The organism is Xanthobacter sp. 126, from assembly GCF_000526175.1.
Taxonomy (GTDB): Bacteria; Pseudomonadota; Alphaproteobacteria; order Rhizobiales; family Xanthobacteraceae; genus Xanthobacter; species Xanthobacter aminoxidans.
Window position 1 is genome coordinate 2,732,809 of sequence record NZ_JAFO01000001.1, and the last position, 57,671, is coordinate 2,790,479.

Annotated in this window: 41 protein-coding genes and 2 pseudogenes (2 of these 43 only partly in view); 18 read left to right on the forward strand and 25 right to left on the reverse strand. The window is 67.9% G+C overall.

Annotated elements, in window-relative coordinates; translation table 11 throughout:
- From XAN126_RS26340 to XAN126_RS0113100, 6 genes and pseudogenes are all read right to left on the reverse strand, one after another.
- Positions 1-9,678: the 5' portion of an autotransporter outer membrane beta-barrel domain-containing protein gene (locus XAN126_RS26340; protein ID WP_155982302.1), read on the reverse strand. Its footprint begins 381 nt before the window's first position; the window shows 9,678 of its 10,059 coding nt (coding positions 1-9,678); its start codon is at positions 9,676-9,678; its stop codon lies beyond the left edge, outside the window.
- 254 nt (positions 9,679-9,932) lie between these two features.
- Positions 9,933-10,499 (reverse strand): annotated as a pseudogene (locus XAN126_RS0113080) (maleylpyruvate isomerase family mycothiol-dependent enzyme); the annotation flags it as partial.
- Positions 10,500-10,742: 243 nt separating this feature from the next.
- On the reverse strand, positions 10,743-11,603 hold the full coding sequence (locus XAN126_RS0113085) for an NADPH-dependent oxidoreductase (protein WP_024279041.1): 861 nt from the start codon (positions 11,601-11,603) through the stop codon (positions 10,743-10,745).
- Between the two features lie 62 nt (positions 11,604-11,665).
- Entirely contained in the window at positions 11,666-13,081 is a 1,416-nt protein-coding gene (locus tag XAN126_RS0113090; RefSeq protein WP_024279042.1) for an LLM class flavin-dependent oxidoreductase, read from the reverse strand.
- Between the two features lie 11 nt (positions 13,082-13,092).
- The gene (locus XAN126_RS0113095; RefSeq protein ID WP_024279043.1) at positions 13,093-14,304 is read right to left on the reverse strand and encodes an acyl-CoA dehydrogenase family protein; all 1,212 of its coding nucleotides are present in this window, start codon (positions 14,302-14,304) and stop codon (positions 13,093-13,095) included.
- Positions 14,305-14,339: 35 nt separating this feature from the next.
- Positions 14,340-15,173, reverse strand: a complete 834-nt coding sequence (locus XAN126_RS0113100; RefSeq protein WP_024279044.1) for a MetQ/NlpA family ABC transporter substrate-binding protein — start codon at positions 15,171-15,173, stop codon at positions 14,340-14,342.
- Positions 15,174-15,398: 225 nt separating this feature from the next.
- Between XAN126_RS0113100 and XAN126_RS0113110 the strand changes: the two genes are divergently transcribed.
- On the forward strand, positions 15,399-16,628 hold the full coding sequence (locus XAN126_RS0113110) for an acyl-CoA dehydrogenase family protein (protein ID WP_024279045.1): 1,230 nt from the start codon (positions 15,399-15,401) through the stop codon (positions 16,626-16,628).
- A 64-nt stretch (positions 16,629-16,692) separates the two neighbouring features.
- Here XAN126_RS0113110 and XAN126_RS0113115 read toward each other — a convergent pair whose 3' ends face one another.
- The 9 genes from XAN126_RS0113115 to XAN126_RS0113155 form a co-directional block, all read right to left on the reverse strand.
- Positions 16,693-17,295 (reverse strand): nitroreductase family protein, encoded by a 603-nt coding sequence (locus tag XAN126_RS0113115; RefSeq protein ID WP_029877136.1) that lies wholly within the window; start codon positions 17,293-17,295, stop codon positions 16,693-16,695.
- Positions 17,296-17,320: 25 nt separating this feature from the next.
- Entirely contained in the window at positions 17,321-18,490 is a 1,170-nt protein-coding gene (locus XAN126_RS0113120; protein ID WP_024279047.1) for an LLM class flavin-dependent oxidoreductase, read from the reverse strand.
- Positions 18,491-18,605: 115 nt separating this feature from the next.
- Positions 18,606-19,970 carry an LLM class flavin-dependent oxidoreductase gene (locus tag XAN126_RS0113125; protein WP_024279048.1) on the reverse strand — a complete coding sequence of 455 codons (1,365 nt, stop codon included), beginning with the start codon at positions 19,968-19,970 and terminating at the stop codon, positions 18,606-18,608.
- A 54-nt stretch (positions 19,971-20,024) separates the two neighbouring features.
- Positions 20,025-21,158: an aldo/keto reductase gene (locus XAN126_RS0113130; protein WP_024279049.1), complete on the reverse strand. Its 1,134-nt coding sequence runs from the start codon at positions 21,156-21,158 to the stop codon at positions 20,025-20,027.
- Between the two features lie 11 nt (positions 21,159-21,169).
- Positions 21,170-22,120, reverse strand: a complete 951-nt coding sequence (locus tag XAN126_RS0113135; RefSeq protein ID WP_024279050.1) for an oligopeptide/dipeptide ABC transporter ATP-binding protein — start codon at positions 22,118-22,120, stop codon at positions 21,170-21,172.
- The gene (locus tag XAN126_RS0113140) at positions 22,101-23,117 is read right to left on the reverse strand and encodes an ABC transporter ATP-binding protein (protein WP_024279051.1); all 1,017 of its coding nucleotides are present in this window, start codon (positions 23,115-23,117) and stop codon (positions 22,101-22,103) included. Before XAN126_RS0113140 ends, XAN126_RS0113135 begins: the two co-directional genes overlap by 20 nt.
- A complete protein-coding gene (locus XAN126_RS0113145) occupies positions 23,118-24,158 on the reverse strand; it encodes an ABC transporter permease (RefSeq protein ID WP_024279052.1) in 1,041 nt (346 codons plus the stop codon). It abuts the gene before it with no gap.
- On the reverse strand, positions 24,158-25,144 hold the full coding sequence (locus XAN126_RS0113150; protein ID WP_024279053.1) for an ABC transporter permease: 987 nt from the start codon (positions 25,142-25,144) through the stop codon (positions 24,158-24,160). Before XAN126_RS0113150 ends, XAN126_RS0113145 begins: the two co-directional genes overlap by 1 nt.
- A 2-nt stretch (positions 25,145-25,146) precedes the next feature.
- Positions 25,147-26,793, reverse strand: a complete 1,647-nt coding sequence (locus tag XAN126_RS0113155) for an ABC transporter substrate-binding protein (RefSeq protein ID WP_024279054.1) — start codon at positions 26,791-26,793, stop codon at positions 25,147-25,149.
- A gap of 203 nt (positions 26,794-26,996) precedes the next feature.
- Between XAN126_RS0113155 and XAN126_RS0113160 the strand changes: the two genes are divergently transcribed.
- From XAN126_RS0113160 to XAN126_RS27770, 4 genes are all read left to right on the forward strand, one after another.
- Positions 26,997-27,971, forward strand: coding sequence for a TauD/TfdA family dioxygenase (locus XAN126_RS0113160; protein WP_024279055.1), 975 nt, complete (start codon positions 26,997-26,999; stop codon positions 27,969-27,971).
- 104 nt (positions 27,972-28,075) lie between these two features.
- A complete protein-coding gene (locus XAN126_RS0113165) occupies positions 28,076-28,420 on the forward strand; it encodes a DUF3088 domain-containing protein (protein WP_024279056.1) in 345 nt (114 codons plus the stop codon).
- 60 nt (positions 28,421-28,480) lie between these two features.
- Positions 28,481-29,536: an aldo/keto reductase gene (locus XAN126_RS0113170; protein ID WP_024279057.1), complete on the forward strand. Its 1,056-nt coding sequence runs from the start codon at positions 28,481-28,483 to the stop codon at positions 29,534-29,536.
- Positions 29,537-29,668: 132 nt separating this feature from the next.
- Complete coding sequence (locus XAN126_RS27770) at positions 29,669-29,971, forward strand: cysteine-rich CWC family protein (protein WP_197024036.1); 303 nt, start codon at positions 29,669-29,671, stop codon at positions 29,969-29,971.
- A 136-nt stretch (positions 29,972-30,107) separates the two neighbouring features.
- Here XAN126_RS27770 and XAN126_RS27775 read toward each other — a convergent pair.
- Both XAN126_RS27775 and XAN126_RS0113185 read right to left on the reverse strand, forming a co-directional pair.
- A pseudogene (locus XAN126_RS27775) lies at positions 30,108-30,898 on the reverse strand (integrase core domain-containing protein).
- A gap of 127 nt (positions 30,899-31,025) precedes the next feature.
- Positions 31,026-31,931: a LysR family transcriptional regulator gene (locus XAN126_RS0113185; protein WP_024279060.1), complete on the reverse strand. Its 906-nt coding sequence runs from the start codon at positions 31,929-31,931 to the stop codon at positions 31,026-31,028.
- Between the two features lie 162 nt (positions 31,932-32,093).
- On the opposite strand from XAN126_RS0113185, the gene XAN126_RS0113190 reads away from it, so the two are divergent.
- The 5 genes from XAN126_RS0113190 to XAN126_RS27780 all read left to right on the forward strand — a co-directional run bounded on the left by XAN126_RS0113190 (position 32,094) and on the right by XAN126_RS27780 (position 36,032).
- The gene (locus tag XAN126_RS0113190; protein WP_024279061.1) at positions 32,094-32,708 is read left to right on the forward strand and encodes an FMN-dependent NADH-azoreductase; all 615 of its coding nucleotides are present in this window, start codon (positions 32,094-32,096) and stop codon (positions 32,706-32,708) included.
- A 122-nt stretch (positions 32,709-32,830) separates the two neighbouring features.
- Entirely contained in the window at positions 32,831-33,208 is a 378-nt protein-coding gene (locus XAN126_RS0113195; RefSeq protein ID WP_024279062.1) for a DoxX family protein, read from the forward strand.
- A gap of 65 nt (positions 33,209-33,273) precedes the next feature.
- Positions 33,274-34,098 (forward strand): IS5 family transposase, encoded by an 825-nt coding sequence (locus tag XAN126_RS0113200; protein ID WP_081762632.1) that lies wholly within the window; start codon positions 33,274-33,276, stop codon positions 34,096-34,098.
- Positions 34,099-34,488: 390 nt separating this feature from the next.
- Positions 34,489-35,217 (forward strand): hypothetical protein, encoded by a 729-nt coding sequence (locus tag XAN126_RS26345; RefSeq protein WP_051460599.1) that lies wholly within the window; start codon positions 34,489-34,491, stop codon positions 35,215-35,217.
- Positions 35,218-35,277: 60 nt separating this feature from the next.
- A protein-coding gene (locus tag XAN126_RS27780; RefSeq protein ID WP_155982245.1) for an IS5 family transposase occupies positions 35,278-36,032 on the forward strand; the annotation gives its coding sequence in 2 pieces (ribosomal slippage) (positions 35,278-35,611 and positions 35,611-36,032; 756 coding nt in all).
- Here XAN126_RS27780 and XAN126_RS26350 read toward each other — a convergent pair.
- The gene (locus XAN126_RS26350) at positions 36,033-36,653 is read right to left on the reverse strand and encodes a tyrosine-type recombinase/integrase (RefSeq protein ID WP_051460600.1); all 621 of its coding nucleotides are present in this window, start codon (positions 36,651-36,653) and stop codon (positions 36,033-36,035) included.
- Positions 36,654-37,017: 364 nt separating this feature from the next.
- On the opposite strand from XAN126_RS26350, the gene dusA reads away from it, so the two are divergent.
- Together dusA and XAN126_RS0113235 are read left to right on the forward strand one after the other, a co-directional pair.
- A complete protein-coding gene (gene dusA, locus XAN126_RS0113230; protein WP_081762633.1) occupies positions 37,018-38,007 on the forward strand; it encodes a tRNA dihydrouridine(20/20a) synthase DusA in 990 nt (329 codons plus the stop codon).
- A 152-nt stretch (positions 38,008-38,159) separates the two neighbouring features.
- Positions 38,160-38,978, forward strand: a complete 819-nt coding sequence (locus XAN126_RS0113235; RefSeq protein WP_347881343.1) for a sulfite exporter TauE/SafE family protein — start codon at positions 38,160-38,162, stop codon at positions 38,976-38,978.
- A 9-nt stretch (positions 38,979-38,987) separates the two neighbouring features.
- Here XAN126_RS0113235 and XAN126_RS0113240 read toward each other — a convergent pair whose 3' ends face one another.
- Positions 38,988-39,641, reverse strand: coding sequence for a hypothetical protein (locus tag XAN126_RS0113240; RefSeq protein ID WP_024279066.1), 654 nt, complete (start codon positions 39,639-39,641; stop codon positions 38,988-38,990).
- Positions 39,642-39,876: 235 nt separating this feature from the next.
- Between XAN126_RS0113240 and XAN126_RS0113245 the strand changes: the two genes are divergently transcribed.
- Positions 39,877-40,761 carry an ATP-binding protein gene (locus XAN126_RS0113245; protein WP_024279067.1) on the forward strand — a complete coding sequence of 295 codons (885 nt, stop codon included), beginning with the start codon at positions 39,877-39,879 and terminating at the stop codon, positions 40,759-40,761.
- 180 nt (positions 40,762-40,941) lie between these two features.
- On the opposite strand, the gene recQ is transcribed toward XAN126_RS0113245, so the two are convergent.
- The 5 genes from recQ to ssb form a co-directional block, all read right to left on the reverse strand.
- On the reverse strand, positions 40,942-42,771 hold the full coding sequence (recQ, locus tag XAN126_RS0113250) for a DNA helicase RecQ (protein ID WP_024279068.1): 1,830 nt from the start codon (positions 42,769-42,771) through the stop codon (positions 40,942-40,944).
- Positions 42,772-42,855: 84 nt separating this feature from the next.
- Positions 42,856-44,136 carry a glycoside hydrolase family 75 protein gene (locus XAN126_RS27180; protein ID WP_024279069.1) on the reverse strand — a complete coding sequence of 427 codons (1,281 nt, stop codon included), beginning with the start codon at positions 44,134-44,136 and terminating at the stop codon, positions 42,856-42,858.
- 511 nt (positions 44,137-44,647) lie between these two features.
- The gene (locus XAN126_RS0113260) at positions 44,648-45,259 is read right to left on the reverse strand and encodes a LysE family translocator (protein WP_024279070.1); all 612 of its coding nucleotides are present in this window, start codon (positions 45,257-45,259) and stop codon (positions 44,648-44,650) included.
- A 40-nt stretch (positions 45,260-45,299) separates the two neighbouring features.
- Positions 45,300-48,059 carry a DNA gyrase subunit A gene (gene gyrA / locus XAN126_RS0113265; RefSeq protein ID WP_024279071.1) on the reverse strand — a complete coding sequence of 920 codons (2,760 nt, stop codon included), beginning with the start codon at positions 48,057-48,059 and terminating at the stop codon, positions 45,300-45,302.
- Positions 48,060-48,396: 337 nt separating this feature from the next.
- A complete protein-coding gene (gene ssb / locus XAN126_RS0113270) occupies positions 48,397-48,960 on the reverse strand; it encodes a single-stranded DNA-binding protein (RefSeq protein WP_024279072.1) in 564 nt (187 codons plus the stop codon).
- Between the two features lie 443 nt (positions 48,961-49,403).
- On the opposite strand from ssb, the gene uvrA reads away from it, so the two are divergent.
- Positions 49,404-52,541: an excinuclease ABC subunit UvrA gene (uvrA, locus tag XAN126_RS0113275; RefSeq protein WP_024279073.1), complete on the forward strand. Its 3,138-nt coding sequence runs from the start codon at positions 49,404-49,406 to the stop codon at positions 52,539-52,541.
- A 30-nt stretch (positions 52,542-52,571) separates the two neighbouring features.
- Here uvrA and XAN126_RS27185 read toward each other — a convergent pair whose 3' ends face one another.
- Positions 52,572-53,288 carry an FkbM family methyltransferase gene (locus XAN126_RS27185; protein WP_024279074.1) on the reverse strand — a complete coding sequence of 239 codons (717 nt, stop codon included), beginning with the start codon at positions 53,286-53,288 and terminating at the stop codon, positions 52,572-52,574.
- A 311-nt stretch (positions 53,289-53,599) separates the two neighbouring features.
- Between XAN126_RS27185 and XAN126_RS27785 the strand changes: the two genes are divergently transcribed.
- The 4 genes from XAN126_RS27785 to XAN126_RS0113300 form a co-directional block, all read left to right on the forward strand.
- On the forward strand, positions 53,600-53,761 hold the full coding sequence (locus XAN126_RS27785) for a DUF1127 domain-containing protein (protein ID WP_081762634.1): 162 nt from the start codon (positions 53,600-53,602) through the stop codon (positions 53,759-53,761).
- Positions 53,762-53,954: 193 nt separating this feature from the next.
- Complete coding sequence (trmFO, locus tag XAN126_RS0113290; protein WP_024279075.1) at positions 53,955-55,400, forward strand: methylenetetrahydrofolate--tRNA-(uracil(54)-C(5))-methyltransferase (FADH(2)-oxidizing) TrmFO; 1,446 nt, start codon at positions 53,955-53,957, stop codon at positions 55,398-55,400.
- A gap of 9 nt (positions 55,401-55,409) precedes the next feature.
- A complete protein-coding gene (locus tag XAN126_RS0113295; protein ID WP_051460601.1) occupies positions 55,410-56,513 on the forward strand; it encodes a serine/threonine protein kinase in 1,104 nt (367 codons plus the stop codon).
- Between the two features lie 129 nt (positions 56,514-56,642).
- A protein-coding gene (locus XAN126_RS0113300; protein WP_024279077.1) for an isovaleryl-CoA dehydrogenase crosses the window boundary here: on the forward strand, positions 56,643-57,671 show its 5' portion. The gene runs 144 nt beyond the window's last position; only the first 1,029 of its 1,173 coding nucleotides appear in the window; the start codon lies at positions 56,643-56,645; the stop codon falls past the right edge of the window.

The window sequence follows — 57,671 nt, forward strand, 5'->3', positions numbered from 1 at the left end:
CGGCATCTCCACGTGAATGAGGTCGAGGTCCAGCCTCGGCCTCACATAGTAGTTGGCGAAGGAGAATTCGTAGGACGCCCGCAGCCGGCCGGTGACGTTGTACACATCGGAGTTGCTGGTGGCCTGGCCGCCGGCGATGCCGATCGTCCGGGTGTTGTCATAGGAGACCCAGCCGGCGTCGACGGCGGCGGAGAACAGCCAGGGACCCCACTGCCGCTTCAGGGCGATGCCGATATCGCCGCCGTTGCCGCTGGCCGAGAACCAGCCGCTGGGACTGGAGACCGACGACTGCTGGTAGGCGCCCGACAAGGCGAGGAACCAGTCCGTGGCCAGCTCGTGCTGGACTCCCGCCTGGAAGATCAGGCTGTCGGAGGCATAGCCCTGCATCTGCGAGGTGGTCGTCTGGCCGGTGTGGTCGTAGATGATCCGCGCCCAGGCGCAATTGTCCTCCCGCAGCTGGGTGCTCGATGCCACGAACACGGGGCAGCTCAGGGTGCGGTCGAGGAAGGCCTGGCTCTCGCCGATGCGCAGCCCCGCCGGGGCCTGGAGCAGTTGCGGGGACAGCTGGCCCAGCGCGCTCTGGTAGGCGAGCGCTGAATTGATGTCGATGAGGCCGTTGAACACCTTGGACATGCCGCCGACATCGCCGGTGTCCCACACCCGCTGCAGGCTTCCGCCGACAGATGCCTCGTTGCCCGACAGCCACACGCCCTTGGGCAGGAAGTGGGCGATGGGGCTGATGGTCAGCGAGGTATCGTCGGCATGCACCGCCCAGCTGTAGGCAAGGCCGCTGTCCTTCGCCACCGCCGTGCTGGTCAGCTGATCCGCGACGAAGATGGTGTAGGAATCCTTGGGTGCGATGCTGGTCGCGCGCGGGTCGATGGTGCCGCTGAGGGTCGCCCCACCGACGACGCGGATTTGGTCGTTGCGCGCAGAGGCGGAATCCACATCCACCTGCAGAACGCCATCGGAGCCGAGACCGCCGGCGATGCTGGTGGTGGCGATCACGCCCAGCCCGCCGGGATTGACCGTGCCGTGGTTGATGAAGCCCGGGGCGCCCGGCCCCGCACCGAAGGTGGCGGAGAAGGTGGTGGTGTCCCCGGCGGTCTTGACGACCGTGCCGGAATTGAACGTCGCGCCCGCCTCGTTGACGAGCCCGTTGGTGCCGCCACCGAGATCGACGCTGCCGTTCAGCGTGCCCCTGTTGACGACGCTGTCGTCGCCGACGCCGGCCGCGATGGCCATGCCGCTGAGCCCGGAGACCACCGCGCCTTGCGCGATGGTGACGGTGTTCTCGGTGCCGCCCGAAAGGACGATGGCAGCGGTGCCCGTGCCGCCCCGGACCACGCCGCCATCGGCGATGAGGATCTGGATCTGGCCGTTTCCGCTCGCCCCGAGGCTCTGCGCGAAGATGGCCGGCGAATTGTCGCCGGTGGCGATGGCACTGCCGGAGACCAGCACGGTGACCGGCCCACCGGTGCCCGCGCCGCCGGCCGTGCCGAGGCCGACGCCTCCGGCAGTCGCCGCAAGGCCGCCGCCGCCGCCGATGGACTGGGCCAAGATCACCGGCGCGTTGTCGCCCCGTGTCGTGGCCGTGCCGGTGAGGGAGACGTAGATGCCGCCGCCGTTGCCCGAGCCGCCGCCGCTGCCCTGGATGCCGTCCTGGTTCGAGAACACCGCGCTTGCCGCCGAGCCGCCGATGCCGCCGCCGCCACCCACCGACTGGGCGAAGATGGCTGATGCGCCGGTGCCGGAGGTGACGATGGTTCCCGCGGCGAGGGCGTAGATGTTGCCCCCGTTGCCGCCCTGCCCAGCCGATCCGCCGAACGCGACGGCGCCGGTGGCATCGGCCGAAGACATGCCGCCGATGCCGCCGCCGCCGCCGATGGACTGCGCGAGCACGCCGAACGCGTTGTCGCCCGAGGTGCGGATCACCGAACCGGCGGCGAGATCCAAGGTGACGGTGCCGCCCTCACTGCTGCTGCCGCCATCGCCGCCCAGGGTCAGGGCGAGCGAGTGGCTGCCCGATGTCTTGGTGGAGCTGGTCGCGGCGATGCCGCCGCCGCCGCCGATGGACTGCGCCAGAATGCCGATGGAGGCATCGCCCGACGTCTGGATGGTGCCGTACACGTTACCATAGACCTTGCCGCCGGCGCCGCCCGCACCGCCCGAGGCTCCGAGGCCCACGGTCGCGGAGAAAATGCCGTTGCCCGAATCGGTGGCCACGGTCGAGGCCCGCCCGCCACCGCCGCCGATGGACTGAAGCACCATGCCGTTGGCGAGATCGCCGCTGGTGACGATGGTGCCCTGCTGCGTGACGTTGACGGTCTCGCCCTTGCCCGCCACGCCACCGGCACCACCGAGGGAAAATGTGGCGGTGATGGTGTTCTGCCCGCCGTTGGCGACGCTGTTGGCGACGGAGGCATTGCCGCCGCCGCCGCCGATGGACTGGGCCAGAACGCCGTCGGAGCCGTCACCCAGCGTCTGGATCGCACCGTTGATGCCGATGGTGACGTCGCCGCCATTGCCACCGCCGCCGCCCGAGCCGCCGAGGCTGGCGGCAACGCTCGCCTTGCCGCCGGTGTCGCCGCCGGAGGACGAGGCGACAGAGGCTTTGCCGCCGCCACCGCCGATGGACTGGGCGAGGATGCCCGCGGAATCGTGCCCCTTCGTAACGAGGCGGGAGGTCTCGCCGCTGCCGAACAGGACCTCGACTTTGCCGCCATATCCGCCGCTGCCACCGCTGCCGCCCACGGTCGCGGACAGGTCGAAGCTGTTGCCGCCCTTGCCGTCCGCGGTGGATTTGCCGGCGCCGCCCACGCCGCCCGAGCCGCCGATGGACTGGGCGACGATGGCGTCGGCCGCATCGCCCGTCGTGACGATGGTCACGGCCCCCGTGGCGGTCACGGAGACCTGGCCGCCATCACCGCCTGCCCCGCCCGTTCCGCCGACGATGGTCCCCACCGCGATCTTGCCGCTGGTGGCATTCTGGGCGCTGCCGGCCGCGCCGCCGCCGCCGCCGATGGACTGCGCGAGGATGGCGCTCGCCCCGGTGCCGGCGGTGAAGATGTCGCCCGTATTGGAGACCGACACCGTGTTGCCGTAGCCGCCCTGGCCGCCGCTGCCGCTGAGGGACAGGGTGACGGCCGCCGTGCCGCCGGTGCCGCTGTTTCCCGTCACCGCGGCCGAGCCGCCGCCGCCACCGATGGACTGCGCCAGGATGCCGTGGCCGAAATCGCCGCTGGTGACGAGCGTGCCGGAATTGTTCACGGTGGTGAGGCCGCCGTTGCCCCCGCCCTTGCCGCTACCGCCGAGGCTGGCACCGAGATTGAGCTGTGCGCTCTGGCCGGATGCGGTCGAGACGGTTGACACCGCATTGCCGCCGCCGCCGCCGATGGACTGCGCGACGATGGCGCTGGCGTGGTCGCCGGAGGTCTGCACCCGTCCGGCGTTGACCACGGTGGCCGCGCCGCCGTTACCGCCGGTCGCGCCGCTCCCGCCGAGTGTGGCGGAAACATTGGCCGCGTCCGCACCCGAGGTGGTGGAGGATGCCGCGCCGCCCTTGCCGCCGCCGCCGCCGATGGACTGCGCGACGAGGCCGTTGGAGCCGGTGCCCACAGTCACGATGGCGAACGCGGTGGCGCTCGGGTCGGCACCGGTGCCGTTGGTGATGATGGCGGAATAGCCGTTTCCGGCGCTGCCGCCACCGCCGCCGATGTCCACCGACAAGCCGAGGCCGTTGCCACCCTTGCCGTCGGCCTTGCCCGTACCCGAGCCGGCCGAACCGCCGCCGCCACCGATGGACTGCACGAGAACGGCATCCGCCGCGTCGCCGGTGGTGATGATCCTGCCGCCGCCGCCGGTCGCGGACAGGGTGGCATTGGCTTGCCCGCCATTGCCGCCCCCGCCGCCGGAACCGCCCAACGCGGCGCCGATGCTGATCTTGCCGGAAGCAGCATTGTCGGCGCTGCCGGCTGCGCCGCCGCCCCCGCCGATGGATTGCACGAGGATGCCGGTGGCGCCCTGCCCGGTCGTGTAGACGCTGCCGGAGGTGGAGACCGAGGCCAACTCGCCGTCGCCGCCGCTGCCGCCCGACCCCGCCAGGGTCAGGTTGACGCCTGCCGTGCCGCCATTGGCGGCTCCGCCCGAAGTGCCCGACTTGCCGCCGCCGCCACCGATGGACTGCGCCAGGATGCCGTAGCTGAAATTGCCGAGGGTGAGGATGGTTGCGCCGTTCTCGACGGTGGCGGTGCCGCCCGTGTTGCCGGAGCCGCCGCTTCCGCCCAGCGTGGCGGTCACGGTTGTGTCGGCCTTGGTGCCATCCGCCGCAGTATGGGAGGCGAGCGCGATGCCGCCGCCGCCGCCGATGGACTGCGCCACGATGCCGGAGGCATGGTCGCCGCCGGTCACGATGGTGCCGCCGACGGTGGTTACGGACGCCGTCCCGCCGTAATTCCCCGAACCTCCGTTGCCGCCGATCCCGACCGTCAGGGCGGCGGTGGACGAAGAGCCTTTCGCGGCGCTCGACGAGGTCGTGGCGCCACCTTTGCCGCCACCGCCGCCGATGGACTGCGCGACGAGACCGTTGGAGCCGGTACCGAGCGTGGTGATGGCGACGCCCTGGGTGGTCGCGCTGCCGTTGTTCACGTTCACCGTTTCACCGTGGCCGCCAGAGCCGCCGCCGCCACCCACCGTGACATCGAGGCTGGCGCTGTTGCCGCCGGCGCCATCCGCCTTGCCCGAGCCGGCCCCGCCGTTGCCGCCGCTGCCGCCGATGGACTGGGCCAGCACGCCGTCCGAACCATTGCCGGTGGTGACGAGGCTGCCGAGCTTGGCATTGTACAGATCGACGGTCACGGCTCCGCCGTTGCCGCCGCCGCCGCCGGTTCCGCCGATCGCCGAGCCGATGGCGAACTTGCCGGTGGCCGCATTGGTGGAACTGCCCGCATTGCCGCCGCCACCACCGATGGACTGCGCCAGGATGCCGACGCCGTCCTGCCCCTCGGTGCGGATATCGCCGGTGCTCGTGACCGTCACCACTCCGCCGTTGCCCCCCGTCCCGCCCGTGCCGGCGAGGGAGAAGGAGAGGCTCGCGGTCTTGGCCGCGCTGGCTGCGGCGCTCGCGCCCGCCGTGCCGCCGCCGCCGCCCACCGACTGGGCGAGGATGGCATTGGAATGGTCGCCGGTAACGAGGATGGTTCCGGAATTCGTCACGCTCACCTTGCCGCCCTCAGAGCCGGCGCCGCCCGCGCCGCCGAGAGTTGCGGTGATGGAATAGCTGCCGCCGGAGCCCTTGGCGGTGGATGAGCCGCCCTTGCCGCCACCGCCGCCCACCGATTGGGCGAGGATGCCGTTGGCCATGTCACCGCTCGTCCCGATGGCGGCGGAATTGGTCACATAGACATTGCCACCGTTGGAGCCGGTCCCCCCCGCTCCGCCGAGGGTCAGCGTGGCCGTCACCGACTGGCCGCCGGAGGCATGGGAATCCGCCCCCACCGATCCGCCCACGCCGCCGCCGCCGCCCACCGATTGGGCCAGGATGGCATCCGAGAGCTTGCCGGATGTGGTGATCTGACCCGCGGTGGTCACGGTGACGGTGCCGCCAGCATAACCCAGGCCGCCCCCTCCCGCGAGGGATGCGCCGAGCGAGATCTTCGACGAGGCGGCCGCGTTGGAGTTGCCGCCGATGCCACCGCCGCCACCCACCGACTGGGCCAGGATGGCAACGGAATCCTCGCCCTTGGTCTCGATGATGGCATCGGTATTCACCGTGACGATGCCACCCGTGCCGCCACTTCCGCCCGTCGCGCCGAGGGTGAGGGTGAGGCCAGCCTGCCCGCCGCTCGCGGAGCCCGCCGCCGCGCCGCCCTTGCCGCCGCCGCCGCCGATGGATTGCGCCACGATGGCCGAGGCGTGATCTCCGGAGGTCTGGATGTGGATCGGCTGGGCCGAGCTGGGCGCGAGGGCCGTGACCGTGACGTTTCCGCCGTTTCCGCCGTCGCCGCCCTTGCCGCCGAGGTCTGCGGAAAGGGTGAAGGACGTGTTGGAGCCCCCTGAAAGATCGGAGGCTTTGGTGCTGCTCTTGCCCGAGGCCGAGCCGCCGGTGCCGCCACCGCCGCCCACCGACTGGGCGAGAATGGCATCCGCATCGGCACCAGTCGTGACGATCTGCCCGGTGTCGGTCACGGTGACGTCGCCGCCCTTGCCGCCACCACCGCCCTTGCCGCCCAGCCCGACGGTCAGGTCGACGGAACCGCCTGCGGCATCGGCCGTGCCGCCACCCGCGGTGCCGCCGCCGCCGCCCACCGATTGCGCAAGGATACCCCGCGCGCTGGTGCCGGACGTGGTGATGGTGCCGGACTGGATCACCGTCACCGCATAGGCGTTGCCCGCGACATTGCCGCTTCCCCCGGCACCGAGCCCGAGCGTCACGGAGGTCTTGCCGGAAAGCGATGCGGCATTGGACGAGGTGGAGCCCACGCCGCCATTGCCACCGCCGCCGCCGACGGCCTGGGCGATGATGCCGTCGGCGAAATCGCCGGACGTGGCGATGGTGCCGGAATTGTTCACCGTCACCGTGCCGGAATTCTGGCCCGCTCCGCCCTGCCCCCCCAGCGTCGCCGAGACCGTTAGGGCGACGCCGCTGGACACGCTGACGCCGAGCGCGCTCGCATCTCCGCCGGTTCCGCCGCCCCCGCCGATGGACTGCGCCAGGACGCCGGTCGAGCCGGCGCCGGAGGTCTTGATGGAGCCGGTATTGGTGGCGCTGGCGGCCATGCCGATGCCGCCGCCCCCGCCCGAGCCGCCCACGCTGGCGTTGACAGTGACGGACCCGTCCACGCCTGCGGAAATGGCGTTGGCGGCGGAAGAACCGCCATTGCCGCCGCCTCCGCCAATGGACTGCACCACCATGCCCATGGAATCGAGGCCGCTGGTGACAATCTGCCCCGAATTGGTGACGGTGACGTTGCCGCCGTTTCCGCCGCTGCCGCCCGATCCACCCACCGCAGCCGCAACCGCGACATACAGGCCGCCGCTCTGCGACAGACCGCTGCCACCCGAACCGCCGCCGCCACCCACCGACTGGGCGAGAATGGCGGACGCGCGGTCGCCCGTGGTGACGATGCCCGCTGAGTTCGTGACGGTGACCGTGCCGCCGGAGCCACCGGACCCGCCGGAGCCGCCGATGGTGAGAGCCGCGCCTTCGACGGTGTCGGCCACCGCCTTCCCGCCCGCGCCGCCGCCGCCGCCGATGGACTGGGCCAGCAAGGCCGTGGAATAGCTGCCAGACGTGACGATGGTGACGGTGCCCGGCGCCGCGCCAGAATTCGTCACATAGACGTTTCCGCCATTGCCGCCGCTGCCCCCGCCGCCGCCGATGGCTGCGGACACGCCGACACCGACGCTCATGGTGCCGCCGCCGCGCCCGCCGCCGCCGCCAACGGACTGCGCGACCACACCGAGCGAATTGTCGCCGCTGGTGACGATCGTTCCCGAATTGTAGAGCGTCGTCTTCCCGCCGTCTCCGCCCGACGCGCCCTGTCCGCCGAGGGATGCGACACCGCCCGCGCCCCCGCCGTTGCCCCCGCCGCCGCCGATGGACTGGGCCAGAACGCCGTCCGAGAACTTGCCGCTGGTGGTGATGACGCCGTAATTCTTGGCGGTCGCTTCCGCGCCGCCGCCGGTGCCGGACGTGCCTGAATTGCCGACGGAGCCGCCGACGGCGACACACCCCGCGGCGCCGTTTGAGCATCCGCCTACGATGAGGTTGCCGCCACCGCCGCCCACCGACTGCACGAGCATGCCGTGGGCGTAATTCCCGGTGGTCGTGACCGTCCCGGTGTTGATGCCCGTGGCGTTCGCGCCCGCGCCGCTGACGGCGCCGTTCCCGCCCATGGAGACGAACACCGCATCCGCCGAGCCGCCGTTGCCGCCACCGCCCGCGACGGACTGCACCACGATGCCGACCGAGCCGTTGCCGCTGGTTGAGACCGCGCCTCCGGAGTTCAGATAGACGTTGCCCGCAGCGCCGCCCGGGCCAGCGACGCCGCCCGAGCTGGTGATGAACCCGCCCACGGACGCGCCGTTCGCGCCGGTGCCGCCGAGGCTCTGCGCGACGATGGCGTTCGAGGCATAGCCCGAGGTCTTGATGGTCGCGCCGCTCGCGATGTTCACATTGACGACCGTGCCGCTCGCGGCGCTGCCCCCTGTGCCGCCAGCGCCGCCACTCTCGTTGAGCGCATCGTCGGCCAGCGCTCCGTTTCCGCCCGCCCCGCCGTTGGCGGAAACAATGATGCCGTGGGCCGCATCGCCGCTGGTGGTGATGGTGACGCCGCCCTGCACCGTGACGCTGGCCGTTCCGCTCATGCCGCCGGTTCCGCCATCGCCGCCAAAGGCGCTGGCGGAGGATCTCGCCTGTCCGCCGTAGCCGCCCGCGCCGCCGTTGGCGGACACCGCGATGGCCGACGCAGAGGCGCCGGTGGTGGTGATCGCGGATTGCTGCTGAACCGTAACCGAAACGGTGCCGCCATTGCCGCCTGCGCCGCCGTTACCGCCCCAGGAATCGGACAGGCCGCCGTAGCCGTAGCCGCCTCGCCCGCCGGCTCCGCCATTGGCCAGCGCCACGATGCCGGATTGGGCCGAGGAGACGGTGCCGGACATGACAACGGTGACGCTTCCGGCATTGCCGCCGCTGCCCCCGATCTCTCCGGTGGCGTTGGCCACCGTGGAGTCGGCCTCGGCCGCCATACCGCCCGCCCCCCCCAGGGAGGCCGCATAAAGGCCAGCGCCGCCCGCGCTTGTCAGTGTCGCGTTTGTGAGGGTGACCGTCACCGCGCCCGCGCCCCCGCCTCCGCCCGCCGCGCCGCCCTGAGCCGCAGCGACGGCGTGGACAACGCCGCTGTCGCCGCCGGCCCCACCGGCCGAGAGCACACCTACAGCCGCCCCGCTGCCGCTGCTGACAGTGGACGAAGAGACCGTGAGGGACACGTTGCCGCCTTGCCCGCCGGTGCCGCCGGCGCCGCCGGTGCCGTTATCCCAAAGTGAAGCGCTACGGCCTTCACCGCCGATGCCGCCGGTGCCGCCGATGGTCGAGATGACGATCCCGCCGGCCTGGGAAGACAGGTTGGAACCGGAGACCGTGATCGTGATGGCGCCGCCCGCGCCGCCGGTCTGGCCCGCGCCGCCAAATGCCTCACCGTTGTTGCTGAAACCGTAGCCGCCGCCACCGCCGGCGCCGCCCGTGGAACCGGCGGTGATCACCGTCCCGCTGACCTGATTCGCCGTCGCTCCGGTCAGGGTCACCGTGAATGCGCCGCCGTTGCCGCCTCCCCCACCCGTGCCGCCCGTGCCGGTGCCGGTGCCAAAGGAAACCTCGCCAAAGCCGCCCGTACCGCCCGCGCCGCCCTGAGTCTTGCTGTTGATGGCGTAAGTGCTTGTCGAGCCGCCGGTGATGGTGATGGATGTCGCGCCGACGCTCGCGCCGGCCCCGCCGTTGCCGCCCGTCGCGCTATCGATGACGTATTTGTAATTTGAACCGCCCGAACCGGCCGAGCCCGTTATCGTCTGGCTGAAGGGCATCGTCACGACGGTCTGCGCCGCTGCCGACCCGACCGCGACGGGCGCGGCGACCAATGCGAGGCTGCACAGGGTTGTCGTGAGCGCGGTGGACAGAAGCATCCGCGCGGTGGAGGCGCCATACACGTTCGATGCCGTAGCCCGCGGACCACGGTTCAGCGCAATCCCATCCCCAGGCATTCCCGCCCCCAGCAAAGCATACGGTAGGATATTGTTGTCCCGGGGTTGAAAGCGCAACCATTGGAGATGGCTCGCCCACCGAAAAACCGCCGCCAGAGGTTGCGTGGCTAAAGGACCGAAAGGGACGGCAGCGGGACAATCACGACCACGCAGGCGCCCTTCTCAGTGGGGTGCGCTCATATCCGAAACCTGGTTCCGGGCGGAGGAGAATTCTGCGGCGCGCCCGCAGAGCACTGGGCGTTCTCCATCCACGTCTGCGCCACGTCCCCCACCACGTTGAGGCGAACATCCTTGATGTTGCGCACTTGCGTGACAACTTGGCAGAACGCCTCCGCGGAGCCGGAGATGATTTCCGAATGAGACTGAGGTTCCCACCGCCAGATCTCACCCGACGGACTTGTCAGGGCAACATGAGGAACGATGGCCGGAACCTCCATCTTGCGAACGCGGAAACTCCAGCCGAACGTGCTGACCCCAAGCGCTGCAATGCCCTCGATCCTGTCCCGGCTTATTCTGTCCACGCCCAATATGTCGTACACGGCCTGCGCATGTGCCCAGGTTTCCATCAGGCGGGACGTTATCAGGGAGCGCACGCTCATTTCCCGCCCCGCCCAGACCGCTCTGATAGACGGACTGATATCCGACCAACGCGCGCTGATCGCGGTCGCTGTCGCCAGCCACTCGACCCGCAACCGATCGCCCACGAAGGCTTCACCGAGCTTACGGTCGTGATCGACCTCTTCTCCAGTCGCGTCGTCGGCTGCCGGAAACCTTGTCCCACAGGAAGGCTTCGTCCTCCCAGCTGTTCCACCCCTTCACCAGCTCGATGAATTCGCGAGCGCGGGCGGTCTGCGCGGTCAGCGTGGGGATGTGTTCGACCAGGTTGAAGGTGCGCGCCTCCTCCCCGCCGGAGGAAACGACGTGGTTCCACCCCGCGCGGGCGCGCGCCCTGGAAGGTCGCCCACGCCTACTGGTGGCCTTTGCTCTTAGCGCAGGCCGAAGCCGAGCGCAGTCAACGCATCGCGGATGCGGTCGCGGCCGGCGAGGGACGAGGCACCGCGCACACGCGGGAGGGCGGCAGCGATCCAGCCGATCTCGGGGATGTTCTGGCCCTTCTGGAACGCCTTCAGCGCCGCCTCGTAATGGTCCAGCGCGTCCTGCGGCAGGCTCGCGTCATAGCGCTCGCGGTGGAGCACGAGGCGCTGGGAGAGGCGCGGCTTCACGTCCGCCGGGCGGGCGGGGTCGGGATGGCCGATGGCGAGGCCGAACACGCCGATCACGTTGGGCGGCAGGCCGAGCAGCTCGGCGAGTTCCACCGGCCGGTTGCGCAGCGCGCCGAGATAGACGCCGCCGAGGCCCAAGGATTCCAGCGCCACCAGCGCATTCTGCGCCGCGAGCGCCGCGTCGATGAAGCCGACGAACAGGGTTTCCAGGAAGGATAGCGCGTCGGTGGGGTGGGCGTTACGGCGGCCGATCTCTTCCAGCCGCGCGAGGTCGGCGAGCCACACCAGCACCAAAGGCGCCTCGACGACATGCTTCTGCCCGCCGGCGATCTCGGCGAGGCGCGCCTTGGTGGCCGGGTTCTCCACCGCCACCACGCTGAAGGTCTGGAGGTTGGAGGAGGACGGGGCGGATTGCGCCGCCGCCACCAGCGTTTCCAGCAGCCCCTCCGGCAGCGGCTCCTGCGTGAAGGCGCGCACGCTGCGGTGGCTCAGCAGGCCGGCAATGGTGTCGTTGAGGAGGATGCCGGCCGGCGCCTCGGCCGCGCCGTAGCGGGCCTCCAGCAAGGCGCGCGCGGCGGCGGCTTCATCGGGCGCGAGGGTGGCGCCGGTGACTGCGTCGGTCATTCAGGGCAAGCTCCGTGGGACGGCGCCGTGAACGGCGCTCATATTCGATCAGGCGGTCTCGATCAGGCCGTTGCGCGCGGCTTCTCGACGGCGACGCCCCCCGCATTCCGGCGGAAGCCGGCGGCGGGGTGGGTGTCGGGCAGGAGGGGACCGCGGCGGAACAGCTTCTCGCGCAGCGTACCCTCATCGTAGGACGTCTTGTAGACGCCGCGATTCTGAAGCTCCGGCACCACGAGATCCACGAACGACGCCAGCGTCTCGTGTGAGACGAGGCGGTTGAGGTTGAAGCCGTCCACGTCCGTGTCGCGCACCCAGGAGATGATCTCGTCCGCCACCTCGCCGGGGGACCCGACGATGAAGGGCGCGCGGGCGCCGGTGGCGGAGAGGGTGGCGAGGTCCTTCACCTTCAGCGGCTCGGCGCTGCGCAGGGTGAGGTTTTCCAGCGTGGACTGGATGGCGTTGCTCTTCACGTAGGAGATGGCCTCCTCCGGATCGAGGGTGGAGAGGTCCACGCCTGTCCAGCCGGAGAGCAGTGCCAGTTGCCCGGCCGTGTCCACATACTGGGCATATTCGGCCAGCCGGTCGAAGGCCTCGGCACGGGTGGGCGCGACGATCACCGTCGCGCCGGGAAACATGCGGATGTCGTAGGGATCTCGCCCGAAGCTCGCCGCCGCCGTGCGCACAGCGCGCACCGCCTCGGCGAGGATGGGGCGGGTCTGGCCATTGAGGAAGATGGCCTCCGAATGCTTGGCCGCGAACAGCCGCCCCCGGCCCGAGGTGCCGGCCTGATAGAGCACCGGCGTGCGCTGGGGCGAGGGCTCGGCGAGCTGGATGCCGTCCACCTGGTAGTAGGGGCCGTTGTGGCGGATGCGGTGGACCTTGGCGGGATCGGTGAAGACGCGGGCGGCTCGGTCGCGACGCACGGCCCCCTCCTCCCAGCTGCCTTCCCACAGCTTGTAGACGGCGGCGAGGAAATCCTCCGCCGCCTCGTAGCGGGCATCATGGTCTCGGTTGGCCTTGTCGCCCATGCCGCGCGCGCCGCTGTCGAGATAGCCGGTGACGATGTTCCAGCCCACCCGGCCCTTGGTGAGATGGTCCAGCGTCGTGAAGCGGCGGGCGAACTGGTAGGGGTGCTCGTAGGTGAGATTGGCGGTGACGCCGAAGCCGATGTGCTTCGTGGCGTGCGCCATGCTCGGCACCACCAGAGCGGGGTCGATGTCCGGCGTCTGCGCGGCGGAGATCAGGGCCGCGTCCGGGCTGTTGCCATAGACATCATAGACCCCGAACACGTCGGCGATGAACACGCCGTCGAACAGGCCGCGCTCGGCCGTCACCGCGAGGTCGATCCAGTAGTCGAGGCTGTTGTAGTCGATGGCGCGGTCGCGCGGATGTGCCCACAGGCCCGCCCAGGTGTGGCCGGGCGAGGCCATGTTGAAGGCGTTGAAGCGGATGTCGCGGTTAAGGGGGTTCGTCGTCATGTCAGCCTCGCTCAGCTGTAGAGCGGGGTCGGCGTGATGACGCCGTTGAGGGCGTAATTGCCCACCTCGCGGGATTTGTAGACCACCGGATCGTGCAAAGTGTGGGTACGGATGTTGCGCCAGAAGCGGTCGTAGCCGTAGTGGCCGGCGGTGGCGCGGGCGCCCATCAGCTCGAAGATGCGGGAGGTGATCTCCAGCGCCGTGCGGCTGGAATGCACCTTGGCCGCATAGATGGCCGCGGCGGCGACGTTGCGATCGTCGGGGGTGATTGCATTGCCCAGCGCGGTCGCCGCCTCGAAGCGCACGCCGGCCGCATCCGCCAGCGCGGTGGAGGCGCGCAGCTCCACGTCGAGATTGCCGTAATGCTCGAGAATGTAGGGATCGAGCCGCGCCTTCTCCACGCCGGAGGCCTGCCACGGGCGGGAGACTTCGCGGATGTAGCGGTTCGCCTCTGCGAGGGCGCCCTTGGCGATGCCGATGTAGAAATTGACGATGAGCAGCTGGTGGAACGGCACCACGAGGCTGGTGCGCGGCGGCGGCGGGGCGGCGGGATCGCCGAGGATTTCGTCCGCCTCCACCTTCACGTCGGCGAAGGTGATGGTGCCGCTCTCCGACAGGCGCTGGCCGAAGGCGTCCCAGTCATTGCCGTGCGTCACGCCCTCCCGGTCGCCGGGCACCACAAGCACGGCGAAGCCGTCGCCCAGCTGCGCGCGCAGGGTGATGCGATCGGCGAGCGCGGCATTGGAGGCGAAGGTCTTGCGGCCGGTGAGGCGATAGAAATCCTCCACCGGCGCGAGGCGCGATTCCGGATCGCGCGGGTTGGAGGCGCCGCCCCAGAGCCAGCGCCCGGCCACCGAAGCCCGCGCCAGCGCCGCCGCCTGCTCGGGGCGCGCCCGCCACAAGGCGTTGGTGAGGTGGAGATAGTGATAGGCGAGCAATTGGGCGATGGAGGCATCCGCCCGGCCGATCACCCGCACGGCGAGCAGCGCGTCGGTGAACGATCCGCCGCCCCCGCCGTGCTCGGGGGAAAAGAGCAGTTCGAGCAGCCCCGCGTCGCGCAGCAGCGCGAGTTCGCGCCGGGGCGAGGCGCCGATGCGGTCGCGCTCGGCGGCGTCTGGGGTGAGCGCGTCAGCGACACTCTGAGCGCGGGCGATCCAGTCGGGCCGCGCGGGCGCAGCCGGGGCGAGGGACAAATGGGACGGACGGGCGGCAGGCGGGTTCATGGGTCACACTCCTCGATGGGGTTCGACAGGGGCGCTCACCAGGTGGGGATGAGGCTGCCGTTGAACTTGGCGAGGGTGAAGTCCTTCACCGGCTGCGAGCGGTAGACCGCGATGAACCTGGCGATGCGCGGGTCATCCTTGCGATCCTCGCGGGCGGCGAAGACGAGGGTGAAATAGGGCTTGGCCTCCTCCAGCGTGGTCTCGGCCAGAAGCGCGCTCTTCAGCTGGAGGCCGGCGAGATAGGCATAGTTGGAGGAGACGAAGGCGGCCGCCACGTCGTCCAGCGAGCGCGGCAGCTGGGCGGCGTCGATCTCCACGATCTTGAGGTTCTTCGGGTTCTCCGCCACGTCGAGCACGCTGGCATAAAGGCCAGAGCCCGGCTTCAGCTTGATGAGGCCGGCCTTCTGGAACAAGAGCAGCGCCCGCCCGCCATTGGTGGGATCGTTGGGAATGGCGATCTTGGAGCCGGCCGGGATGTCGGCGAAGCCCGTGTACTTCTTGGAATAGAGGCCGGCGGGCACGAGGATCGACTCGTCGAGCGCGACGATGGTGTAGCCGCGCGTCTTCACCTGATTGGCGAGATAGGGCCGGTTCTGGAAATTGTTGAGGTCGATGTCGCCAGCCTGCAGCGCCGCATTGGGCTGGTTCCAGTCGGTGAACTCGATGATCTCCGCTTTCACCCCCTGCTCGGCCGAGAGCTTCGCCGCCTCGCGCAGGATGTCGCCATAGGGACCGGCCGAGACGCCGATCTTCAGGGGCTTGTCGGAGGCGGCGGCCGGGGTCTGCGCGTTCGCGCCATTGCCGAGCGCGAACAGGGCAAGGCCGGAGAAGACAAGGGCCGCGAGGGGGGAGCGGAAGCGGGAGGTCATGGTTCTGTCCTCGGTCAAGATCTGGCGGAAGGGCGCACGAACCCACGCGTCCCCGCGCAGGCGGAGCCGCTGTGAGATGTCGTTGGATCTGCGCGCCGGTGAGGATCAGACCTGCCTGGAAGCCGGCCCGATCTTTATTCTATAAAATTAATAGAATTAGTTTGCACACCGAGGCCGCAGTGTCTATCCCTTTTCGTCATGCCCCTTAAGACGCCGGGAACAGCCATGAACAAACCCGTCATCCCCCTCCCCCCTGTCGCGCCCTCCAGCCGCCGCTCGGCCGATCCCGCCGACTGGCGCGACCTGTTCGCGGAGATCGGCGCCGGCTCCAGCGTGCGCGAGCGCGACCGGGTGCTGCCGTTCGAGGCGGTGGATCTTCTGAAGCAGGCCGGCTTCGGCGCGCTCAGGCTCGCCGAGGCCGATGGCGGTGCGGGCGCGACCTTCCGCCAGACTTACAAATTGGCGCTGGACCTCGCGGCGGCCGATGCCAACGTGGCGCACATCTTCCGCAACCACTTCACCGTGGCCGAGCAATTCGCCCGCCGGCCCTATGATGCGAAGGGCCGGGCGTGGCAGGCGGAGGTGGCGGCCGGCACCCTCTTCGGCCTCGCCTCCACCGAGGCGGGCTCGAACCCGGCCGGCGGCTTCGCGCCCGACACGAAGCTTGATCCCGATGGCGACGGCTTCCGCCTCAACGGCGTCAAATATTACAGCACGGGCACGCTCTTCGCTGATTCCATGCTCATCCGCGCGGCGGCGGCGGACGGGCGGCTGGCGGCGGTCATCATCCCCACGCGGCGCGAGGGCATCGAGATCGTCGACGACTGGGACGGCGCCGGCCAGCGCCTCACGGCGTCGGGCACCACGCGCTTCCACAATGTGCGGGTGGAGGCGGACGAAGCAGTGTTCGACACGCCCAGCCGCGGCTACGGCCTCGCCTATTCCAACACGCAGGCGCAGCTCTTCCTCACCACCGTGGTGGCCGGCATCACGCGCGGCGCGCTGGAGGATGCCATCGCGCTGGTGAAGCGGCGCAAGCGCAGCTTCTATTATGCGCCGGTGCCCACCCCCGCCGACGACCCCTTCCTGCAGCAGGCGGTGGGCCAGCTCGCGGCCCATGCGTTCGCGGCCGAGGCGGTGATCCTCGCCGCAGCCGAAGCGCTGGACCGCGTGAGCGATGCCCGCGACCGGGACGAGACCGCCGAGGTCCTCGCCGCCGAGGCCGCGAAGGCGGCGGCGCAGGCGAAGCTGGTGGTGGATGATCTCGCGCTGAAGTCCGGCTCGCTGCTGTTCGAGACCGGCGGCGCCTCGGCCACCGAACGGGCCGTCAACCTCGACCGCCACTGGCGCAACGTCCGCACCATCGCCTCGCACAATCCGGCGAGCTACAAGGCGAAGGCCATCGGCGAACTGCTGGTGAAGGGCACGCCGTTGCCGGCCAAAGGCTTTTTCTGATCCGGCGTCTTGTGCTGCCAGACGATGGCCCCGCCGCACCGGCGGGGCCATTGCTTTTTAAGGGTCACGCCGCCGGGAAGGCGCCTTCGAACACGGTCTCGGCGAGCGGGCGGCGGCCGCTCGGGGTCTCGCCCTTGTGGAAGCTCTCCGGCAGCAGGGACTTGTCGCCGCGGCGGCCCAGTGCGACGGCGATCTCCACCTCGTAGTCCTCAGGCACCTTCAGCTCCGTGCGGGCCTTCTCCGCGTCGAAGCCGCCCATGCCGTGGGCGTGCCAGCCGAGCTTCGTCGCCTGCAAGGCGAGGTTCGCCCAGGCCGCGCCCGCATCGAAGGAATGGCTGCGCGCCGGCACCGGCTCCGTCGTTCCCGGCCGCACGAAGCTGCGGGCTGAAACGACGAAGATCAGCGCTGCCGCATTCTGTGCCCACTGCTGGTTGAACGGCACGAGCAGGCTCAGGAAGGTGTCGAACGCGGGCGTGCCGCGGCGGGCATAAAGGAAGCGCCAGGGCTGCGAATTGAAGCTCGAAGGCGCCCAGCGCGCCGCCTCGAAGATGGAGTTGAGTTCGGCTTGCGGAATCTCCTCCCCGGTGAAAGCGCGGGGCGACCAGCGCTCCAAGAACAGCGGCTCGACAGGATGCTCGCTCTGGCGCGGCGGGACGGCAATGGTCATGGCAAATCCTCTGGTGCGGAAAGGGTCACAGCCTCAGGCCGGCCTGCTTCAGCAACGGCAGGATGGCCGTGGCGAAATGGTCGAGGTCGGCGGTGAAGTCATAGAAGTTGAGCTGCACGCCGTCGATGCCGGTGCGCTTCAGTGCCGCGAGCTGGTCCACCACGTCTTCCGGCGAGCCGATGATCTCGATGTTGCCGCCGAGATTGAGCCCCTGCTTGTGCGTCGCATCGCGGCGGCCGAGCCAGGCCACCGCATCGCTGTCATAGCCGCGATGGCCGAAGGAGGTGTGGGTCGGCGCCGGCACCCCGGCGGCGATGGCGCGGGCATAATCGTGCGCCTCCGCCGAGGTGGGCCGGCTGACGATGATCGGGTTGATGATGGCCTTCACCTCCCGCCCCTTCGCCCGCGCCCGCCCCTTGATGGCGGCGATGTGGGCGGGCAGCGTCTCCAGCGCGCTCTCGATATGCGCGCCGCCCGGCGAGGTGATGAACAGCAGGTCCGAATGGCCCGCCGCGAAGTCGATGCCGGCGTCCGAGCCCGTCGCGGTGACGAGGATGGGGCGGCCATAGAGCGGCTTCGGCGTGATGTAGCCGTTGACGATCTTCCATGGGTTCAGCCGGCCTTCGACGGAATAGTTCTCGGTGTCGGTCCACAGGCGGTGGAGCACGTCGAACAGTTCTTCCGTCATGTCGTAGCGGCGGTCATGCTCGATGCGATTCCAGCCGAACATCTCGTGCTCGATGGCGCGATGGCCGGTGACGATGTTGATGCCCCAGCGCCCCTTGGAGATGTGGTCGAAGGTGGCGCCGATCTTGGCGATGTGCAGCGGGTGCCACGGGCCATAGAGCACATGCAAAGTGGAGATCAGCAGGATGTTCTTCGTGGTCGCCGCCATGGCGCCCAAGGCCACGAAGCTGTCCAGCGAGGCCTCCCCGTCATAGCCGCCCTTGGGTAGCCACTGGGTGCGGGAGAAGGCGATGTCGAAGCCCAGCGCGTCGGCCTTCTCCACGAGGGCGGAATTGTAGTCGTAGGTCCAGCTGTTGCTGGTGGGATGGTCGGAGAAGTGGATGTCCTGAAGGTTCAGGAACAGCCCCAGCATCAAGGGCTGGCGGGCCGAGCGGGAGAGCGGGCTGTCGGGAAAGTCGAGCGGACCGCGCAGGAGGGGAGCGGCGGCAACGGACGGGAGTGCGGACATGACGGACCTCGTGGGAGAACGGAAACAGCCCCGGCCCCTTCCCCGAGCGACCGGGGAAGGGGCCGGATCCGTGTCGCCGCCTGGGGAGCGCCGGCACGAAAGGATGGGGGCGGCCTCAGGCGGTGGCGCGCGCCGCCTCGGCGAACTGGCTCTCCGGCCGCGGCAGGCCGTAATGCTCGCGCAGCGTCCGGCCGGTATATTCCTGGCGGAACAGCCCGCGCTTGCGCAGGATGGGCACCACCTGCGAGGCGAACAGGTCGAAGCCGGCGGCGTACCAGGGCGGCATCACGTTGAAGCCATCCGCCGCGCCGCTCTCGAACCAATGCTGGATCTCGTCGGCGATCTTCTCCGGCGTGCCCACCACCACGTAGTGGCCGCGCGCCCCGGCGAGACGGTCGATGAGCTGGCGCAGCGTCGGCTTCTCCCGCCGCACGATGTCCACCACCAGCTGGAAGCGGCTGGCCACGAGCTTGGCCGGGCCGGCATCCTTGAAGGCATCCAGCTCCACCACCGCATTGAGGGGATGGCCGGAGAAGTCCACGCCGGTGATCTGCTTCAATTGCGAGATGGAGTATTCCGGCTGGATGAGGTCGCTGAACGCCTCGTGCAACTGGCGCGCCTCGGCCTCGGTGGAGCCGATGTAGGGGCTGATGCCGGGCAGGATTTTCACATGGTCCGGATTGCGCCCGAGGCCCGCCGCCTGCTTCTTGATGTCGGCATAGAAGACCTTGGCGCTCTCCACCGTCTGGTGCGCGGTGAAGATGGCTTCCGCATAGCGCGCAGCGAAGGAGCGCCCGTCGTCGGAGGAGCCCGCCTGCACATAGACCGGACGGCCCTGCGGCGGGCGCGGGGTGTTGAGCGCGCCCTTCACCCGGTAGTGACGTCCCACATGCTCGATGGGGTGGATCTTGCTGTCATCCGCGAACAGGCCGGAGACCGGATCGGCCACGAGGGCGTCATCCTCCCAGCTGTCCCAGAGCTTGGTCACCACGTCCACGAACTCCGCCGCGCGGGCATAGCGCTCGGCATGGCTAGGCGTCTCGGCGAGGCCGAAATTGGCGGACGCCTGGGGGACGGCGGTGGTGACGATGTTCCAGCCCGCGCGCCCGCCGGAGAGATGGTCCAGGGAGGCATAGAGCCGGGCGAGGTTGTAGGGCTCGTAATAGGTGGTGGAAGCCGTGCCGATGAGGCCGATATGGGTGGTCGCGGCAGCGATGGCGGAGAGCCAGGTCAGGGGCTCCAGGCGGAAGCGCGAGGCATAGCGGATGTTGTCCACCTGCGCCGGCCCGTCGGCGAAGAACACCGCATCGAGCTTCGCCGCCTCGGCGGAGCGGGCTAGGTCCTGGTAGAAGGTGATATCGAGCAGCCGCTCCGGCCGCGCGCCGGGATAGCGCCAGCCGGCCTCGTGATGTCCACCGGGATAGATGAACAGGTTGAGGACGAGTTGCCGCCGCGTGGCGTGGGACGATGGGATTGCCATTGTGATCTCTCCTTTGATCGCTCAAGGCGTGAAGGGGCAGAACATTGGGTTGGCTCAGCCGACGCGGGCGGCAACGCGCGAAGCCACGCGTTCTTGCGCGCGCTCCTGCACCCGCGCCGCCGCATCGCCGCCGCCGGTGCGGGGCGCGCGGCCTTCCACCGGGTGGCTGGGGTCGGTGTAGAATTTCGTGGAGACGTGACCGTCCGGCACGAGGGAGGCCACCAGCGCCTCATCGGCGGCGGTGAAGCCGTAGTCGAGGGCGGCGAGGTAGTCGTCCCATTGGGCTTCCGTGCGCGGCCCGGCAATGGCCGAGGTGACGAGGCTGTTGTTCAGCACCCAGGACAGCGCAAAGGTCGCCGCCGGAATGCCGGCCTCGGCCGCATGGCGGGCGATGGCCTCTGCGATGTCGATGGATTCCGCGCGCCACTCGGTCTCCAGAATGCGCCGGTCACCCCGCCCTGCCCGACTGTCCGCCGCCGGAGCCGCGCCGGGCACGTATTTGCTGGTGAGCACGCCCCGCGCCAGCGGCGAATAGGTGACCACGCCGAGGCCGTAATGATGGGCGGCGGGAAGCTGCTCCACCTCCGCCGTGCGGTCCACGATGTTGTAGAGCGGCTGGCTGGCGACGGGCCGGTCGATGCCGAACTGATCGGCGAGATGCGCCACCTCGGCGATACGCCAGCCGCGGAAGTTGGAGACGCCGAAATAGCGCACCTTCCCCGCCTTCACGAGGTCCGCCACCGCCCGCACCGCCTCGCCAAGCGGCGCGTCGAAGATGGCGCGGTGGAAATAGAGGATGTCGATGTAGTCGGTGCCGAGCCGCCGCAGGCTCGCCTCCGCCGCCTCGATGATCCACTTGCGGGATATGCCCTGCCGGTTCGGCCCCGTGCCGCCGGGATTGGCGAACTTGGTGGCGAGCACATAGGCGTCTCGATCGCCCTTCACCGCGCGGCCGACGATCTCCTCGGTGCACCCGTTCTGATAGGCGTCCGCCGTGTCGAGGAAGAAGAAGCCCTGCTCCCGCGCCTTGTGGATGATGCGGTGGGACGTGGCCTCATCGGTCGGCCCGCCGAACATCATGGTGCCCAGCGCCAGCTTGGGCACCTTCAGCCCGCTCTTGCCGAGATAGCGATAGTCCGGCGGCGCCACGGGCTTCGCGGGGGGCTGCGGGATGGCGTGGGCGGTCATTGGCGAAATCCTCAGTGAAGCGCCTCTTCGGGCGCGCGATGGCAGGCGACGGCGCGGCCGGCCCCGAGGGGGCGCAGCGCGGGGTCGGATTGGGTGCAAAGGGGCGTCGCCAGCGGGCAGCGCGGATGGAAGCGGCAGCCGGTCGGCACGTTGCGCGCGCTCGGCAGGTCGCCGGAGAGCGGGGCGGCATGGCGCCGACGCCCGGGCGTCGGCACGGCCTCGATCAGCGCGCGGGTGTAGGGATGCAGCGGGCGGGCGAAGATGGACTGCCAGGAGCCCGTCTCCACGATGCGGCCGAGATACATCACCAGCACCCGGTCGGCGAAATAGCGCACCACCGAGAGGTCGTGGGAGATGAAGAGATAGGAGAGCCCCAGTTCCGCCTTCAGCCGCGCCAGCAGGTTCAGGATCTGCGCCTGGATGGAGAGGTCGAGGGCCGAGACCGGCTCGTCGCAGATGACGAGGCGTGGGGCGAGGATAAGCGCGCGGGCGATGCCGAGGCGCTGGCGCTGGCCGCCGGAGAATTCGTGCGGATAGCGCGACAGCGCCTCGCGCGGCAGGCCCACCCGCTCCAACGCATCCCCCGCCGCCATGAGCCGCTCGCGGCGCGGCACGAGGCCGTGCACCGCCAAGGGCGCGGTGAGGATGTCGGCGATGGACTGGCGCGGATTGAGTGAGGCGAACGGGTCCTGGAACACGATCTGCGCCTGCCGGCGATAGGCCTTCAGCGGCGCGCCTTCGAGGCCGCCCACATCCACCCCGTCGAACACCACCCGACCGGAGGCGGGGCACACGAGGCGCATGATGACCTTGGCGAGGGAGGACTTGCCGCAGCCGCTCTCGCCCACGAGGCCCACCGTCTCGCCCCGCGCGACGGCGAAGGACACGCCATCCACCGCGCGCAGCACGCGCCCACCAGATTCGTAGCCGGCGTGCAGGTTCTCAACCGACAGCAAGGGCATGGCGCGCCTCCCTTTGCGCTTCCGACGTGGTGACGGGGCAGGCGACGAGATGGCCGGGCGCGACCGCATCGAGGGCCGGCACGGCGGCGCGGCACAGCGCCCGCGCGTTCGGGCAGCGCGGAGCGAAGGCGCAGCCCTCCTCCCCCGCCGCCGAGGCGATGGAGCCTTGGATCTCGGCCAGCGCGCCGGCCGAATAGTGCTGGCCGGCATCAAGCCGGGGCGAGGCGGCGAGCAGGCCGCGCGTGTAGGGGTGGAGCGGCGCGCCGAACAGGGTTTCGAAGGGCGCGTCCTCGACCTTCCGGCCGGCATACATCACCGCCACCCGGTCGGCCCATTCGGCCACCACGCCGAGATCGTGGGTGATGAGCAGGAGGCCCATGGAGAGGTCGCGGCGCAGGGCGTCGAGCAGGTCCAGCACCTGCGCCTGAATGGTCACGTCGAGGGCTGTGGTGGGCTCGTCGGCGATGAGGAGGCGCGGGGCGCAGGCGACCGCGATGGCGATCATCACCCGCTGGCGCATGCCGCCGGAAAGTTCGTGGGGATAGTCCCCCACCCGCCGCCGGGGCTCTGGGATGCGCACGAGGTCGAGCAGTTCCACCGCGCGGGCGAAGGCGGCGCGGCGGGACAGGCCCTCGTGCAGGCGCACCACCTCGGCCACCTGCTGGCCGACGGAGAGCACGGGGTTCAGCGAGGTCATGGGCTCCTGGAACACCATGGCGATGTCCCGCCCGCGCACCCGCCGCAGGGCGCGATCCTCCAGCCGCGCGAGGTCGGTCACCACACCATCGCGGCCCCGGAACAGGATCTCGCCGGAAGCGATGCGCGCCGAGTCGGGCAGCAGGCGCATCAAAGCGAGGGCGGTGAGCGACTTGCCGGACCCGCTCTCCCCCACCAGCGCCAACGTCTCCCCCGCCTCCACCGTAAGGGAGAGACCGTGCACCGGGGTGGCGCGCGGGAAGGCGATGGAGAGGTCGCGTACATCAATGAGCGGCGCCATTCACCCCTCCCCGCCGCGGCGCGGATTGAGCGCCTCGTTGAGGCCGTCGCCGATCAGGTTCAGCGACAGCACGGTGAGCACGATGGCGACGCCGGGGATGGCGCTGAGATACCAGGCCGTGCGCAGGAGATCGCGGCCGGTGCCGATCATGGAGCCCCAGCTCACCACGTTGGGATCGCCGAGCCCCATGAAGGAGAGCGCGCTTTCCATAAGGATGGCGGTGGCGACCGTGACCGAGGCGAGCACGATCACCGGCGGCAGCGCATTGGGCAGGATCTCGCGGAAGATGATGCGCCCATGCCCGAAGCCCAGCGCCCGCGCGGCGGCGACGAAATCCTTCTCCTTGATGGCGCGGAACTGCGCCCGCACGAGGCGCGCCACCTGCGGCCACGACACCGCCGCGATGGCAAGCGCGATGGCCGGCACCGAGGGCTGGGCGATGGCCACCAGCACGATGAGCAGGATGAAGCCCGGCACCGTCTGGAAGATCTCGATGAGCTTGGAGAGCACATCGTCCACCACGCCGCCGAAATAGCCCGCCGTGGCGCCCACCAGAATGCCGGCGAGGAGCCCCGCCAGCGTCGCCGAGGCGCCCACCAGCAGGCTCACCCGCGCGCCGTGGACGAGGCCGGCCAGCACATCGCGCCCCAGCGCGTCGGTGCCCAGGGGAAAGCGCGGGTTCTGGCCCGGCCACTGCAAGGGCCGCCCGGCCATCTCCAGCGGATCGTCGGGGAAGAGCATGGGGGCGGCCAGCGCCGCCCCCACCACGACGGCGAGGATGAGGAGGCCCGCCACCGCCGTGGGATTGGACAGGAACACGAGCAGCGCATGGCGCCGGCCCACCGGCGCCAGCCGCGCCACGTCCGCCGTCACGGTGCGCGCGGCATCGGGCGCATGAACATTGGGCCAGAAATCCGGCTCGGGCTGGGTAGTTTGCGCGCGCTCGGCGCCCAGCGCCGCGGCCGCCGCGCGGTCCTCGGCGTGGGATGCGCGGGGGTTTGCGGCGAGGCCGCCGCTGGGGAGGGTGCCGGTGTCGTGCATCAGCGCACCTCGATGCGCGGATCGAGCGCCGCTTGGAGGATGTCGATGGCCGCGTTCACCGCCACCACCAGCAGCGACGACAGGAGCAGGATGCCAAGCAGCACATGGAAGTCCCGCCCCATCACCGCCTCGTAGGCGAGCCGGCCGAGGCCGGGCCAGCTGAACACGGTCTCCACCACCACCGCCCCGCCCATGAGCCCGGCGAGGTGGATGCCGGCCATGGTGGTGACGGGGATGAGCGCGTTGCGCAGCACGTGGTCGCGCGTCACGGCGAAGGGCGAGAGGCCCTTGGCGCGGGCGGTGCGCACATGGTCCTGCGTGCGCACCTCGATCATGTCGTCGCGGGTGAGGCGGGCGTAGATGGCCACATAGAAAAGGGCGAGGGAGAGCGCCGGCAGGATCTGGTAGCGCGCGCGGTCCAGCACCGCATCCCAGCCGGTGAGGTTCGCGCCGATGGTCTCGGCCCCGCCGGTGGGCAGCCAGCCGAGCTTCACCGAGAACAGGACGATGAGCATCAGCCCGATCCAGAAGCTCGGGATGGAATAGAAGAGCAGCGCGAGGACGCTCAGCACCCGGTCCGCCGGCCGCCCGGCGAACGTCGCCATCAGCGCGCCGAGCGTGATGCCGATGAGGAGCGCGAAGGCGAGAGCGAGGCCCATCAGGCTCAGCGTGTTGGGTAGCCGTGCGGCGATCAGCTCCGCCACCGGCTGGTTGTAGCGCGGCGAGACGCCGAGGCTGAAATGGGCGAGGTTGGAGAGATAGCCGCCGAGCTGTTCCAGCACCGGCAGGTCCAGCCCGAACTTGGATTTCAGCGCGGCGAGCGTCTCCACCGTAGCCGCCCCGGCTTCGCCGGCCAGAGCGTCGGCGGCATCGCCCGGGGTCAGGCGCAGCAGGAAGAAGTTGAGGATGAGGATGCCGATGACGGTCGGCACCGCCTGCAGCGCGGTGCGCCGCACGGCTTTCAGGATGCGGGGCAGCCGGCGCATGGTCATTTCTCGATCCACACGTCGGCGAAGGAGGCATCGACGCCGGTGACGCCGATGGTGTGGTTCTTCACCTTCCGGTTGAAAATGGTGACGCCATCGACGGCGATCAGGCCGAGGGCGGCCACGTCCGCGTAAACCACCTTCTGGAAATCGAGCCACAACTGGCGGCGCTTCGCCGGGTCCGGCTCGACGGCCGCTGCCTCCAGCAGCCGGTCCACCTCCGGGTTGGCGTAGTGGGAGGCGTTAGAGAAAGGCAGGCCCACGCGAAAATTCTTCGACCACAGGGTGCGCTGCACGCCGAGGGTGGGATCGAACAGGTTCTGCAGGGATTCCAGCGTCAGGTCGAAGTCACGGCCGGTATAGGTCTTCTGGATGTAGGTGGAGAAATCGAAGAACTGGAAGTCCACGGCGATGCCGACCTTCGCCAGCGCCTGCTTCACGAAATCTCCGGCCGCCTGGGTGTTGAAGGGGTTGGCATAGAGCTTCAGCGCGAAGCGCGTGCCGTCCGCCTTGCGGGGATAGCCGGCCTCGTCCAGCAGGCGGTTCGCGGCCTTGAGATCAAAGCCGTAGGGCTCGAGCGCGGGGTCGTAGAAGGCCTTCAGTTTCGGGCTAATCACCGAGGGCGCCACGGCGCCGTAGCCGTAATAGACCACGTCCAGCAGCTTCTGCTGGTCAATAGCGTGGGCGATGGCGAGCCGCACCCGCTTGTCCTGAAGGATGGGCCGCTCGAAATTGAAGTAGAGCTGGGTCATCCGCCCGGCGTATTCGTAGCCGCGCGTCTCGGCGCCGAGTCCCGGCAAGGCGGAAACGCGGGCGAGGTCCGCATAGGGCACGGGCGGGCCGCCGGCGAGATCAAGCTCACCCGCCTCGAACGCCGCCGAGCGCGCGCTCTGGTCGGCAATGAAGCGCACCACGATCCGGTCGAGATAAGGCTTGCCCTTGTCCCAGTAATCGGGATTGCGCTCCAGGATGATGTGGCTGCCCCGCACCCATTCCTTGAAGATGAACGGGCCGGTGCCGATGGGCGCCGCGCCGTTCTTGTTGGTGAGCGGATCGGTACCCTCGTAGATATGCTTCGCCACGATGGGGGATTCGTTGGCGTCGAGCGCGGTGAGGAGATAAGGCGCCGGCTTCGACAGGTGGATGATCGCGGTGTGGGGATCGGGCGTCTCCACCGCCGTCACCGACGCGAAGGTGGCGCGGCCGCGCGGGTGCCCGTCCTTCAGGAGCTGGATGGAATAGGCGACGTCATCGGCGGTGAAGTCCCACCCGTCGTGCCACTTCACCCCCTCGCGCAGCTTGAAAATGTAGGTCAGCCCGTCCGGACTCACGCTCCATTCCGTCGCCAGCGCGGGCTTGGGGTTGAAGTCGAGATCGTAGGTGAGGAGGCCTTCCGTCACCTTGGGCGACACGCGCTGGGTCGGCCCCGCCGTGTGGGCGATGGTCACCAGCGTGGAGGGCTCGTGCTCCACCAGGAACCGCAGCACGCCGCCGCGCACCGGCTGGGAGGCGGCCCCCGTCTCTGCAGCGAATGACGGCGTCCCGGCCGACGCCGCGATCACGCACGCCGCCGCCAGAAGCCCCTTCAGAACCGCCCGACGCGGGGGCGGGGCGAGGAACGGGAATGCGTCTGCGGGCGGCGGGGCCATGCCGGGTCTCCTTGGCTGCGGGAAGCGCGATGGGGGCATCACGAGATCCAACGATATGGCCCGGCTCCGGGGCGTCAATTATTTTTTGATAAAATCGATGAAAAAGATAGATTATTGTCGAGCTGCCTGCGTCGGGGACCATCCGGCGCGCCGGCGCGTGCGGCCACCGCCCGCGTCAAACGCCTGTCAGGAAAGGAAAACCGATGCCCAGCGCCGCGCCCGTCTCCTCCAGCGAAGGCGGTTTTGCCGACCTGCCGCCGCGCCACATCGCCGTGCATCCGCTCACCGGCCACATCGGCGCGGAGATCGAGGCGCCGGGCCTGTCCCGCCCGCTGTCGCCGGAGGTGGTGGACGAGATCCGCGCCGCGCTGTTGAAGTGGAAGGTGGTGTTCTTCCGCGACCAGCCGCTGAGCCATGCCGAGCATGTGGCGCTGGCCTCGGCCTTCGGCGCGCCCACCATCGGCCACCCCGTGTTCGGCTTCGTCGAGGGCTATCCGCAGGTCTATTCCATCGGCCGCGACCGCTTCGCCACGCGCCACACCGGCGAGCCGCTGATCCGCCCCTGGACCGGCTGGCACACGGACGTGACCGCCGCGGTGAACCCGCCCGCCGCCTCCATCCTGCGCGGCGTCACCATCCCGCCTTATGGCGGCGACACCTTCTGGACCAACCTCGCCGTGGCCTATGAGGCGCTGTCGCCCACTTTGCGCGGCTTCGTGGATACGCTGCGCGGCATCCACGCCTTCGCCCCGCCGGAGGGGCAGGCCGGCACCGCCGATTTCAAGGAGAAGAACCGACGCCGTCCTGTGGTGAGCGAGCACCCGCTGGTGCGCGTCATCCCGGAGACGGGCGAGCGGGTGCTGTTCGTCAGCCCGTCGTTCCTTAAGAGCATCACCGGCCTCACCCCGCGCGAGAGCCAGCAGCTGCTGGACCTGCTGTTCGAGCACATCACGCGGCCGGAATTCACCGTGCGCTTCCGCTGGCGGCCGGGCTCCATCGCCTTCTGGGACAACCGCACCACCGCCCACCTCGCCCCGCGCGACATCTATTCCCTCGACTTCGACCGCCAGCTCTACCGCATCACCCTCAAGGGCGACGTGCCAGTGGGCGTGGACGGACGCCCCTCCACCATCATCGAGGGCGAGCCGCTGGAGGCCTTCACCACCGGCACCGCCTGACGCCCTTTTTCCCTTCCTCCCTACCTCACGGGCCTGCGCCTCACCCGCGCGGGCCCGCCTTTTTCATCACCCCAGGTTTTCCCTGCCACCGGACGCCCCACCCCATGAGCCGCGACTTCCTCATCCTCCTCGCCCCCGGGTTCACCGATCCGCAGAAGCCCGGCCGGCGCTATTTCTGCCCCGACTGCAACCAGATCGAGGGGGTGCTCGCGAGCAATCCGGGCCTCGCCAGCCGCATCACCGTGAAGCGCGTGTCCTTCCTGCGACCGCGGGCCGAGGTGGTGGCGCTGCTCGGGCCGGACAATCAGGGCCTGCCCGTCCTCATCCTCGGCGACGCAGCGCCCCTCCCGGCGGATGCGCAGGCCTACGGCACCTACCGTTTCGTCACCGATACCCGCCGCATCCTGGAACTGATCGCCGAGCGCCACGGCGTCCCCTTCCCGCATTGACGCGCCCATCCGGCGCGGTCACCCTCCGCGCCGTTCCCTCCTGCGGATTTCCATTTCCCCATGCTTGATTATCGCCCCCTCCGGCGCACCGGCATCACGGTGTCGTCCATCGCGCTCGGCACCATGACCTTCGGCCAGCAGAACACCGAGGCCGAGGGCCACGCCCAGCTCGACATCGCCCGCGACCGCGGCATCACCCTCATCGACGCCGCCGAGCTTTATCCCATCCCGCCCAGGGCCGAGACGCAGGGCGCCACCGAGCGCATCATCGGCTCCTGGCTGAAGGCGCGCAGCGGCCGCGACAAGGTGGTGATCGCCACCAAAGTGGTGGGCCGCTCGGACGCCACCTATTTCCGCGCCGACGGCAGCACCACGCGGCTCGATGCGAAGAACATCAACGAGGCCGTCGAAGGCTCGCTGAAGCGCCTCGGCACCGACTACATCGACCTCTACCAGCTCCACTGGCCGGATCGCGCCGTGCCCCTGTTCGGCCAGCGCGCCACCACCCGCGCGCGGGGCGGCGGCGAGGGCCCGGAGGTGGCGATCGAGGAGACGCTGGCGGCCCTCGATGCGCTGGTGAAGGCCGGGAAGGTTCGCCATATCGGCCTCTCCAACGAGACCGCCTGGGGCCTGTCCGCCTTCCTCGCGGCGGCGGAGAAGGGCATCGGCCCGCGCGTCGTCTCGGTGCAGAATGCCTACAATCTCGTGAATCGCACCTACGAGACGGGCCTCGCCGAATTCCACCAGCGCGAGGATGTGGGCCTGCTCGCCTATTCGCCGCTGGCGCAGGGCTTCCTCACCGGCAAATATCTCGACGGCGCCCTGCCCCCCGGCGCCCGCAAGACGCTGTTCAACCGCGCCCAGCGCTACGAGAAGCCGGGCACGGAAGAGGCGGTGCGCGCCTATGTGGCGCTGGCGCGGGAGGTGGGGGTGAGCCCGGCGCAGCTCGCCATCGCCTTCGTCACCAGCCGGCCGTTCGTGACCTCCAACATCATCGGCGCCACCACCCTTGCGCAGCTGGAAGAGGATCTCGGCTCCCTCGACGTGACCCTGACGCCGGAGATCGAGGACCGTATCGACGCCCTGCACCAGCTGCACGGAAACCCCGCGCCCTGAACGGCCCGCACGGCCGTCCGCAGGTGGGCGGCGGTGCGTCCGGGGCGTTCAGGCAGAAGCCGCGCAGCGCCCGGCCCATCGGCCTGACCAGGTTCAGAGATAGAGCTTCCATCTTCCAGGATGGGAAGCAATATGATCGTCTGCGGGTTACACCGGTCCCAGTTTCAAGAGGCTGTCAGCGCTGGGAAGCCGATCTGCGATAAAGCGCGAGGCGATGCCGTGCCTGTTGTCGTTCCGATCCGTCGGCTGCTCTGCGAAAGATGCGGCGCTGAATTCACGTGCGGATCGGCGTCCTCCGTTTCCGATTCATGGTGCTGGTGCCAGGATCTGCCAAAACTGGAGGTTAGGCAGGCCGAAGGAGATTGCCTTTGCCCTGAGTGTCTGCAACGCGAGATCAGGCATCAGCAGCCCGGACGAAACCCCTGCAAATCCTGACTACCCTTTCGAACGCTCACCTGCTGCAGAGCACGGACCCTTAGGTCGGCTCCGACGCCCGGCTGGCGGATTTGAACAATGCGGTTGATCCGAGACCATTCGTTGGACCGCCGGAAGTTAGAGTTTCCGGCACGGCTCACGGCGGTGGGCTGGGTGCGCCGCCGGAGTTCTGCAATGTGATCGGCGGCTTATGGCCGATGGCCCCATGCGGCCGATCCTCGTTGTAGTATCTGAGCCAAGCCTCCATCTTTTCAGCCGCGTCGGCAAGCGTCAGGAACCAGTGGGTGTTCAGGCATTCACTTCGGAAGCGCCCGTTGAAGGCCTCGATGAAGGCGTTGTCGGTGGGCTTTCCCGGCCGGGAGAAGTCCAGCGTGACGCCCCTCGCATAGGCCCATAGGTCGAGATCCCGGGAGACGAACTCCGAGCCCTGGTCGACCCGGATCGTCCGTGGATAGCCCACCCGCCCGCAGACCTTCTCCAGCGTCGTGACCACGTCCTCGGCACGATAGCTGATCCGTGCTGCGAGGCCGGCCTGGTCGGGTCGATGAGGCTTGTAGTGATAGGTCGAGGTGTCCACCTCAAGGACCGCGCAGGCCCGCCGGATCGACACCTGCCACTCGCTGCGCACCGCATCGACGAGCTCGCGCTTGCGACCAGGCCTTACATTTTTCGGCGGATAACGTCCTGCAGCATCTCCCGGTCCAGGGACAGATCCGCCACCAGCTTCCGCAGCTTGGCGTTCTCATCCTCAAGCTGCTTCAGCCGCCGCATCTCCAGCGGCGCCATCCCCTCGTACTTCTTCTTCCAGTTGAAATAGGTCGCCTGGCTGATGCCGGCCCGGCGGCAGATATCCGCCACCGGCATCCCATCAGCGCCCTGCTTGAGAATGAACGCCTTCTGGGCCTCCGAAAACTTCGATGCCTTCATCGTCTTCCGCTCCTCCCGGCCAAGGGATGACAGTGCGGAAAACTCTAACTCCGAACGATCCAGTTCTCGGGGATCAGATCAAGTTGAAGCGCTCCCAAAATACAGGCCGCTCGAACGCCGGCCCGTTCTATTGTTGATGCTCCCGACAGGCCTTGAGCTGCTCGATCATCCAGCGGCCGGCTGGTCCGGGCGGATCGGCGGCGCGATACACGGCCTGCATGGGCAACGTGAGCCCGCCCTCCGGCACGTCCTCAATCTTTAACTCGACCAGTCGGCCAGCCTGCAGATCCGCCTCGATGGTATGCCTCGGCATTCCACCCCACCCCAGTCCGTTCAAGAGAAAGGCGTGCTTGGCAAAAAGATCGGCCAAGCGCCAGGTCGACGTGGACATGACGCCGAATTCACGCCCTGCGGTGAGTTTGGATCGATCCGTCAGGACCAGCTGGACGTGGCGGCCGAGTTCTTCTTTCGGGATGACGCCTTGCCAGGCGGCCAGCGGGTGGCTGGCAGCGGCGACCATCATGAAGCGGACGGTGGTCAAGTATTCGGCCACGAGGCCTGGGGGGAGCTCCGGCAGGAAGCCGACGATGCTGAAGCTTGCCCGGCCGTCGAGCACCGGCTCGACGGCCGCGCCCAGCACCTCGACATAGAGCCGCAAGGGCGTCCCCGAAAAGTGCTGCCGGAAATCCCGGGCCGCACGCGCTAGCGCATCAATGGGAAACATCACCTCGATCACGACCGTCAGCTCGGGCTCGATCCCCGAGGTCAAGCCTTTGGCGCGCGCCTTCATGCCGTCTACGCAGGACAACACCTGGCGCGCATCGGCGAGAAGAACGTTTCCCTCACTCGTCAGCTGGGGATAGCGACCGCTGCGGTCAAACAAGGTCACCCCCAAGTGCATCTCCAGGGTGCCGATCGCTTCACTGATGGCCGACTGGGTCCGCATCAGACGCCGGCCGGCGGCCGAAAAGCTGCCCTCGTCCACCGCCGCCAGAAACGCGCGCAATTGATCCAGGGAAAGTCCGTCCAGCATGGCGGCTCCTATCCATCGGGACTTCCGATGGATAGCACAAAAATATAGCGGCTACTCCGGCATTGCCGCTCATGCCATTACGAACGCGTGTTCAAAGCCCTCAAAAATCTCTTCACCCGCAACGACACGACGCCTCGTTCCGGCGGTTCGGAGGTCCTTCCCATGACGACGATCCTTCACATCGATTCCAGTATCCTCGGCGGATATTCCGTCAGCCGCGCGCTCACCGCGGACATCGTGGCAAAGGAGCTGGCGCTTCACCCTGGCGCGCAGGTTATTCGCCGTGACCTCGTCGTGGATGCCGCGCTCCATCTTTCGGACGCGCATATGGCGGTCTTCCAGGGCGGTGCGGTGACCAGCCCCGCTTTGGGCGAGGACCTTGCAGTCGGCGGGGCTTATGCGGACGACCTTTTCGCCGCCGATATCATTGTGATCGGCGCACCGATGTACAATTTCTCCGTTCCGTCCCAGCTCAAGGCCTGGATCGACCGCGTCTGCGTCGCCGGTCGCACCTTCCGTTACACCGCGAATGGACCCGAAAGCCTGCTGCCGCAGGGCAAGAAGGTCATCATTGCCTCGACTCGTGGCGGCATCTACACCGGCGACAGCCCGGCGGCCGGGCTCGAACACCATGAGAGCTATCTAAGGGGCGTGCTCGGCTTCATCGGCCTGACCGACGTTACGGTCATCCGCGCCGAGGGCCTCAATCTCGGCGACGAGCCGAAAGCCGACGCGATTGCCCAGGCCAAAGCTCAGATCGCCGCGCTCGCCGCTTGATCCGCCAACAGCCGGCCGTCCGCTCTCTGTGCGGGCTGGTCACCAGCAAGGCGAGTGGACGCCGCTCGCCTGCAAATCCAACGTCATTGAGATTCGAAAACGTACGCAAAGGATGTAACGCCATGTCGACTGCCGCCTCCGCAAAGATCAACATCCTGATTTGGGTTCTGCGCGTCCTGATGGCGGGACTGTTCTTGTTCGCCGCCTTCGGCAAGCTATCTGGGCAACCGATGATGGTGCAGGAATTCGACGCCATCGGGCTCGGTCAGTGGTTCCGATATTTCACCGGCGCAATCGAAGTTGTGGGCGCTGTGGCGCTCCTCGTCCCGGCCGTCTCAGGCTTCGCTGCAGTGCTGTTGCTCGTGGTCGACATCGGCGCATTTGTTGCGCAGGTCGCCATCCTTCACGTGGACTGGATCCATACGATCGTCATCGGCGCGATCCTTGCCGCCCTCATCTATCTGCAGCGCGCGAATATCAAGGCTCGGCTGGGCCTCTGAGAGCCCGTTTGGAAAATGGTGAGCCGGGGATTCCTGTTGGTCCGCGTTTATGCTTCAAGCTCTTGATGTGGACAGCAGAGCAGCGGGACCGGATGGCCAGGATCGCCCGGAAGACGAAACGCTATCCGTCGGATCTGACGGATGAGGAATGGGAGCGGATGGCGCCGTTGATGCCGGCTCCCGGACGCCGGGGGCGGCCCCGCGAGGTGGAGTTCCGGGAAGTCATCAATGCGGTGCGCTATCTGGTGCGTTCAGGGGGTGGCTGGCGGATGCTGCCGATCCATTTCGGACACTGGCGCACCGTCTACGGCTGGTTCCGGGAACTGGCACGGCGCTTCCTGTTCCAGACCATCCACGATGTTGAACTGATGCTCGACCGCGAGCGGGCCGGGCGCGAGGCGAGCCCGACGGGGGCGGTGATCGACAGCCAGACCATCAAGGCGCCGCAAGCCGAAGCACGGGGTTACGACGCCGGCAAGAAGATCGTCGGGCGCAAGCGGCACATCGCGGTCGACACCGACGGGCGGCTCCTGATGGTCCATCTGACGACCGCCGACATCTCGGACAGCGCCGGCGCACAGATGATCCTCGATGCGATCCGCAAGCGCTGGCCGTGGGTGAAGCACCTCTTCGCCGACGCCGCCTACGACCGGCTCAAGCTCATGGACAAGGCCGCCTATCTCGACTTCGTCGTCGAGATCATCCGCCGCCGCGACGGAGCCAAGGGCTTCGAAGTCCTGCCGCGCCGCTGGGTCGTCGAGCGAACTTTCGGCTGGATGACACGATGGCGCCACCTCGTGCGCGATTATAAGCGGCGCATCGACGTCTCAACCGCGATGATCCTCGTGGCAATGGGCGGAAATCTCGCACGCAGAAATGCACATCCCTGAATTTCCAAACGGCACTAAGCGGACCAGCGCCGTTCTCCACGGACGATCAAAGCCATTTATCCCCAATCCACCCTAGCCGGATTGGGCAGGATAAGCCGCTTCGGGGTAGCCGCTGGGGGTAACCCTATTCGGTGATGGTTACCGCACTGGAATGTGCGGAGATATCTCATGATGATAAGACTTACTGCGGATGCCATGAGCGACATCTTCCCTCACGCGCCTCAATCGGTCATTGATTACTTCTCTAGCAAACAGGATATCGCGCTCACGCCGCGCGGCATCAATCACACCCGCAAGTGACTCGCCTATTTCTTCTCCAACATCGAGCACGAATGCGACGGCTTCACTCTGCGGAACCTGACCGAGAACATCAATTACACGGCGGAGCGGATGGCGGCGGTCTGGCCCAACCGCTTCGCGAACGCGAACGCCGTGCGGGAAAAGTACGGCTCCGCTCCTGGCTGGCAGCGCCTCGCCTTCGATGACATTTACGGCAACCGGATGGGCAATCGCCCCGGCACGCGCGACGGCTCGCTCTATATCGGCCGTGGCGGACCGCAGGTTACGGGGCGTGATGGCTACGTAGAGGTGGGCAAGCGCGCCGGCCTCCCGCTCAAAAAGAAGCCGGAGATGGCCTGTCGGTACGACGCGCAGGCGGCGATCTGCGCGGCGTTCTGGAGCTGGAAAAACCTCAACGTCAAGGCCGACACTGGCGACTACATCGGCGCGGTCAAGCTGTGGAACGGCGGAACGAATGGGATCGCTGATCGCAAGGCGCGCATGGCGGGCAATGATCCCATCATCGAGCGCCTGAAGTCCTCCGACGATATCGCCGGCATCGTCAACGGGCTCGACGGCGCACCGCCCACGCCCACCCCGCCGAAAGAGGTGGTGGACGAAGCCACGAAGAAGGAGCGGGCAGCTCGCAATGGCGGAGCCGGCGGCCTCGTGATCGGAGGCGGAACCGAAGGCGCGAAGCAAACCGGCACCATCGCGCCGGAGGCCGCTCCTCCCGCTTGGGTTCCCTACGCCGTGGCCGGTGTCGGTCTCGCCATCGTCATCGCCGCGACGGTGCTCATTTCTCGCAAGCGGGCGGCGGTTCTGAAGAATTGGCGCTAGGTTCAGGACCTATTAATCTGCCTTGAGATGTGATTCACAGTCTCCCTTGAGGAGACTGGCATGGGTGATTTGTTCCTGCTGAGCGAGCGGCAGATGGCTCGGATCTCGCCCTTCTTTCCGTTGGCCCATGGCGTGCCGCGCGTCGATGACCGCCGGGTGGTGAGCGGCATCGTCTATGTGATCCGCAACGGCCTGCAATGGAAGGATGCGCCGAAGGACTACGGCCCGCACAAGACGCTGTACAACCGCTTCATCCGCTGGAGCCGGCTCGGGGTCTTCGACCGTATCTTCGCCAACCTCGCCGGCGAAGGGCCGAGACCCGAGCGCATCATGATCGATGCCACCCATCTGAAGGCCCACCGCACGGCGGCAAGCCTGCTTAAAAAGGGGATGTTCCCCGTCGTATCGGGCGCACCAAAGGCGGCCTGAACTCCAAGCTCCACACCGTCTGCGACGGCGAGGGCCGTCCGATCATCATGGTGCTGTCCGAGGGCCAGATGAGCGACCACAAGGGTGCCCGCCTCGTCATCGATGCCTTGCCGCCGGCGAGATGCCTGATCGCCGACCGGGGCTACGACAGTGCCTGGTTCCGCGAGGCACTGGCCGACAAGGGCATCGATCCCTGCATTCCTTCATCACGGAGCCGCAAGCGGCCTTATCCCTATGACAAAACCCTCTACCGGCAGCGCCACAAGGTCGAGAACCTCTTCGCCAAGCTCAAGGACTGGCGCCGCATCGCCACACGCTACGACCGATGCGCTCACACCTTCTTCTCTGCCATCTGCATCGCAGCTGCCGTCATCTTCTGGCTCTGATCAATGAGTCCTGAGCCTAGTCAGCGCTTCCAGCCACGGCCATGCGGCGTATTTGTCGCCAGCTTTGTCAAGGTGGGTGTACCGCTTGAGCGACTGCCAGGAGCGGTGCCCGGAAACTGCGGCGACGCTGGCGATAGTTCCGCCCATCTCGAACAGGCGGCTAACCCCCTCATGCCGCAAGTCGTGGAAGTGCAGATCATCAATCTCAAGGAAGGCGCAAGCGCGCGTGAAGGCCGCGCTTATCGCGTCGGTTGAATACGGGAAGATGCGCGCGCCGGTCTTCGGCATGGCTTGGATAAGTCGCAGCGCTGGCGGCGGCAGATCGCACCGAACGTCGTTTCCTTTCTTCTCCCCTGGGTTCTTCATGTCGCGGACCATGATGCGGCTGCGCTTCTCGTCCAAATCGGCCCATTCGATTCGCGTGATCTCATCCTGCCGGCGCGTGGAGAAAATCGCGAAAGCGACGATCATCTGCATGGGGAGCGATGACGGGCGCCTGCGTCTGATCTCCCCAAAGTGGAGCATGAGCTTGTTCAGCTCCTCAAGGGCAGGGCGTCGCTCTCTTGCCTCCGACTTACTCGTGAGCCCCAGCCTCTTCGCTACCTTGTGAGCGTCGTCCATAGCCGTTGCGTCTAGGTGGCCCAAGGGTGTTTGATGGGGCGGAAACTCGGGCAAGCTCGCCCGGCTCCTTAAGCTCCGCTTCCCGCTTCCTGATCCATGACGCAGCGGCGGGCCGCCTGTCGAATGTCTTGGTCTCGCGATACACAGCGCCGGCTCTGGCGAGTATGATTTTCGCCATGAATGCGGTGCTTCCGTCCTTGCGCTTGCGCTCGACAATCGTACCCATCTATCACATGCCCAGCCTATCCATCACATTGTGATAGACAGCAGGCGAGAACGAGCGGGGATATTGACGGTTTTACAACGAAACGCATCATGTTGCTCAACATTCGCAATATGATTTTTAAGGACAAACGTCGTATCAATGACTTCCAAGACGCTCGAATTTTCCGTGGCGCCCATGATGGATTGGACGGACCGGCATTGCCGGGCCTTCCACCGCACCTTCTCGCGCCATGCGCTGCTCTATACGGAGATGGTGACGGCACCGGCCGTGATCCATGGCGACCGGGCGCGGCTGCTCGGGTTTTCAGAGGTCGAGCATCCGGTTGCGGTTCAGTTGGGCGGCAGTGATCCGGCGCTTTTGGCGCAGGCGGCGCGTATCTGCGCCGATTTCGGCTATGACGAGATCAACCTCAACGTGGGCTGCCCCTCCGACCGGGTGCAGGGCGGCAATTTCGGCGCCTGCCTCATGCGGGAGCCGCAGGTGGTGGCCGACTGCGTCGCCGCCATGAAGGGCGCCGTCGCCCTCCCCGTCACCGTGAAATGCCGCATCGGCGTGGACGACCAGGACCCCGAGGAAGCCCTCGACACCCTGGCCGACGCTGTGCTGGCGGCCGGTTGCGACGGGCTCATCGTCCACGCCCGCAAGGCGTGGCTGAACGGCCTTTCCCCGCGTGAGAACCGGGACATCCCGCCCCTCGACTATGACCGCGTGCGCCGCCTGAAGGCCCGCCTGCCGCACGTTCCGGTGGCGCTCAACGGCGGCCTCGAAAACCTCGCGCAGGGGCTCGCCGAGGCGGACGGGCTCGACGGCATCATGTTCGGCCGCGCCGCCTATCATACGCCGGAGCTGCTGGCGGAGGTGGACCCCACCCTCCACGGCGTCCCGGCCCCGCACGAGGACACGTTCGCGGCCATCGAGGCGTTCGAGCCCTATATCGCCCGCCACCTCGAAGCCGGCGGCCGGCTGTCCGACATCACCCGCCACATGCTCGGCCTGTTCGGCGGCAAGAAGGGCGCGCGCATCTTCCGCCGCCGCCTCTCCACCGAGGCCATCATCCCCGGCGCCGGGCTCGATGTGCTGCGCGGCGCTGTGGACGAGGTGCGCCGCCGCGACCTGCAGGCTGCCTGACGAGGCGGCAATTCCTGCGGAGTTGCGTGAATAGCGCAGCTCTCGCCGGCGTCATGCGGCCGGCACAGTGGACATATGCCGAATTCCGGGCCACTCCTCGTCCCCTGTCCGCCCGCAAGCCTTCGGTTCCGCTCATGTTTTCGAACGTTCCCGTGCAGGAGCTCGTCCTGCTCGTCGCCGCCATGCTGGCCGGTGGCCTGCTCACGGGCCTGCTCGCCGGCCTCTTCGGCATTGGTGGCGGCGGCGTCATCGTGCCGGTGCTGTACGAGGTCTTCGGCTTCCTCGGGGTGGACGACAGCGTGCGGATGCAATTGTGCGTCGGCACCTCCCTCGCCATCATCATCCCCACCGCCATGGCCTCCCACCGCACCCACATCGCCAAGGGCGCATCGCTGCCCGGCGTGCTGGCGAAATGGCGCATCCCGGCCATCATCGGCATCATAGCGGGCAGCGCCATCGCGGCGGTGGCGGCGGGCTGGGTGCTGCAGGCGGTGTTCGTGGCTGTGGTGTCGCTGCTCGGCCTGAAGAGCCTCATCGGCCGCAACGACATCCGTATCTCCGACCACCTGCCTTCTTCCGCGGTGATGCGCTTCTACGGATTTTTCATCGGCCTCGCGTCATCGCTGGTGGGCATCTCGGGTGGGGGCATCTCCACCAACATCCTGCTGCTCTACGGCGTGCCGATCCACGCCGCCGTCGCCACCTCGGCCGGCATCGGCGTCATCATCCCCATTCCGGGAGTGATCGGCTATGCCATCGCCGGCTGGCCGCACCTCTCCGAATTACCGCCCTTGTCCATCGGCTATGTCTCGGTCATCGGGTTCCTGTGCATCGCCCCGGTGGCGACGCTGGTGGCGCCTTATGGGGCGCGGCTCGCGCACCGGTTGAGCCGCCGCCATCTGGAGATCGGCTTCGGCCTGTTCCTGCTGCTGATCGGTGCGCGCTTCCTCATCGCCATCATAAAAGGCTGAGGCGGCGCCTCACCAGCGGTGGGTGAAGCCGGCGGTGATGCTCTTGTTCAGCGCCGAGCCGGTATCGGCCACGGAAGTGGTCACCGTGAGGTCTGGCGCGAGCTGCTGCTGGGCGCTCACGGTGGGCAGAAGCTGGGATGAATTGCTCATCGCCTTGGTCGAGACGGCGAAGGTGGTGCCCATATCCGTCAGCTTGAGGCTGAGCGACTTGTCCGTCTCCCACGCCTGCGACCCGGCCTTCACCTGATAGGTATCCGCCAGCGTCGCCGCGAGACTGCTGGTCAGGGGAATGGTGCGCTCGAAGGTGGTGGCGAACTTGCTCGCCGCATCGTTGGGATCGACGGAGACGTTCAACGTGCCCTTCTCCCACACCATCCAGTCCGGCAGGCGGGAGACGGTGACTTTCGCATAGGCAGTGCCGCCGAGGCCGTCCGCGCTCTGGCCGACCGTGGGCGCCACGCTCGATCCGGTGGCGGAGAGGTCGAGGCCGACCACCGCGCCATAGTCCTGCACGGGCGTCGAATAGGTCAGCGAGGTCGAGCCGTCCGCCTTCAGGGCCGTCTTCGCCTCCGTTCCGTCGGCAAGCGCCGGCGCGGCGGCGAAGAGCGGAGAAAGCAGCGCCGGCAGAAGCGCGGAGCGCGTGAGGGGGCGGCGGATCGCCATGGTTCTCGACCTCCCGGGGCAGAGGGTGGGGCACCGGAACGGGGACCGCGCACGCGGCTACCGTTCCTCTCGGCTTGCTTGGTCGAGGATGGATGGGGAGAAGTTAAGGCGGAATTGTTGCACTGCGGCGTCGTCCCCATCATGCGCGCGCCGCATGGCTTTTGCGCCACACGCGCGCCGGGCCGCCTTGCCGCCGGGCCAGCCGCGTCCTAATCCCCCGCGCGGGAGGATGATAATGACACAGCCGGATCTTTCGAGCGCGACGCTCGATCTGCTCACCCGCATCGCCGGAGCGCTGGAGCGCCTGGCCCCGCCTGCGGTGCCCACACCGGATTTCGAGGCGGCCGACGCCTTCGTCTGGCACACCGACCCGATCCGCTTCGAGCCGGTGCCGCGGGTGAACCGGGTGGAGATGGACCTCTTGCAGGGCATCGACCGGGTGCGTGACCAGCTCGTGGAGAACACCGAGCGCTTCGCCCGCGGCCTGCCGGCCAACAATGCGCTGCTCTGGGGCGCGCGCGGCATGGGAAAAAGCTCGCTGGTGAAGGCCTCCCACGCCGCCATCAACCGGTCTCTGGCCGATGATGGCGCGCGCCTGAAGCTGGTGGAGATCCACCGCGAGGACATCGAGACCCTGCCGGCCCTGATGGGCCTGGTGCGCGGCTCCCATCACCGCTTCATCGTCTTCTGCGACGATCTCTCGTTCGATTCCGACGATACGTCCTACAAGTCGCTGAAGGCGGTGCTGGAAGGCGGCATCGAGGGACGGCCGGACAATGTGATCTTCTACGCCACATCCAACCGTCGCCACCTGCTGCCGCGTGACATGATGGACAATGAGCGCTCAACCGCCATCAATCCCGGCGAGGCCGTGGAGGAGAAGGTCTCACTCTCCGATCGCTTCGGCCTGTGGCTCGGCTTCCACAAGTGCAGCCAGGACGAATACCTCGCCATGGTCGCCGCCTATGTGGAGCACCACGGCATTCCGGCGACGGAGGAGGAGTGGCGGCCGAAGGCGCTCGAATGGGCCACCACCCGCGGCGCCCGCTCCGGCCGCACCGCCTACCAGTTCGTGCAGGATCTCGCCGGCCGGCTGGGGGTGGCGCTGAAGGCGGCGTAAGGCGGCGGCCTGCGTCGGACGACCTCTGCCGTGCGCCCTCTCCCCTTGCGGGAGAGGGCCGGGGTGAGGGGTACGGCGCCCTTTGTCCCAATGCTTCCCCGAGCCCGACCACCCCCTCCCCCCCAACCCCTCTCCCGCAAGGGGAGAGGGGAGATCTTGGAGGGAAGGGAGATCTTGGCCTCACCCCTCGGCGATCACCGCCAGGAATTGCTGGCCGTAGCGCATCAGCTTGGCCTCGCCGATGCCGGAGATCATGCCCAGCGCCTTCATGGAGGTGGGCTTAAGTTCAGCGATGGCCATCAAGGTGGTGTCGTGGAAGATGACGTAGGGCGGCACGCCCTGCGCCCGCGCCAGCTCCAGCCTGAGCTTCTTCAATTTCTGGAACAGCGCCTCGTCGGCCGGATCGGCCAGAGCGGCGGAGGGGCCGCGCCCGCCGCCGGTGACGCGGGCGGCGCGGGGGCGGGCCTCGGCCTTCAGCTCCACCCGTTCCTCGCCGCGCAGCACAGGCCGGCATTTCTCGGTGAGGCCGAGGCTGCCGTGGCCCTCCACGTCCACCCAGAGATAGCCCATGGCCACCAGCTGGCGGACTACGGCCCGCCATTCATCGCGCGAGAAATTGTCGCCGATGCCGAAGGTGGAGAGCTTGTCGTGGCCGAACTTGGTCACCTTGTCGTTGGCCTCGCCGCGCAGCACGTCGATGACATGGCCGGCGCCGAACCGCTCCCCGGTGCGATAGACGCAGGAGAGCAGCTTCTGCGCCGCCTCGGTGCCGTCGAAGGTGCGGGGCGGATCGAGGCAGGTATCGCAATTGCCGCACGGCTGCGGCAGGTCTTCCTCGAAATATTTCAGCAGCACCTGCCGCCGGCAGGAGGCGGTCTCGGCGAGCCCCAGCAGCGCATCGAGCTTGCTGCGCTCCACGCGCTTGCGGGCTTCGGGCGCGTCCGAGCCGTCCACGAACTGGATGAGCTTGGCCACATCCTCCACGCCGTACAGCAGCAGCGTCTCGGAGGGCAGGCCGTCGCGGCCGGCGCGGCCGGTTTCCTGATAATAGGCCTCGATGCTCTTGGGCAGGTCGAGATGGACGACGAAGCGCACGTCCGGCTTGTCGATGCCCATGCCGAAGGCGATGGTCGCCACCATCACCACCCCCTCCTCCTTCAGGAAGCGGTCCTGGTGGCGGGCGCGGGTGTCGGCGTCGAGGCCGGCGTGGTAGGGCAGCGCCGTGCGGCCCTCGGTGGAGAGCATCTCGGCGGTCGCCTCCACCTTCGCCCGGCTCATGCAATAGATGATGCCTGCCTCGCCATCATGGGCGTCGAGGAAGGCCTTCAGCTGCACGCGCGGATTGGCCTTCGGCGCGATGCGGTAGCGGATGTTCGGCCGGTCGAAGGAGGACAGGAAGACCTGCCCCTCCTCCAGATTGAGCCGCTCCACGATCTCCCGGCGGGTCGGCCCGTCCGCCGTGGCGGTGAGCGCCATGCGCGGCACGCCGGGATAGCGCTCGTGCAGGATGGTGAGCTGGCGATATTCGGGCCGGAAATCGTGCCCCCATTGGGAAACGCAATGGGCCTCGTCGATGGCGAACAGCGAGATGCGCGCGCCGTCCAGCAGATGGAGGAAGCCGTCCGTCAGCAGCCGCTCGGGCGCCACATAAAGGAGATCGAGGTCGCCCATGGCGAGCGCCCGCTCCACCTGCCGCCCCTCGCCCGGAGCAAGCGACGAATTGAGCATGGCCGCCTTCACGCCGAGCTGCCGCAGGGCCTGCACCTGGTCGTGCATCAGCGCGATGAGCGGCGAGACGACGATGCCCGTGCCCGGCCGCACCAGGGCCGGCACCTGATAGCACAGGGATTTTCCGCCGCCCGTGGGCATGAGCACGAGGGCATCGCCCCCGGCGACCACATGCTCCACGATATCCCGCTGCCGCCCGCGGAACGCCTCGTAGCCGAAGACGTGGCGCAGGACCTCGAGCGGAGCGGAATCATGAAGGGTAGCGGGGGGCGTAGAGGACATGGGGCCTTATAGCCCCCTGCCCTCGCCGGGCAATGCGGGGTGGCGCCGCGCCGGGCAGGAAACGGCAGGATCGCGCCGGACCGGCTAGATCCCGCCATAGGCCTCCATCCGCGCCACGCCGCCCCAGCGATCGAACAGGGGCTTTGCTGTCGCGTTCAATTCGGCCAGCGTCATGGCCGAGCCACGGCCCGATCCCTGGAAGACCAGATAGAGGACCTGCCGGTCCTCGACGCCGCCGGACTTGGGGTCTCCGTTGATCCCGAGCGCGTTGGCGAGCGCGATGGAGCCTTCGCCGATCTTGTCCCCCGGGCCGATGTCCGCAAAGATGGCGTAGCTCATCTTTTTGGTCTTCAGGTTGTAGGCGACGCCCACGTCACCGAGGCGGATCGGCGTATCCTTGGAAAAACTCTTGTAGCGACCACCGGGCAGCACGAAGAAGGGGACTTTCGCTGCATCCACATAGTGCTCCGGCCTCGCCGGATCCGTATCGTCGTAGACGAGGGCGGTCTTGGAGACGAAATAGCCTTGGGCCGGATCGCGTGCATCCTGAACACGCGGCACGCCGTTCGCGTTGGTCACGAGAGCCCACCAGTTGCCCGGCCGCCCGGCATTGGCCAGATAGTCCAGCGCTACGGCATTGTTGCTGTGATAGGCCTTCGGCGCACCATCCGCATCGATGGCCATCTTGGCGCGGAACACGATCGACTGGACGTCGGTGGTCTCGAACACGCGCCAGCCGCCGGGACCCACATAGGACAGACTCAGCGGCTCGGGAGAAGCCGTGGCGGCATCGAGCGAGACGCTCGCTCGAAGGAGCGTGTCCCCGCTCGCAAAGCGCTCCCTCATGGTGGCGTCGATCTGGGCCCAGGTCAGGCCGGAGCTTTTCGGGTTGGCGACGGAGCGCATCTGCACATGCGGCGCATCCTTGAAGGACGACCATTTAAGGCCAGCATCGAGGCCCAGTTTCGCCGCCTCATCTGCATAGACGCTGTAGCCGTTGAGGCCGTTCACCTTCTTCACCGTTGACCATTCGGCCTTGCCGTCCACCTCCCAGAAGCAGTCGATGGCTTCACCCCATTGGTGCCAGCTGTTTCCGGGCAACGCCCTCGTCACCTCATCCCCATTGCGCGGCCCTACCGCCTCGATCACCTCAGCCAAGAAAGGCGCGCCTTCGGCCCTCAACTGTGCGACCGCGGCCCTGATCTCGACGATGGAGCGCGACTGGCGCCAATAGATGGCCTGTTGCCATGGTGTTCGGAGCGTTTCCGTCGGCACCATGCGGATGCCGCGCGCCTCGCAATTGGCCAAGAGCTGCGCGACCGGCTCACGAAACGGCTCGACCAGATCATTGATCTTTGTAGACATGATGCCCCCATTTTGTTTATTCACAGCTTTGGCCGAGCGATATAATATACTCTGCACGGACAATGCGAGTTATTGGCATAACAGAGAATTTCGTATCTAAACTCGCCTCAATATATGGTGTCTATTATTTTGCGTCCTAATCGAACGCATCGGCATGTAATAAGTAAATGCGCGAATAAAATCAGTCGTCATCACGCCAGAGCGCTTCTGATTACATATGCGCCCGCTGACCATTGCAGAGGCGCAGCGAAGATGGCCATGAAGCCTTAATCGGCACGCATATCCGCTGCCGCGGCGCATAGCCGAAGTCAAAGTGACAGTCTGGGAGGAGAATGAAGGTCCAGATGCAAACCCGGATCATCGCTGTTGCCAGGCGATGGGGTGTGGATACCTCTTGGCAGCACATCGAAACAATCGATGTCTCAAGGTAGCAGAAGGCGAGCTGCGATCAATGGTTGTGTATAAAATTTATACAATCAAATTTGGGCCGCAGGGCGCCCGTTGGATCCCGTCAGCGGCGTCCCGCCGCCAGCAGCAGGGCCGCACCGCCGACGAGGATGCCGGCGGACACGCGGTCCGCCAACAGCGTGAAGCGGCCCTTCAGCGCCGCGCGCGCCTTGTCCGCCACCACCGCCCACAGCATGTCGCCCACCAGCGCGATGACCGCGAAGATCGCCGCCAGAAGCGCGATCTGCGGCACGGGATCGGCCGTGTTGGTGACGAATTGCGGCAGGAAGGCCGCGTGGAACAGCAGGGTCTTCGGATTGGCGAAGGCCACAGCGAGCCCGCGCCCGAAGGCGGCATGGGCGGAAGGTGTGGGCGCATCCACCGCTTTGCCGGCACTGCGCCACTGCATCACCGCAAGCCAAACGAGGTAGGCGGCACCGGCATAGCGCACGAGATCGAAGTGGCGGGAGAAGGCCTCCACCACATAAGCGAGGCCCCCCGCCACCAGAGCCAATTGGGCGATGAGGCCCACATTGACGCCCATGGCGGTGAGAATGCCCGCCTGCCGCCCGTGCTTGAGGCTGGTGCCGACGATGAGCGCCACGTTCGGCCCCGGCGTCGCCCCCAGGGCGATGCAGGCGAGCACGAACAGGGCGAGGCTTTCGGCCGAGATCATCACTTGCGCTCCTCCGACCGAGGGCCCGCCCGCTCGCGGCTCAGGCCTCCGGCGTGTCGTCTCCGGCGGCTTCCGCGCCGCCTTCGCCCGCCTCACCCTCGGCGCCGGTGTCCTCGCTGATGTGCTCCACCGAGACCACGCGCTCGCCTTCCGCCGTGTCGAAAACGATGACGCCCTGGCTGGCGCGGCCGACGATGCGGATGCCATCCACGGGGCAGCGGATGAGCTGGCCGCCGTCGGTGACGAGCATGATCTGGTCGGCATCCTCCACGGGGAAGGAGGCGACGAGGCGGCCGTTGCGCTCGTTCACCGCCATGGCGACGATGCCCTTACCGCCGCGGCCGGTGACACGATATTCGTAGGACGAGGTGCGCTTGCCGTAGCCGTTCTCGGAGACGGTGAGGATGAACTGCTCCTTCGCGCCCATCTCGGCATAGCGCTCCTGGCTGAGCTGGCCGGAGCCGCTGGCGCCCTCCTCCTGCTCCACCTCGGCGCTCTCGCCCGCCTCGCCACGCAGGGCGCGGCGCATCTTGATGTAGGCGAGCCGCTGCTCGGCATCGGCGTCCACATGGCGGATGATGGCCATGGAGATGACGCTGTCGCCATCCTCCAGTCGGATGCCCCGCACGCCCACGCTGTCGCGCCCCTTGAACAGGCGCACCTCGGTGGCGGGGAAGCGGATGCAGGCGCCGGCCGCCGTGGTGAGGAGCACGTCGTCCTCCTCCGTGCACAGGCCAACATCCGCGATAGCCTCGCCCTCGGCGAGCTTCATGGCGATCTTGCCGTTGCGGTTCACCTGCTGGAAATCGGTGAGCGCATTGCGCCGCACGGTGCCGCCGGTGGTGGCGAACATGATCTGCAGGCGCTGGTTCTCGCCCTCGTCCTCCGGCAGGAGAACGACGGAGGTGATGCGCTCGTCCTGCTCCAGCGGCAGGATGTTGATGAGGGCCTTGCCGCGGGCCTGCGGCGCCGCCAGCGGCAGGCGCCACACCTTCATCTTGTAGACCTGCCCCTTGGAGGAGAAGAACAGCACCGGTGCGTGGGTCGAGGCGACGAACAGGCGGGTGACGAAATCCTCGTCCCGCGTCTGCATGGCCGAGCGGCCCTTGCCGCCTCGCCGCTGCGCCCGATAGGTGGAGAGCGGCACGCGCTTGATGTAGCCGGCATGGGAGACGGTGACGACCATCTCCTCGCGCTGGATCAGATCCTCGTCTTCCAGATCGCCGAAGCCCTCGACGATCTCGGTCTTCCGGGGCGTGCCAAACTCCGCCTTGATGGCGAGCAACTCGTCCCGGATGATCGCCCGCATGCGCGGACGGCTGGCGAGGATTTCGAGATAATCGGCGATCTCGGCGGCGAGCTTATCCAGTTCGTCGGCGATTTCATCGCGGCCGAGGGCGGTGAGCCGCTGGAGCCTGAGGTCGAGGATGGCGCGGGCCTGCACCTCGGAGAGGCGATACGTGCCGTCTTCCTTCAGCTTGTGGCGCGGATCGGCGATGAGGGCGATGAGCGGGGCCATGTCCTTCGCCGGCCAGTCGCGGCCCATCAGGGATTCGCGGGCGCTCGCCGGGTCCGGCGCGGTGCGGATGAGGCGGATCACCTCGTCGATGTTGGCGACGGCGATGGCGAGGCCCACCAACACGTGCGCCCGGTCGCGCGCCTTGCGCAGCAGGAATTTGGTGCGCCGGCTGATGACCTCCTCGCGGAACGCGATGAAGGCAGTCAGCACATCGTGCAGGGTGAGGATGCCCGGCTTGCCGCCGGAGAGCGCCACCATGTTCACGCCGAAGGAGGTCTGCAGCAGCGTCAGCCGGTAGAGGTTGTTCAGCACCACGTCGGCCTGGGCGTCGCGCTTGATCTCGATGACCACGCGCATGCCGTCGCGATCGCTCTCGTCGCGGATCTCGGAGATGCCCTCCACCCGCTTGTCGCGCACCAGCTCCGCGATCTTCTCGATCATCGTCGCCTTGTTCACCTGATAGGGAATCTCGGTGACGATGAGGGCCTCGCGGTCCTTGCGGATGTGCTCGATGGCGACCTTCGCGCGCATCAGGATGGAGCCGCGGCCGGTGAGATAGGCCTGGCGGATGCCGGTGCGTCCGAGGATCAGCGCGCCGGTGGGAAAGTCCGGGCCGGGCAGCAGGTCGAGCAGCGCCTCGGGCTCCAGCAGCGGGTCGTCCAGCAGCGCGACGGTGACGTCGATGATCTCGCCGAGGTTGTGCGGCGGGATGTTGGTGGCCATGCCGACCGCGATGCCGCCGGCGCCATTGACCAGGAGGTTCGGGAACTTGGCTGGGAGGACGGTCGGCTCCCGCTCGGAATTGTCGTAATTCTCCTGGAAATCGACGGTTTCCTTGTCGAGGTCGTCGAGAAGGGTGTTGGTCACCTTCTCGAGGCGCACCTCGGTGTATCGCATGGCCGCTGGGGCATCGCCGTCCACCGAGCCGAAATTACCCTGGCCGTCCACCAGCGGGAGCCGCATGGCGAAGGTCTGGGCCATGCGCACCAGCGCGTCATAAACCGACTGGTCGCCGTGGGGATGGTATTTACCGATCACGTCGCCGACCACGCGGGCCGACTTGCGGTACTGCTTGTTCCACTCGTACCCGTTCTCATGCATGGAGAACAGGATGCGCCGATGCACGGGCTTGAGGCCGTCGCGCACGTCGGGCAGGGCCCGGGCGACGATGACGCTCATGGCATAATCGAGATAGGAGCGGGACAGCTCCTCCGTGATGGAAACGGGCCGGATGTCGGACGGCGGCTCGCCACCAGTCTTCGGCGTTTCGGAATCGGCCAAAAGTCAGCACTCGCATGGATTGGTGAGGTGCTTCCTTCTAGCCGATTCACCCCTGCGACGCCAGCAAAACCCCGTTGGCGGACGTAAATTTACACTATATAAATCAATGGGTTATGCGGACCATCTCGCAGGTCGCCGGACAATTTGTCGGTTTTGCGTCAGATGGGCCCGCGAACGCCGCCTGAAGCGGCCGGAAACGGGGCCTGCGACGGCACGACAAAAGCCCGCCCGCGCCATGCGCAGGCGGCGACTTTCCGTGAGCCGATCAGCAACAAAGCTAGGGCGGCCAGCACCAAGACCGGCCGCGCCGCCCCGTCCTCAAATCCGAAGGCGCGCCTCAGAACGGGATTTCGTCGTCGAGATCGGCCGCGGGGCGTCCACCACCCGAACCGCCGCCCAATCCGCCGCCAGCCGGTGCCGGACGGCGCCCGCCGCTGGAACCGCCGCCGCTGTAGCCGCCGAAGCTGCCGCCTCCGCCGCCCATGGGGCTGGCCGAGCCGAAGTCGGAGCCACCGCCATATTCGTCCGCGCCGGAGCCGGCGCCGCCGCCCTCACGGCCGTCGAGCAGGGTCAGCTCGCCGCGATAGGGGCGCAGCACCACCTCGGTGGTGTAGGTCTCGCGGCCGTCCTTCTCATATTTGCGGGTCTCGAGCTGGCCCTCGATGTAGACCTTGGAGCCCTTCTTCAGGAAACGCTCGGCGACGCCCACGAGATTCTCGTTGAAGATCACCACCCGGTGCCACTCGGTGCGCTCGCGGCGCTCGCCCGAGGCCTTGTCGCGCCAGTTCTCGGACGTGGCGATGGACAGGTTGCAGACGCGGCCGCCGTTCTGGAACGACTTGACCTCCGGGTCGCGGCCCAGATTGCCGACCAGGATCACCTTGTTGACGCTGCCGGCCATCCCGCTCTCCCTCGTGCCGTGTTCCGCCGTTCCGCAGGCCGCCATTGCGACGCGCCGCGAATCCCGCACCCTACCGTCCCCGCCGGGCCATGCGACCCCCGACGCGGCTTTATCCCCATGATGAACCGCCGCTGGCCGCCATGCGTAACAGCTCATGGCTTAAATGTTCACGTTGTGTTCCTAACCGACTTCCCCCAGACTGGCAAGAGCATCGGCGCGCTCTATCCGAGTCGCCCCGCTCTTTTTGGGTGGCGCCCTTTGGAGTTCGCATTATGTTCTCTTCCGCATCGCACAAGGTTCACTACATTTCCGAGAGTTCATGAGCACGTTCCCCGGCGCGCTGCGCGGCTTTCCGGCCGCTGGCGTGCTCGCCGCTGCAAGGGCGGCACGATCGTTTCTCAGGCCCCGACCCCTTTTTGCGCCGCAGGCGCCAGCGGATGTCCATGTCTGATCGCGCAGCCTCCCCGCGTCCCATCCCGCGCCGCGATGCCCGCACCCTCTCGGTGCGCGGCGCGCGCGAGCACAATCTCAAGAACGTGGACCTCGAAATTCCCCGCGACAGCCTGGTGGTGTTCACCGGCCTGTCCGGCTCGGGCAAAAGCTCTCTGGCCTTCGACACCATCTATGCGGAAGGCCAGCGGCGCTATGTGGAAAGCCTCTCCGCCTATGCCCGCCAGTTCCTGGAGATGATGCAGAAGCCGGACGTGGACCAGATCGACGGTCTCTCGCCGGCCATTTCCATCGAGCAGAAGACCACCTCGAAGAATCCGCGCTCCACGGTCGGCACCGTCACCGAGATCTACGACTACATGCGCCTTCTGTGGGCGCGCACCGGCGTGCCCTACTCCCCGGCCACGGGTCTGCCCATCGAGAGCCAGACCGTCTCCCAGATGGTGGACCGCACCCTCGCGTTGCCGGAGGGCTCGCGGCTCTATCTCCTCGCGCCGGTGGTGCGCGGCCGCAAGGGCGAGTACCGCAAGGAACTGGCCGAGTGGATGAAGAAGGGCTTCCAGCGGGTCAAGATCGACGGCACCTTCCACGAGATCGCCGAAGCGCCGGCCCTCGACAAGAAGTTCAAGCACGACATCGACGTGGTGGTGGACCGCATCGTGGTGCGCGCGGACCTTGCCCAGCGGCTCGCCGACAGCTTCGAGACCGCGCTGGGCCTTGCGGACGGAATCGCTGTGGCGGAGTTCGCCGACGAGAAGGATGAGGCGGGCGATCCGCGGCGCATCATCTTCTCCGAGAAGTTCGCCTGCCCGGTGTCCGGCTTCACGATTTCCGAGATCGAGCCGCGGCTGTTCTCCTTCAACAACCCCTTCGGCGCCTGCCCTGCCTGCGATGGCCTCGGCGTGGAGCAGACCATCGACCCGGATCTGGTGGTGCCGGACAAGGCGCGCTCGCTGAAGCAGGGCGCCATCGCGCCCTGGGCCAAGTCCACCTCGCCCTATTACGGGCAGACGCTGGACGCGCTGGCGAAACACTACCAGTTCAAGCTGAACGTCCCCTTCGCCGACCTGCCGGAGAAGGCGCGGGAGGTGCTGCTGTTCGGCTCAGGCAGCGAGAAGATCACCTTCCAGTATGACGACGGCATGCGTGCCTACGAGACCTCGAAGACCTTCGAGGGCGTGGTGCGCAACCTCGACCGGCGCTGGAAGGAGACCGACAGCGACTGGGCGCGGGAGGAGATTTCCAAATACTTCTCCACCGTCCCCTGCAAGGTCTGCAACGGCTACCGGCTGAAGCCCGAGGCGCTGGCGGTGAAGATCGCCGGGCGGCACATCGGCGAGATTGGCGAGCTCTCGGTGCGTGCCGCGGCCGGATGGTTCGAGAGCCTGCCGGCCCAACTCACCGACAAGCAGAACGAGATTGCCGGGCGCATCCTGAAGGAGATCCGCGAGCGGCTGCGCTTCCTGCTGGACGTGGGGCTGGAATACCTCACGCTGGCGCGCTCCTCGGGCACGCTTTCCGGCGGCGAGAGCCAGCGCATCCGCCTCGCCTCGCAGATCGGCTCCGGCCTCACCGGCGTGCTGTACGTGCTGGATGAGCCCTCCATCGGCCTGCACCAGCGTGACAACGAGCGGCTGCTCGGCACGCTGAAGCACCTGCGCGACCTTGGCAACACGGTGATCGTGGTGGAGCATGACGAGGACGCCATCCTCGCCGCCGACCATGTGGTGGACGTGGGGCCGGGCGCCGGCATCCACGGCGGCGAGATCGTGGCGCAGGGCACGCCCGCGGAAATCCTAGCCAATCCCGCCTCCCTCACCGGCCGCTATCTCACCGGCGAATTGAGCGTCGGCGTGCCGGCGCGGCGCAAGCCGAACCCCAAACGCATACTCAAGCTCTCGGGCGCGCGCGGCAACAACCTGAAGAACGTGACGGCGGAAATCCCGCTCGGCCTGTTCACCTGCATCACCGGCGTGTCGGGCGGCGGCAAGTCCACGCTGCTCATCGACACGCTCTACAAGGCGGTCGCGCGCCGGCTGAACGGCGCCTCCGAGGCCCCTGCCCCGTTCGACAAGCTGGAGGGGCTGGAACACCTCGACAAGGTGATCGACATCGACCAGTCGCCCATCGGCCGCACCCCGCGGTCCAATCCGGCGACCTATACCGGCGCCTTCACGCCCATCCGCGAGTGGTTCGCCGGCCTGCCGGAGGCCAAGGCGCGGGGCTATGGCGCCGGGCGCTTCTCCTTCAACGTGAAGGGCGGGCGGTGCGAGGCCTGCCAAGGCGACGGCGTCATCAAGATCGAGATGCACTTCCTGCCGGACGTGTACGTCACCTGCGATGTCTGCAAGGGCAAGCGCTACAATCGCGAGACGCTGGAAGTCACCTTCAAGAACAAGTCCATCGCCGACGTGCTCGACATGACGGTGGAAGAGGGGGCGCAATTCTTCAAGGCCGTCCCCTCCGTGCGCGAGAAGCTGGAGACGCTGCACCGCGTCGGCCTCGACTACGTGAAGGTCGGCCAGCAGGCGACCACGCTCTCGGGCGGCGAGGCGCAGCGGGTGAAGCTCTCCAAGGAGCTGTCGCGCCGCGCCACCGGGCGCACCCTCTATATCCTGGACGAGCCCACCACCGGCCTGCACTTCCACGACGTGAAGAAGCTGCTGGAGGTGCTGCACGAACTGGTGGAGCAAGGGAATTCGGTGGTGGTGATCGAGCACAATCTCGAAGTCATCAAGACCGCCGACTGGATTCTCGACCTCGGCCCGGAAGGTGGTGACGGCGGCGGCGAGATCGTGGTTGCGGGCACGCCCGAGACGGTGGCGCGGGACAAGCGCTCCCACACCGGCCACTTCCTGGCAGAGGTGCTCGCCCGCCGTCCGTTCGCGGACAGCCGGAAGGCACTTGCCGACAAGCACGCTGATAAGGACGCTGACAAGGAGGCCAAGCCGGCCGGGGCCGCGCGCGGGAAAGCCGCACGCCGTCCGACAGCCGGGGAAAAGGCCGAGGACGGAGCGCCGGCCTCCGTGGCGGACGCCCCTGCCGTCGTGATGGAAGAAGCCGCCTCGGCGGAAGCGTCCGATGCGCCGCGTGTCGCGCGCGGACGCCGGCGTCGGCAGGCCGCCGAGTAGGAAAGGCTCCCGCGCCTTTCGCCCGCCGGCTCAGGCCGAGCGGGCGGCGCCTGGGCGCATGCGGCGGCGGAGCAGGCGACCGATGCCGTAGGTCCACATCAGCTGTGCTCGAGCGCGCACGCTCAGATGTCGGGCGGTCTCCTGCGGCACGAACCACGCGTTGTTGCCGGTGCGCCGGACGAGATGATAATAGCCCTGGCGCATCACGGCGCAGGTCTCGCCGAACCGCTCGCGGTCATCAACCACCACGAGCTTCGGCTGGAAGCGGCTGAGCGTCACGCCCTTCAGGACGTCGGGCTCTGCCCCCTCCACATCCACCGAGAGGAAATCGATGGTGGAGACGCCGGCGCCCTCAAGAACGGAGTCGAGGGTCGCGGCCGGCACCTCGATCACCATGTCCTCCGGCCGCACCTTGCGCGGATTGAAGACGATGGTGCTGCTGCCCCGGCGTTCCAGCAGGGCCACGCGACCGGTCCCCGCCGCCTCGGGTGCGACACAGGCGCACTGAACCACCTGAGCCTGACGCGCGCGTCGCAGGTTTTCGGCGAATTCCGGTACCGGCTCAACCAGCAGGCCCGTCCAGCCGGTGAGTTCCAGATGCAGCGTCTGGCTCTGAAAGACCGGGTCGTACGCCCCCACCTCCACAAAGACCCCGGTCGGCCCGAGGAAGCGGGACGTCAGTCCGCGTTCTTCCTGGGCGGTATAGATCGCCTGCCCGGTAAGACCGGTGGCGTTCGCCATGTTCATTGCATGCCCCCATGCGACCTACGCACACGCAGCGCACCATCGCTGACGGCGCGCTGAGAAGGCCCCCGCCCGCTCAAGTTGGATATAGCATCAGGACGGCAGATGAGTACCGCCCATAACGAGTGCTCGCCCAAGGACCTGCAATGCAGCATTGCAACACGCTCCTTCCGGTTAACGAGCAGTGGCTCGCTCCATGCACGGGTTGCATTGCTGCAATGCATCGACGCTTCTATGGCGATGCAGCATGAGGGCATATGTTGCTGTCAGCAAGTGGAGTCGCCGCAAGGTGGACCCGCAAGAGGAGAAGTAACATGTTGCTCTGGGGTATCCTGGCTCGCCAGTTCCGCCGCTGGCAGGTCTACAACCGCACGGTTGCCGAGCTGTCCAGCCTCGACGATCGTTCTCTCGCCGACATCAACGTGTCGCGCAGCGAAATCCGGGCCGTTGCCCGCCACGCTTCGGCTGCCGCCTGATTTCAGGCGTGTCGCCATGGCTGAGCCGGCCTTCGGGCCGGCACCGGAGAATGGTCCCTCAGGGGACCATTTTCGTTTTTGGGCCCGCTCCACGGGCGCGACAGGCGCTGAGGGTTGAAGTCCCGGCGGCGCGTGTGGCACACCGCTTGTCCCGCCGGGTGCCCCCGATTGCCGGCGGCGCACTGGAGCCGCGATGCCTGACACTTTTTGGCCCGACCGTCCGAATGGCGATAATGTCGCACCCGTCCATGTGGTCGGCGGAGGGCTCGCGGGCTCGGAGGCGAGCTGGCAGCTGGCCACGCGGGGCATTCCCGTGGTGCTTCACGAGATGCGGCCCGTGCGCGGCACCGAGGCCCACCTCACCGAAGGCCTCGCGGAGCTCGTCTGCTCCAATTCCTTCCGCTCGGATGATCCGCAAGGCAATGCGGTCGGCGTGCTCCATGCTGAGATGCGCCGCGCCGGCTCGCTGATCCTCAAGGCGGCGGATGCCAATCAGGTGCCGGCCGGCGGCGCGCTGGCGGTGGACCGGGAGGGCTTCTCCCGCGCCGTCACCGCCGCACTGGAGCAGCACCCGCTCATTGAGATCCGTCGCGAGGAGATCACCGGCCTGCCCCCGGCCGAGTGGGACAACGTGATCCTCGCCACCGGCCCCCTCACCTCCCCGGCGCTGGCCGAGGCGATCCTCGGCCTCACCGGCGAAAGCGCCCTCGCCTTCTTCGATGCCATCGCGCCCATCGTCCATTTCGACAGCATCGACATGGGCAAGGCCTGGTTCCAGTCGCGCTACGACAAGGCGGGGCCGGGCGGCACCGGCGCGGACTACATCAACTGCCCCATGGACGAGGCGCAGTACAACGCCTTCGTCGACGCGCTGATCGCCGGCGACAAGGCGCCGCTGCGCGACTTCGAGGCCAAGACCCCCTATTTCGACGGCTGCCTGCCCATCGAGGTGATGGCCGAGCGCGGCCGCGCGACTCTCCGTTTCGGCCCCATGAAGCCGGTGGGCCTCACCAATCCCCACGCGCCGGACGTGAAGGCCTATGCCATCGTCCAGCTGCGGCAGGACAACAAGCTGGGCACGCTTTACAACATGGTGGGCTTCCAGACGAAGCTGCGCCATGGCGAGCAGGCCCGCGTGTTCCGCACCATCCCGGGGCTGGAAAATGCGGAGTTCGCCCGGCTCGGCGGCCTCCACCGCAACACCTATCTCAATTCCCCGCGCCTGCTGGATGGCACGCTGCGCCTGAAGGCCGATCCGCGCCTGCGCTTCGCCGGCCAGATCACCGGCTGCGAGGGCTATGTGGAGAGCGCAGCGGTCGGCCTCATGGCCGGACGTTTCGCCGCCGCCGAGCGGCTTGGGCTGGACGCGCCGCTGCCGCCGCTCACCACAGCCCACGGGGCGCTGCTCGCCCACATCACCGGCGGGCATATCGAGGCGGAGGCCGAGGGCGGCCCTCGTTCCTTCCAGCCCATGAATGTGAATTTCGGCCTGTTCCCCCCGCTCGCCGAGGCCCCCAAGGGCGAGGCCGGCAAGCGCCTGCGCGGGGCGGAGAAGACCCTCGCCAAGAAGAAGGCGCTCGCCGCACGGGCGCTCGCCGACATCATGGGCTGGCTCGACAGCCCGCCAGAGGCGGCTTAAGAGGCCCGGATGCCGCGCCATTCCGTTACGCCGCCGCCTTTGGAATATGATGCCGACCCGGCCCGCTTCGCCGTGGATACGGTGCTGAAGCGCGATGTCTTCTCCACCGTGGAGCGCGGCACCTGGACCGACCGCCATGGCCGGGAATGGCCCGCCGTGCGCCGGCGCTGGAACGACGTCTCGCTGTGGTTCGCGCCCATCGCCTACCAGCTCGCCGCCCACGAGATTCACGCGCTGGAGAAGGTGACGCGCACCGGCGTCACCACGCCGCTGCTCGCCGTCGGCAAGCGCTTCCTGGTGCGCGGCTGGATCGACGGGGCGCCGCTGCAGATCGCCCGGCCGGCCGGCGACATGCACTTCTTCCACTCCGCCCGCTCCGCGCTGCTGACGCTGCACCGCGCCGGCTACGTCCATAACGATCTCGCCAAGCAGCAGAACTGGCTGCGCGGGGCGGACGGCGAGGCGTGGCTGATGGATTTCCAGCTGGCCCTGCCCTTCAGCCGGCGCTCCAAGCTCGGCCGCGTGCTGGCCTATGAGGATCTGCGCCACCTGCTCAAGCACAAGCGCACCTATTGCCCGGACCAACTGACCCCGCGCGAGAAGAAGGTGCTGGCGACCAAGAGCCTGCCCACCCGCGTGTGGATGGCCACCGGCAAGAAGGTCTACCGCTTCGTCACGCGGCGGCTCATGTCCTATTCCGACACCGAGGGCCGCGGCCCCCGGGTGACGCAGGTGGGGCCGCGCATCGCCGAAGCCCTCGCCAGCCATCCGGCGGTGGCTGAGGTGCACATGTCGGACTTCCAGACGCTGGGCGGCAAGGTGGGCCTCTACGCCTTCGTCGCGTCTTCCACGCCGGTGACGGCGGATGCCCTGCGCGCCCATCTCGCGACCGCCTTGCCCGACCGGCCCCACCTCGATCACCTCCAGATCGTCGCAGCCCTGCCCAAGGGCCCGGACGGGGCGGTGCGCGACGACCTGCTGCTGCTGATTGCCCGCAACCAGATCGAGATGCTGGACCAGCTCGCCGGCTCTGAGGCCGTGCGCCTTCAGGTGGTGGACATCGCCCGCGGCCGGCTCAACCTCACCGACCGCATCACCCGTCCCGCCGCCTGACGAAAGTTGTGCGGCGCGGACCCTGCACGGCCCATTGATTAAACGGACAACCGTTTTATTCTAGATCCTACTTCCCGGCGGCGGCCGCGACCGCGCATGAGAATCCGGGGAGCGAGGGAGGATGTGACCATGCTGCCGAACGCCCCCGGGGGTTTCGATTTCGACCTCGGCGAAACCGCCGACATGCTGCGCGACACTGTGCGCGATTTCTCCCAGGCCGAGATCGCCCCACGCGCCGCCGAGATCGACAAGACCAACCTTTTCCCCCGCGACCTGTGGCCCAAGCTCGGCGCGTTGGGCCTGCTCGGGGTCACGGCGGAAGAGGAATATGGCGGCACCGGCCTCGGCTATCTCGAGCACGTCATCGCCATGGAGGAGATTTCCCGCGCCTCCGCCTCGGTGGGGCTCTCCTATGGCGCGCACTCCAATCTCTGCGTCAACCAGATCAGCCGCAACGGCACGCCGGAGCAGAAGGCGAAGTACCTGCCCAAGCTCATCTCCGGCGAGCATGTGGGCGCGCTCGCCATGTCCGAGCCGGGCGCGGGCTCGGATGTCGTCTCCATGCGCACCCGCGCGGAAAAGAAGGGCGACCGATACGTCCTCAACGGCTCCAAGATGTGGATCACCAACGGCCCCATCGCCGAGACACTGGTGGTCTACGCCAAGACCGACCCCGCCGCCGGCCCGAAGGGCATGACCGCCTTCCTCGTCGAGAAGGGCTTCAAGGGCTTCTCCACCGCCCAGAAGCTGGACAAGCTGGGCATGCGCGGCTCCGACACCGGCGAACTGGTGTTCGAGGATTGCGAAGTGCCGGAGGAGAACGTACTGGGCGCCGTGGGCAAGGGCGTCAACGTTCTCATGAGCGGGCTCGACTATGAGCGCGCGGTGCTGGCCGGCGGCCCCACCGGCATCATGCAGGCCTGCATGGACGTGGTGCTGCCCTATGTCCACGAGCGCAAGCAGTTCGGCCAGCCCATCGGCACCTTCCAGCTGATGCAGGGCAAGATCGCCGACATGTACGTGACCATGAACGCCACCAAGGCCTACGTTTACGCCGTGGCAAAGGCCTGCGACCGCGGCGCCACCACCCGCGAGGATGCGGCCGGCGCCATTCTCTACGCGGCAGAAAAGGCCACCTGGATGGCGCTCGAAGCCATC

Excerpts from the sequence above, each read along its gene's own strand:
- XAN126_RS0113145 (WP_024279052.1), bottom strand. The coding sequence starts at position 24,158 with ATGCACGACACCGGCACCCTCCCCAGCGGCGGCCTCGCCGCAAACCCC.
- XAN126_RS0113195 (WP_024279062.1), top strand. The coding sequence starts at position 32,831 with ATGTCGACTGCCGCCTCCGCAAAGATCAACATCCTGATTTGGGTTCTG.
- XAN126_RS0113135 (WP_024279050.1), bottom strand. The coding sequence starts at position 22,120 with ATGCCCTTGCTGTCGGTTGAGAACCTGCACGCCGGCTACGAATCTGGT.
- XAN126_RS0113165 (WP_024279056.1), top strand. The coding sequence starts at position 28,076 with ATGAGCCGCGACTTCCTCATCCTCCTCGCCCCCGGGTTCACCGATCCG.
- XAN126_RS0113200 (WP_081762632.1), top strand. The coding sequence starts at position 33,274 with ATGTGGACAGCAGAGCAGCGGGACCGGATGGCCAGGATCGCCCGGAAG.
- XAN126_RS0113110 (WP_024279045.1), top strand. The coding sequence starts at position 15,399 with ATGAACAAACCCGTCATCCCCCTCCCCCCTGTCGCGCCCTCCAGCCGC.
- XAN126_RS0113185 (WP_024279060.1), bottom strand. The coding sequence starts at position 31,931 with ATGCTGGACGGACTTTCCCTGGATCAATTGCGCGCGTTTCTGGCGGCG.
- XAN126_RS27185 (WP_024279074.1), bottom strand. The coding sequence starts at position 53,288 with ATGAACATGGCGAACGCCACCGGTCTTACCGGGCAGGCGATCTATACC.
- XAN126_RS0113150 (WP_024279053.1), bottom strand. The coding sequence starts at position 25,144 with ATGCGCCGGCTGCCCCGCATCCTGAAAGCCGTGCGGCGCACCGCGCTG.
- uvrA (WP_024279073.1), top strand. The coding sequence starts at position 49,404 with ATGTCTGATCGCGCAGCCTCCCCGCGTCCCATCCCGCGCCGCGATGCC.
- XAN126_RS0113240 (WP_024279066.1), bottom strand. The coding sequence starts at position 39,641 with ATGGCGATCCGCCGCCCCCTCACGCGCTCCGCGCTTCTGCCGGCGCTG.
- XAN126_RS0113120 (WP_024279047.1), bottom strand. The coding sequence starts at position 18,490 with ATGTCCGCACTCCCGTCCGTTGCCGCCGCTCCCCTCCTGCGCGGTCCG.
- ssb (WP_024279072.1), bottom strand. The coding sequence starts at position 48,960 with ATGGCCGGCAGCGTCAACAAGGTGATCCTGGTCGGCAATCTGGGCCGC.
- XAN126_RS0113260 (WP_024279070.1), bottom strand. The coding sequence starts at position 45,259 with ATGATCTCGGCCGAAAGCCTCGCCCTGTTCGTGCTCGCCTGCATCGCC.
- XAN126_RS0113085 (WP_024279041.1), bottom strand. The coding sequence starts at position 11,603 with ATGACCGACGCAGTCACCGGCGCCACCCTCGCGCCCGATGAAGCCGCC.
- XAN126_RS0113245 (WP_024279067.1), top strand. The coding sequence starts at position 39,877 with ATGACACAGCCGGATCTTTCGAGCGCGACGCTCGATCTGCTCACCCGC.
- XAN126_RS27785 (WP_081762634.1), top strand. The coding sequence starts at position 53,600 with ATGTTGCTCTGGGGTATCCTGGCTCGCCAGTTCCGCCGCTGGCAGGTC.
- XAN126_RS0113170 (WP_024279057.1), top strand. The coding sequence starts at position 28,481 with ATGCTTGATTATCGCCCCCTCCGGCGCACCGGCATCACGGTGTCGTCC.
- recQ (WP_024279068.1), bottom strand. The coding sequence starts at position 42,771 with ATGTCCTCTACGCCCCCCGCTACCCTTCATGATTCCGCTCCGCTCGAG.
- XAN126_RS0113190 (WP_024279061.1), top strand. The coding sequence starts at position 32,094 with ATGACGACGATCCTTCACATCGATTCCAGTATCCTCGGCGGATATTCC.
- XAN126_RS26345 (WP_051460599.1), top strand. The coding sequence starts at position 34,489 with ATGGCGGCGGTCTGGCCCAACCGCTTCGCGAACGCGAACGCCGTGCGG.
- XAN126_RS27180 (WP_024279069.1), bottom strand. The coding sequence starts at position 44,136 with ATGTCTACAAAGATCAATGATCTGGTCGAGCCGTTTCGTGAGCCGGTC.
- XAN126_RS0113125 (WP_024279048.1), bottom strand. The coding sequence starts at position 19,970 with ATGGCAATCCCATCGTCCCACGCCACGCGGCGGCAACTCGTCCTCAAC.
- XAN126_RS0113100 (WP_024279044.1), bottom strand. The coding sequence starts at position 15,173 with ATGACCTCCCGCTTCCGCTCCCCCCTCGCGGCCCTTGTCTTCTCCGGC.
- XAN126_RS26350 (WP_051460600.1), bottom strand. The coding sequence starts at position 36,653 with ATGGACGACGCTCACAAGGTAGCGAAGAGGCTGGGGCTCACGAGTAAG.
- XAN126_RS0113095 (WP_024279043.1), bottom strand. The coding sequence starts at position 14,304 with ATGAACCCGCCTGCCGCCCGTCCGTCCCATTTGTCCCTCGCCCCGGCT.
- XAN126_RS27770 (WP_197024036.1), top strand. The coding sequence starts at position 29,669 with ATGATCGTCTGCGGGTTACACCGGTCCCAGTTTCAAGAGGCTGTCAGC.
- XAN126_RS0113155 (WP_024279054.1), bottom strand. The coding sequence starts at position 26,793 with ATGGCCCCGCCGCCCGCAGACGCATTCCCGTTCCTCGCCCCGCCCCCG.
- XAN126_RS0113130 (WP_024279049.1), bottom strand. The coding sequence starts at position 21,158 with ATGACCGCCCACGCCATCCCGCAGCCCCCCGCGAAGCCCGTGGCGCCG.
- XAN126_RS0113090 (WP_024279042.1), bottom strand. The coding sequence starts at position 13,081 with ATGACGACGAACCCCCTTAACCGCGACATCCGCTTCAACGCCTTCAAC.
- XAN126_RS0113160 (WP_024279055.1), top strand. The coding sequence starts at position 26,997 with ATGCCCAGCGCCGCGCCCGTCTCCTCCAGCGAAGGCGGTTTTGCCGAC.
- dusA (WP_081762633.1), top strand. The coding sequence starts at position 37,018 with ATGACTTCCAAGACGCTCGAATTTTCCGTGGCGCCCATGATGGATTGG.
- XAN126_RS0113115 (WP_029877136.1), bottom strand. The coding sequence starts at position 17,295 with ATGACCATTGCCGTCCCGCCGCGCCAGAGCGAGCATCCTGTCGAGCCG.
- XAN126_RS0113295 (WP_051460601.1), top strand. The coding sequence starts at position 55,410 with ATGCCGCGCCATTCCGTTACGCCGCCGCCTTTGGAATATGATGCCGAC.
- XAN126_RS0113140 (WP_024279051.1), bottom strand. The coding sequence starts at position 23,117 with ATGGCGCCGCTCATTGATGTACGCGACCTCTCCATCGCCTTCCCGCGC.
- trmFO (WP_024279075.1), top strand. The coding sequence starts at position 53,955 with ATGCCTGACACTTTTTGGCCCGACCGTCCGAATGGCGATAATGTCGCA.